At 66.1% G+C, this 55,224-nt stretch carries 48 protein-coding genes, 1 tRNA gene and 1 rRNA gene (1 of these 50 cut by a window edge); 35 read left to right on the top strand and 15 right to left on the bottom strand.

Going from position 1 to position 55,224, the window contains the following annotated elements; translation table 11 throughout:
• The first annotated feature begins 220 nt into the window (after positions 1 to 220).
• The 3 genes from rrf to DIE17_RS09110 all read left to right on the top strand — a co-directional run bounded on the left by rrf (position 221) and on the right by DIE17_RS09110 (position 4,611).
• Positions 221 to 333: ribosomal RNA gene (gene rrf, locus DIE17_RS09120) — 5S ribosomal RNA — on the top strand.
• Between the two features lie 392 nt (positions 334 to 725).
• Positions 726 to 2,801 carry a molybdopterin-dependent oxidoreductase gene (locus DIE17_RS09115; RefSeq protein ID WP_124520035.1) on the top strand — a complete coding sequence of 692 codons (2,076 nt, stop codon included), beginning with the start codon at positions 726 to 728 and terminating at the stop codon, positions 2,799 to 2,801.
• Positions 2,802 to 2,937: 136 nt separating this feature from the next.
• A complete protein-coding gene (locus DIE17_RS09110) occupies positions 2,938 to 4,611 on the top strand; it encodes a long-chain fatty acid--CoA ligase (RefSeq protein WP_124520033.1) in 1,674 nt (557 codons plus the stop codon).
• A 374-nt stretch (positions 4,612 to 4,985) separates the two neighbouring features.
• On the opposite strand, the gene DIE17_RS09105 is transcribed toward DIE17_RS09110, so the two are convergent.
• A complete protein-coding gene (locus tag DIE17_RS09105) occupies positions 4,986 to 6,143 on the bottom strand; it encodes a porin (protein WP_044844243.1) in 1,158 nt (385 codons plus the stop codon).
• Between the two features lie 277 nt (positions 6,144 to 6,420).
• Between DIE17_RS09105 and coq7 the strand changes: the two genes are divergently transcribed.
• The 18 genes from coq7 to lpxC all read left to right on the top strand — a co-directional run bounded on the left by coq7 (position 6,421) and on the right by lpxC (position 26,582).
• On the top strand, positions 6,421 to 7,047 hold the full coding sequence (coq7, locus tag DIE17_RS09100) for a 2-polyprenyl-3-methyl-6-methoxy-1,4-benzoquinone monooxygenase (RefSeq protein ID WP_059608158.1): 627 nt from the start codon (positions 6,421 to 6,423) through the stop codon (positions 7,045 to 7,047).
• A 388-nt stretch (positions 7,048 to 7,435) separates the two neighbouring features.
• On the top strand, positions 7,436 to 7,864 hold the full coding sequence (gene mraZ, locus DIE17_RS09095) for a division/cell wall cluster transcriptional repressor MraZ (protein ID WP_006400450.1): 429 nt from the start codon (positions 7,436 to 7,438) through the stop codon (positions 7,862 to 7,864).
• Positions 7,865 to 7,887: 23 nt separating this feature from the next.
• A complete protein-coding gene (gene rsmH, locus DIE17_RS09090) occupies positions 7,888 to 8,829 on the top strand; it encodes a 16S rRNA (cytosine(1402)-N(4))-methyltransferase RsmH (protein WP_124520031.1) in 942 nt (313 codons plus the stop codon).
• Positions 8,826 to 9,167, top strand: coding sequence for a cell division protein FtsL (gene ftsL / locus DIE17_RS09085; RefSeq protein WP_044844241.1), 342 nt, complete (start codon positions 8,826 to 8,828; stop codon positions 9,165 to 9,167). The genes rsmH and ftsL overlap by 4 nt, the downstream gene beginning before the upstream one ends.
• Entirely contained in the window at positions 9,164 to 11,011 is a 1,848-nt protein-coding gene (locus DIE17_RS09080) for a penicillin-binding protein 2 (RefSeq protein WP_124520029.1), read from the top strand. The genes ftsL and DIE17_RS09080 overlap by 4 nt, the downstream gene beginning before the upstream one ends.
• Positions 11,008 to 12,546, top strand: a complete 1,539-nt coding sequence (locus DIE17_RS09075) for a UDP-N-acetylmuramoyl-L-alanyl-D-glutamate--2,6-diaminopimelate ligase (RefSeq protein WP_124520027.1) — start codon at positions 11,008 to 11,010, stop codon at positions 12,544 to 12,546. Before DIE17_RS09080 ends, DIE17_RS09075 begins: the two co-directional genes overlap by 4 nt.
• Positions 12,543 to 13,949, top strand: coding sequence for a UDP-N-acetylmuramoyl-tripeptide--D-alanyl-D-alanine ligase (gene murF / locus DIE17_RS09070; protein WP_124520025.1), 1,407 nt, complete (start codon positions 12,543 to 12,545; stop codon positions 13,947 to 13,949). Before DIE17_RS09075 ends, murF begins: the two co-directional genes overlap by 4 nt.
• A gap of 16 nt (positions 13,950 to 13,965) precedes the next feature.
• Entirely contained in the window at positions 13,966 to 15,135 is a 1,170-nt protein-coding gene (gene mraY, locus DIE17_RS09065) for a phospho-N-acetylmuramoyl-pentapeptide-transferase (RefSeq protein WP_006752439.1), read from the top strand.
• A gap of 28 nt (positions 15,136 to 15,163) precedes the next feature.
• Positions 15,164 to 16,675, top strand: coding sequence for a UDP-N-acetylmuramoyl-L-alanine--D-glutamate ligase (gene murD, locus DIE17_RS09060; RefSeq protein WP_044844237.1), 1,512 nt, complete (start codon positions 15,164 to 15,166; stop codon positions 16,673 to 16,675).
• Complete coding sequence (gene ftsW / locus DIE17_RS09055) at positions 16,672 to 17,955, top strand: putative lipid II flippase FtsW (RefSeq protein ID WP_044844236.1); 1,284 nt, start codon at positions 16,672 to 16,674, stop codon at positions 17,953 to 17,955. The genes murD and ftsW overlap by 4 nt, the downstream gene beginning before the upstream one ends.
• Positions 17,952 to 19,055, top strand: coding sequence for an undecaprenyldiphospho-muramoylpentapeptide beta-N-acetylglucosaminyltransferase (gene murG / locus DIE17_RS09050; protein WP_124520023.1), 1,104 nt, complete (start codon positions 17,952 to 17,954; stop codon positions 19,053 to 19,055). The genes ftsW and murG overlap by 4 nt, the downstream gene beginning before the upstream one ends.
• Positions 19,052 to 20,449: a UDP-N-acetylmuramate--L-alanine ligase gene (gene murC, locus DIE17_RS09045; RefSeq protein ID WP_044844234.1), complete on the top strand. Its 1,398-nt coding sequence runs from the start codon at positions 19,052 to 19,054 to the stop codon at positions 20,447 to 20,449. Before murG ends, murC begins: the two co-directional genes overlap by 4 nt.
• 1 nt (position 20,450) lies before the next feature.
• Positions 20,451 to 21,392: a D-alanine--D-alanine ligase gene (locus DIE17_RS09040; protein ID WP_059535171.1), complete on the top strand. Its 942-nt coding sequence runs from the start codon at positions 20,451 to 20,453 to the stop codon at positions 21,390 to 21,392.
• A 19-nt stretch (positions 21,393 to 21,411) separates the two neighbouring features.
• On the top strand, positions 21,412 to 22,164 hold the full coding sequence (locus DIE17_RS09035; RefSeq protein WP_124520021.1) for a cell division protein FtsQ/DivIB: 753 nt from the start codon (positions 21,412 to 21,414) through the stop codon (positions 22,162 to 22,164).
• A 26-nt stretch (positions 22,165 to 22,190) separates the two neighbouring features.
• Entirely contained in the window at positions 22,191 to 23,423 is a 1,233-nt protein-coding gene (gene ftsA / locus DIE17_RS09030; RefSeq protein WP_044844232.1) for a cell division protein FtsA, read from the top strand.
• Between the two features lie 111 nt (positions 23,424 to 23,534).
• Entirely contained in the window at positions 23,535 to 24,728 is a 1,194-nt protein-coding gene (gene ftsZ / locus DIE17_RS09020; protein ID WP_124520019.1) for a cell division protein FtsZ, read from the top strand.
• 189 nt (positions 24,729 to 24,917) lie between these two features.
• Positions 24,918 to 25,424 (top strand): peroxiredoxin, encoded by a 507-nt coding sequence (locus DIE17_RS09015; protein WP_124520017.1) that lies wholly within the window; start codon positions 24,918 to 24,920, stop codon positions 25,422 to 25,424.
• Between the two features lie 240 nt (positions 25,425 to 25,664).
• Entirely contained in the window at positions 25,665 to 26,582 is a 918-nt protein-coding gene (lpxC, locus tag DIE17_RS09010) for a UDP-3-O-acyl-N-acetylglucosamine deacetylase (RefSeq protein WP_044844229.1), read from the top strand.
• 87 nt (positions 26,583 to 26,669) lie between these two features.
• Here the strand turns inward: lpxC and DIE17_RS09005 are convergent, their stop codons facing one another.
• Entirely contained in the window at positions 26,670 to 27,149 is a 480-nt protein-coding gene (locus DIE17_RS09005) for a DUF721 domain-containing protein (protein WP_124500207.1), read from the bottom strand.
• 267 nt (positions 27,150 to 27,416) lie between these two features.
• Here DIE17_RS09005 and secA point away from each other — a divergent pair, with 267 nt between their 5' ends.
• The 4 genes from secA to DIE17_RS08985 all read left to right on the top strand — a co-directional run bounded on the left by secA (position 27,417) and on the right by DIE17_RS08985 (position 32,929).
• Positions 27,417 to 30,215, top strand: coding sequence for a preprotein translocase subunit SecA (secA, locus tag DIE17_RS09000; RefSeq protein ID WP_124488223.1), 2,799 nt, complete (start codon positions 27,417 to 27,419; stop codon positions 30,213 to 30,215).
• Between the two features lie 143 nt (positions 30,216 to 30,358).
• Positions 30,359 to 31,600: a bifunctional glutamate N-acetyltransferase/amino-acid acetyltransferase ArgJ gene (argJ, locus tag DIE17_RS08995; protein WP_124488224.1), complete on the top strand. Its 1,242-nt coding sequence runs from the start codon at positions 30,359 to 30,361 to the stop codon at positions 31,598 to 31,600.
• Between the two features lie 19 nt (positions 31,601 to 31,619).
• On the top strand, positions 31,620 to 32,489 hold the full coding sequence (locus DIE17_RS08990) for an ATP-binding protein (RefSeq protein WP_044844225.1): 870 nt from the start codon (positions 31,620 to 31,622) through the stop codon (positions 32,487 to 32,489).
• Positions 32,486 to 32,929: an NUDIX domain-containing protein gene (locus DIE17_RS08985; protein ID WP_044844224.1), complete on the top strand. Its 444-nt coding sequence runs from the start codon at positions 32,486 to 32,488 to the stop codon at positions 32,927 to 32,929. The genes DIE17_RS08990 and DIE17_RS08985 overlap by 4 nt, the downstream gene beginning before the upstream one ends.
• A 61-nt stretch (positions 32,930 to 32,990) precedes the next feature.
• Here the strand turns inward: DIE17_RS08985 and DIE17_RS08980 are convergent, their stop codons facing one another.
• The 9 genes from DIE17_RS08980 to DIE17_RS08940 form a co-directional block, all read right to left on the bottom strand.
• Positions 32,991 to 33,191 carry a DNA gyrase inhibitor YacG gene (locus tag DIE17_RS08980; RefSeq protein WP_039317342.1) on the bottom strand — a complete coding sequence of 67 codons (201 nt, stop codon included), beginning with the start codon at positions 33,189 to 33,191 and terminating at the stop codon, positions 32,991 to 32,993.
• 28 nt (positions 33,192 to 33,219) lie between these two features.
• Positions 33,220 to 33,975 (bottom strand): cell division protein ZapD, encoded by a 756-nt coding sequence (zapD, locus tag DIE17_RS08975; RefSeq protein ID WP_044844223.1) that lies wholly within the window; start codon positions 33,973 to 33,975, stop codon positions 33,220 to 33,222.
• 109 nt (positions 33,976 to 34,084) lie between these two features.
• Entirely contained in the window at positions 34,085 to 34,693 is a 609-nt protein-coding gene (coaE, locus tag DIE17_RS08970; RefSeq protein ID WP_124488225.1) for a dephospho-CoA kinase, read from the bottom strand.
• Positions 34,694 to 34,777: 84 nt separating this feature from the next.
• Positions 34,778 to 35,689: an A24 family peptidase gene (locus tag DIE17_RS08965; protein ID WP_124488226.1), complete on the bottom strand. Its 912-nt coding sequence runs from the start codon at positions 35,687 to 35,689 to the stop codon at positions 34,778 to 34,780.
• Between the two features lie 46 nt (positions 35,690 to 35,735).
• Complete coding sequence (locus DIE17_RS08960) at positions 35,736 to 36,941, bottom strand: type II secretion system F family protein (protein ID WP_124520015.1); 1,206 nt, start codon at positions 36,939 to 36,941, stop codon at positions 35,736 to 35,738.
• A 5-nt stretch (positions 36,942 to 36,946) separates the two neighbouring features.
• Positions 36,947 to 38,224 (bottom strand): GspE/PulE family protein, encoded by a 1,278-nt coding sequence (locus tag DIE17_RS08955; RefSeq protein WP_124520013.1) that lies wholly within the window; start codon positions 38,222 to 38,224, stop codon positions 36,947 to 36,949.
• An 82-nt stretch (positions 38,225 to 38,306) separates the two neighbouring features.
• Positions 38,307 to 39,593 (bottom strand): HlyC/CorC family transporter, encoded by a 1,287-nt coding sequence (locus DIE17_RS08950; protein WP_082088470.1) that lies wholly within the window; start codon positions 39,591 to 39,593, stop codon positions 38,307 to 38,309.
• Positions 39,594 to 39,742: 149 nt separating this feature from the next.
• Positions 39,743 to 39,819, bottom strand: a tRNA-Pro gene (locus DIE17_RS08945).
• Between the two features lie 148 nt (positions 39,820 to 39,967).
• On the bottom strand, positions 39,968 to 40,963 hold the full coding sequence (locus tag DIE17_RS08940; RefSeq protein WP_044844218.1) for a polyprenyl synthetase family protein: 996 nt from the start codon (positions 40,961 to 40,963) through the stop codon (positions 39,968 to 39,970).
• A 210-nt stretch (positions 40,964 to 41,173) separates the two neighbouring features.
• Between DIE17_RS08940 and rplU the strand changes: the two genes are divergently transcribed.
• The 4 genes from rplU (at position 41,174) to proB (ending at position 44,283) form a co-directional block, all read left to right on the top strand.
• Entirely contained in the window at positions 41,174 to 41,485 is a 312-nt protein-coding gene (rplU, locus tag DIE17_RS08935; protein ID WP_006025184.1) for a 50S ribosomal protein L21, read from the top strand.
• A 24-nt stretch (positions 41,486 to 41,509) separates the two neighbouring features.
• On the top strand, positions 41,510 to 41,773 hold the full coding sequence (gene rpmA, locus DIE17_RS08930) for a 50S ribosomal protein L27 (RefSeq protein ID WP_006476999.1): 264 nt from the start codon (positions 41,510 to 41,512) through the stop codon (positions 41,771 to 41,773).
• Positions 41,774 to 41,961: 188 nt separating this feature from the next.
• Positions 41,962 to 43,074, top strand: a complete 1,113-nt coding sequence (gene cgtA, locus DIE17_RS08925) for an Obg family GTPase CgtA (RefSeq protein ID WP_044844217.1) — start codon at positions 41,962 to 41,964, stop codon at positions 43,072 to 43,074.
• A gap of 90 nt (positions 43,075 to 43,164) precedes the next feature.
• Positions 43,165 to 44,283, top strand: a complete 1,119-nt coding sequence (proB, locus tag DIE17_RS08920; RefSeq protein ID WP_044844216.1) for a glutamate 5-kinase — start codon at positions 43,165 to 43,167, stop codon at positions 44,281 to 44,283.
• Positions 44,284 to 44,385: 102 nt separating this feature from the next.
• Here the strand turns inward: proB and DIE17_RS08915 are convergent, their stop codons facing one another.
• Together DIE17_RS08915 and DIE17_RS08910 are read right to left on the bottom strand one after the other, a co-directional pair.
• Positions 44,386 to 44,994, bottom strand: a complete 609-nt coding sequence (locus DIE17_RS08915; RefSeq protein ID WP_044844215.1) for a CNP1-like family protein — start codon at positions 44,992 to 44,994, stop codon at positions 44,386 to 44,388.
• Positions 44,995 to 45,007: 13 nt separating this feature from the next.
• A complete protein-coding gene (locus tag DIE17_RS08910) occupies positions 45,008 to 45,655 on the bottom strand; it encodes an RNA pyrophosphohydrolase (protein ID WP_044844214.1) in 648 nt (215 codons plus the stop codon).
• A 218-nt stretch (positions 45,656 to 45,873) separates the two neighbouring features.
• Between DIE17_RS08910 and DIE17_RS08900 the strand changes: the two genes are divergently transcribed.
• Together DIE17_RS08900 and DIE17_RS08895 are read left to right on the top strand one after the other, a co-directional pair.
• Positions 45,874 to 47,610, top strand: a complete 1,737-nt coding sequence (locus DIE17_RS08900; RefSeq protein ID WP_044844213.1) for a proline--tRNA ligase — start codon at positions 45,874 to 45,876, stop codon at positions 47,608 to 47,610.
• Between the two features lie 21 nt (positions 47,611 to 47,631).
• A complete protein-coding gene (locus DIE17_RS08895; RefSeq protein WP_044844212.1) occupies positions 47,632 to 48,240 on the top strand; it encodes a MarC family protein in 609 nt (202 codons plus the stop codon).
• 85 nt (positions 48,241 to 48,325) lie between these two features.
• Here the strand turns inward: DIE17_RS08895 and DIE17_RS08890 are convergent, their stop codons facing one another.
• The gene (locus tag DIE17_RS08890) at positions 48,326 to 48,877 is read right to left on the bottom strand and encodes a hypoxanthine-guanine phosphoribosyltransferase (RefSeq protein ID WP_044844211.1); all 552 of its coding nucleotides are present in this window, start codon (positions 48,875 to 48,877) and stop codon (positions 48,326 to 48,328) included.
• Positions 48,878 to 48,971: 94 nt separating this feature from the next.
• A complete protein-coding gene (ffh, locus tag DIE17_RS08885) occupies positions 48,972 to 50,339 on the bottom strand; it encodes a signal recognition particle protein (RefSeq protein ID WP_039317379.1) in 1,368 nt (455 codons plus the stop codon).
• A gap of 90 nt (positions 50,340 to 50,429) precedes the next feature.
• Between ffh and DIE17_RS08880 the strand changes: the two genes are divergently transcribed.
• From DIE17_RS08880 to DIE17_RS08865, 4 genes are all read left to right on the top strand, one after another.
• Positions 50,430 to 51,323, top strand: coding sequence for an inner membrane protein YpjD (locus tag DIE17_RS08880; RefSeq protein ID WP_124488230.1), 894 nt, complete (start codon positions 50,430 to 50,432; stop codon positions 51,321 to 51,323).
• A gap of 13 nt (positions 51,324 to 51,336) precedes the next feature.
• Complete coding sequence (locus DIE17_RS08875; protein ID WP_124488231.1) at positions 51,337 to 51,651, top strand: PP0621 family protein; 315 nt, start codon at positions 51,337 to 51,339, stop codon at positions 51,649 to 51,651.
• Positions 51,648 to 52,238: a 1,6-anhydro-N-acetylmuramyl-L-alanine amidase AmpD gene (ampD, locus tag DIE17_RS08870; protein ID WP_124488232.1), complete on the top strand. Its 591-nt coding sequence runs from the start codon at positions 51,648 to 51,650 to the stop codon at positions 52,236 to 52,238. Before DIE17_RS08875 ends, ampD begins: the two co-directional genes overlap by 4 nt.
• Before the next feature lie 463 nt (positions 52,239 to 52,701).
• A protein-coding gene (locus tag DIE17_RS08865; protein WP_124520011.1) for a ribonucleoside-diphosphate reductase subunit alpha crosses the window boundary here: on the top strand, positions 52,702 to 55,224 show its 5' portion. 474 nt of this gene lie beyond the right edge of the window; 2,523 of the gene's 2,997 nt are visible here — the first part of the coding sequence; the start codon lies at positions 52,702 to 52,704; its stop codon lies beyond the right edge, outside the window.

The raw sequence follows: 55,224 nt of genomic DNA, 5'->3' as shown, positions 1-55,224 counted from the left end.
TCAGGTGTGTAAGCGCAGTAATGCGTTCAGCTAACTGATACTAATTGCCCGTAAGGCTTGATCCTATAACAAGTCTGCCTTGTAGATCGGCGCCGTGCGACAGCACCGGCCGCAAGATCCAGAGCGACAAGTTGGATTCTCGTGTGTGATACACACAACTCAAAATTACTGCTTCTTCCCAGATTGGTCGCGTTGCGAAGCAACGTGACAACCCTCTTTGCCTGATGACCATAGCGAGTCGGTCCCACCCCTTCCCATCCCGAACAGGACCGTGAAACGACTCTACGCCGATGATAGTGCGGATTCCCGTGTGAAAGTAGGTAATCGTCAGGCTCCCTAAGCCAGAAACCCCCGCCCGAAAAGGCGGGGGTTTTTGCATTTGCGGCAAAGAAATACGCGATCTCAGGCCGTCGAATCTCTCCCGTTTTTTGCTCAAGCCGCAACGCATATCCACTTTCCATCCTCCAGGACCATTCGCCCGCCTGTTCGCTTCTATCTTCGGTCAATAATCGACTCGCGCGAACTCGGCGAAGCCGCTGGCCTGGCACCATTCATACCCGCTCCACATCGTCGCACCGACTTTTCAAAGTTCGTCCCGTATCGATATTCGCCATCCGCCGCCTCCGCTTTTTAGCCAAATAGGCCGGAAACTCGTGCGAAATGACGCCTTATTCGGCGTGGCCACGTAGAATTTGCGAATCTCCACCCCAGTAGCATCCAGAACGATGAACGCCGCCACTCAGATAGCTCGGGCCGTATGCCCGCACGATTGTCCGGACACGTGCGCAATGCGTGTGACCGTCGAAAACGGTCGGGCGATCAAGGTCGCGGGCGATCCCGACCATCCGCCGACGCAAGGCGTGCTGTGTACGAAAGTCAGCCGATACGCCGACCGCGTTCATCATCCCGACCGACTCACTGTTCCCCTCAAGCGCGTGGGCGCGAAGGGGGAGGGGCGCTTCGTGCCGATCAGCTGGAGCGAAGCATTCGACGAGATCGGTCGTCGTCTCGGCGAAATCGCCGCGCGCGCGCCGGAGGCGATCCTGCCGTACAGCTACGCGGGAACGATGGGGCTCGTGCAGGGCGAAGGCATCGCCCAGCGGTTCTTCCATAAACTCGGTGCGTCCCGGCTCGAGCGGGCCATCTGCGCGGCGGCCGGCGCAGCAGGGCTGCGCTATACGTATGGCGGAAGCGTCGGCATGCATCTCGAGCATTTCGAGGAAAGCGAGTTGATCCTGATCTGGGGCGCCAACCCGATCGCCTCCAGCCTGCATTTCTGGACCCGTGCGCAGGAAGCCAAGCGTCGCGGCGCCCGTCTCGTCGCAATCGATCCCTACCGCTCGCTGACGGCAGAGAAATGCCATCAGCACATCGCATTGAAACCGGGCACCGACGGAGCGTTCGCACTCGGCATGATGCATGTACTGATCACCGAGGATCTGCTCGATCACGACTACATCGCACGCCATACGCTCGGCTTCGATGCGCTCAAGGCGCGAGCCCTGTCCTATCCGCCGGAGCGTGTCGCGCAAATCTGCGGCATCGAGGCGTCGGAACTGATCGAACTCGCACGTCGTTACGGCGCGACCCGCAAGGCATCGATCCGCCTCAATTACGGCATGCAGCGCGTGCGCGGGGGCGGCAACGCCGTGCGCGCGATTGCGAGCCTGCCTGCGCTGACGGGCGCGTGGCGCGACCGGGCCGGCGGGCTGCTGCTGTCGTCGTCGGAATCTGCACCGGTCAATCAGGCGGCGCTGCTGCGCCCCGATCTGATGCCCGGCTGGCCGCAGAAACTGCCGCGCATCATCAACATGAATGCCATCGGCGATGCACTGCTGCATCCGGGCGACGCGACTTTCGGGCCGAAGGTCGAAGCAGTGATCGTCTACAACTCGAATCCGGTTGCGGTTGCCCCCGACTCGTCGAAAGTCGCCGCCGGGTTCGCGCGCGAAGACCTGTTCACGGTCGTTCTCGAGCACTTCAAGACAGATACCGTCGACTTCGCCGACATTGTGTTGCCGGCCACGACGCAGCTCGAGCATCTCGACGTCCACAAGTCGTACGGCCACACCTATGTGATGGCGAATCTGCCGGCGATTCCGCCGGTCGGCGACGCACGACCGAACACCGAAATCTTTCGCGGCATTGCGCGCAGCATGGGGCTGGACGAGCCCGCGCTTTATCACAGCGACGAAGAGGTCGCGCAGGCGGCGCTTCGCTGGGACGATCCGGCACTCGACAGCGACTGGGAGACGTTGAAGCGTGCCGGCTGGCTGAAGCTCAAGGTTGCGGACGCGCCTTTCGCGAATGGCGGCTTTCGCACACCGTCCGGCAAATGCGAATTCTACAGCGCGCGACTCGAGCAGATGGGCATGGACCCGGTGCCCGATTACCTGCCGCCGTTCGAATCGGCGGAGGCGGCGCCTGAACTCGCCGCCCGCTACCCGCTCGCGATGATTTCGCCGCCGGCCCGGCACTTCCTGAACAGCACGTTCGTGAACGTGGACAGCCTGCGCAGCACGGAAGGCCAGCCGCATCTCGATATTCACCCGGCCGACGCCGATGCGCGCGGCATCGCGGAGGGCGACGTCGTACGCATATTCAACGACCGCGGATCGATGCAGGCGGTCGCAAGAGTGACTGATCGCGCGCGGGCGGGGCTCGTCGTCGGACTGTCGATCTGGTGGAAGAAATTGTCGGCGGACGGTCGGAACACGAACGAAGTGACGAGTCAGGCGCTGACCGACCTCGGCAACTCGGCGACCTTTTACGATTGTTTGGTGGAAGTTGAGCGGACTTGACGGAACTTCCAGATATGATCGGACGAATGCGTTCGAAAGTTCGAAGTGGACATCTAACCCTGTTGTCTCAGGACGGGCGAGCCGCTACGATGCGTTTTAGCACGACCATTCGAAAATCAGTGAGGAGACGCGCGGTATGGATAAAATTTGGCTGAAATCGTACCCACCCGGCGTTCCAGCCGAAATCGACGCGTCTCCATATCCTTCCGTCCCGGATCTCCTCGACGAGAGCTTCAGGCAGTATCGCGACCGCAAGGCGTTCGTCTGCATGGGCAAGAGCATCACGTACGGCGAACTCGATGCACTGTCACGCCGGTTCGGCGCGTGGCTGCAGTCGCGTGGCCTGAAGCGCGGCGCACGCGTCGCGCTCATGATGCCGAACGTGCTGCAGTACCCGGTGGCGATCGTTGCCGTGCTCCGCGCGGGCTACACCGTCGTCAACGTCAACCCGCTCTATACGCCGCGCGAGCTCGAACATCAGCTGAAGGACAGCGGGGCCGAGGCGATCGTCATTCTCGAGAATTTCGCGTCGACGTTGCAGGCCGTTATCGCCAATACCGACGTCAAGCATGTCGTGGTCGCGTCGATGGGCGACCTGCTGGGCATCAAGGGCTGGCTCGTCAATTACGTCGTACGCAACGTGAAGAAGATGGTGCCGGCCTGGCAGCTCCCGTCGTTCACGCGCTTCAAGGCCGCGCTGTCCGAAGGGGCGCGGCAGACCTTCAAGCCGCCGAAGATCGGCCCAGACGACGTCGCGTTCCTCCAGTACACGGGCGGTACGACGGGTGTCGCGAAGGGCGCGACGCTGCTGCACCGGAACATCGTGTCGAACGTGCTGCAGGCCGGCGCCTGGCACCATCCCGCGCACGCGAAGTACCCGGAGGTGAAGCAATTCGTGACGGTAGTCGCGCTGCCGCTCTATCACGTGTTCGCGCTGACGGTCTGCGGCTTCCTGACGATGCGCACGGGCGGCATGGGCATCCTGATTCCGAATCCGCGCGACATCGGCGGCATGATCAAGGAACTGAAGGGATACCAGATTTCGACGATTCCCGCCGTCAACACGCTGTACAACGCAATGCTGAACCATCCCGAATTCAACCAGCTCGACCTGTCGAAGCTCGTGATCGCCAACGGCGGTGGCATGGCGATCCAGGAAGGCGTCGCGAAGCGCTGGTACGAGAAGACCCAAACGGCGATCATCGAAGGGTACGGCCTGTCCGAAACGTCGCCGGTCGCGACCTGCAACCCCGTGACGGCGACCGAGTACAGCGGGACGATCGGCCTGCCGCTGCCGTCGACCGAAATTGCCATCCGCGACGACGCCGGCAACGACGTCGCGCTCGGCGAGCCGGGCGAGATCTGCATCCGCGGGCCGCAGGTCATGGCCGGCTACTGGAACCGCCCGGAAGAAACCGCGAAGGTCATGTTCGCGGACGGTTTCTTCAAGACCGGTGACGTCGGCGTGATGGACGCGCGCGGTTACGTGAAAATCGTCGACCGGAAGAAGGACATGATCCTGGTATCCGGTTTCAACGTGTATCCGAACGAGGTCGAGGACGTGGTGGCGTCGCACCCGGGCGTGTTCGAGGTGGCGGCGGTCGGCGTGCCAGACGAGCATTCGGGCGAAGCCGTGAAGCTGTTCGTCGTGAAGAAGGATCCGGCGCTGACCGACAAGGACATCCTCGCGTACTGCAAGGAGCGGCTCACCGGTTACAAGCGGCCGAAACTCGTCGAGTTCCGCACGGAGCTGCCGAAGACGAACGTCGGCAAGATCCTGCGGCGCGAGCTGCGCGACGGACGCGCGTAACACTCAAGTCGAACGAAGGAGCCCGGTCTGTGCCGGGCTCTTTTGTTTGTGGTGCGGCATCAGGGCTGCCGCGCCATATCGGAACGGCGCGCGTTCGTCCGGGCGCGCCGCGGCGGGCGGAGCGCCCCGGTCGGGCCGCCCGCCGCCGATTCGATTCGAACGGGGCGGCACTTCGCTGCACGCCGGAGTCGGCAAATGGTGGCGTTCGTGTCGAGTCAGCGTCGCGAACGATTCGTCGCCAAGAGCGCGTGACCCGGCGATCATTCCGCGCACACCGCACACCGCACACCGCACACCGCACACCGCTTCGCAGCCCCAAAAGAAAAGGCGCCCGAAGGCGCCTTCAAGATGCTGCGGCTTGTCAGGCAAGCTGATTAGAACTTGTGACGGATACCGACACGCGCCGCGACCTGGTTGCTGGTCGTCGACGGATCGAGACCGTTGATCGAAGCATGTGCCTGAACGACGTTGCCTGCCGAGTCGAGCGTGTTGCCCGATGCATGCTGGTACACGCCGATCACGTAGACGTCCGTGCGCTTCGACAGGAAGTAGTCGACGCCCAGCGAGCCCTGGTGGTACTTGGCTGCCGAGTTGCCGTCGATCTTGCTGCCTTGCGTGTAGTCGTACGCCGCACCGACGATCAATGCCGGGGTCAACTGATACTTGAAGTTGATTTCGCCGTTGTTGAAGGTCGCGGTCTGGTTCACGAACGGACCGACCGAGAAGCCCTTGAACTTCGTGTTCGAGTACGTCGCGCCGATCGTCGCTGCGCCGAACGTGTATGCGCCGCCCGCACCGATGACCTGGTACGTGTTCGCGCTGTTCGCATACGCGCCGTAGACCGGCGACGACACGGCCGTCGCCGCAGCCGACGCGCCCGTATTGAACATGCCGCCGAAGTTCGCCGGCGTACGTGCGTTCAAGTAGCCGACACCCAACACCAGCGGGCCGTTGTTGTAACCGGCGCCGAGCGACCAGACCTGGTTCTTCGAGAACTGGCCGGCTTGACCGCCGAAGCTGTACAGGCCGCCGAACGAGAAGCCGCCGTAGGTCGGGCTCGTGTACTTGACCGCGTTGTTCACACGGTAAGCGTTGTTGAAGTTGTCGAGGTCGCCCGGGTGAGCGGCGATGTAGCCGCCCCACTGGTCGCCTGCCTCGAGCGGGCCGACGAAGTCGACGACGGAGTCGTACTGGCGACCCAGCGTGACCGTACCGTACTGGCTCGACAGGCCGACGTAAGCCTGGCGGCCGAACATCAGGCCGCCCTGGCCGAGCTTGCCGGAGTTGACGTCAAAACCGTTCTCGAGCACGAAGATTGCCTTCAGGCCGCTGCCCAGATCTTCGGTGCCGCGCAGGCCGAAGCGGCTGCCTTGCATCACGCCGCTTGCCAGGCCGTACAGGTGGCCGCCCTTGGCGTTGTTGTTGAAGATGAAGCCTTCATCGATGATGCCGTAAAGCGTCACGCTGCTTTGCGCATGTGCAGCGCCAGCAAACGCGCCCAGCGCGACGAGCGCGAGAAGCGACTTTTTCATTAACGGATCTCCAAGAATCACTGAATTTTTTTGGCGGGGCGGATAGTTATGGTGTGTTGACGGGCCCCATCAACTTCGCAAGAAGTCGCACGTAATGTAGCAAAGCCGATTTTTCCGACAAAGCGAAATGCCGTGGCTCAAGGTTCCCATGTTTCCTTTATGCAACAATGGTTAAAATCACGGGTTAACCGCAATTTCCGCTGAATAATCAAGTCGGTTACGTAGCGGAGCACGTGCCGTTGCCGCCCGCGGCAGCGCACGCAGCCAGGAGAACAGGATGGTGTTGGACGAACTGATCAGCGAATTCGATCGCGGCCTGCGATCGCTGACCGGCATTAGCCGGATGAGCCGCCCAGTGCCCGCGCCGGCGGAGCCGCCGGCCGGCGAACTGACCCCCGCGGAGCGCACGCATGCCGCAGGGCTGATGCGCGTGAACCACGTCGGCGAGGTCTGTGCGCAGGCGCTTTATCAGGCGCAGAAGCTGACCGCGCGCTCGTCGTCGTCGAAGGCGATGTTCGAGGAAGCCGCGCGCGAGGAGGAAGATCATCTCGCGTGGACCGCGCACCGGCTGAAGGAACTCGATTCGCGTCCGAGCCTGCTCAACCCGCTGTGGTACGCCGGCGCGCTCGCGATCGGTGTCGTCGCCGGCACGCTGGGCGACAAGGTCAGCCTCGGCTTCATGGCGGAGACGGAGCGTCAGGTCGAGAGCCACCTCGACGGGCACCTGTCCGAGCTGCCGGCGACCGACACGGCGTCGCGCGCGATCGTCGAGCAGATGCGGCTCGACGAGGTGAAGCACGGCAAGGCCGCGACCGATGCCGGCGGGATCGAACTGCCGCTGCCCGCACGGATGCTGATGCGCGCCGCGTCGAAAGTCATGACGAGCACTGCATACTATCTGTGACATTCGGAGGTGGGCGGCGCATGACGCCGCCCACCTCCGTCACCCATCGATACCGCCCGTTTTTTCCGCGTTTTCCCGCCCCCGAAAGCCCCGTCCGCACGCCAGTCTGGCCCGCCTTTCTCACGTATCACCTTCACAAGTTGCACTAGCTCATTCATTTATAACGGTTTTTGGTATGAGGGGCCGCATGAGCATGTGCGCGTAAGTCCTTGTTCTAACTAACAAAATTCGTCAAAAAACCGGGCCGCTCCCTTGACCGTGCCAAACCCTTCCTCTAAAGTGGGAGACAGTGTGAGAAAGTGTATTTTTGTGTGATTTGGCGGGCTATTCGGGCTAAATTCTTGAGCGTTGAGCGGGTGCTTCGGTGCCCTGAACGGGAGAGCGGAAAGTGTTCCAAGGGGCGTCGGCGCTGACGCTCGATGCGAAAGGGCGGATGTCGGTGCCGGCTCGCTATCGCGAAGCGCTGCAAGGACAGGCAGAAGGACGGGTGACTGTGACCAAGCACCCGGACGGCTGCCTGTTGCTGTTTCCGCGCCCCGAATGGGAGGTATTCCGCGCCAAGATCGCCGCGCTGCCGATGGATGCACATTGGTGGCGGCGGATCTTTCTCGGCAATGCAATGGATGTCGATCTCGACAGCGCGGGCCGGATTCTCGTATCGCCCGAGCTGCGGATGGCGGCCGGACTGGAAAAGGAAGTCATGTTGTTGGGAATGGGTAGTCACTTCGAGCTGTGGGATTCGCAGACCTACATCGCGAAGGAGCAGGCAGCGATGGCGCAGGGCATGCCCGACGCGCTGAAGAATTTCACGTTCTGATTGCGGTGACGGAGACGCCCGCGATGGGAAACGAATTGCAGCATCGGACCGTGCTTCTGGACGAAGCGGTCGATTCGCTCGTGACGCGGCCGGACGGCATTTATGTCGACGGTACGTTCGGGCGCGGCGGTCACAGCCGCGCGGTGCTCGCGCGGCTGGCGGCGGCCGGCCGGCTGATCGCGTTCGACAAGGATCCGAGGGCGATCGAGACGGCGCAGCGCATCGAGGATGCGCGCTTCTCGATCGTGCATGACAGCTTTGCATCGATGCGCGACGCGCTTGCGGCGCGCGGCGTCGAGAAGGTGTCGGGTGTGTTGCTGGACCTGGGCGTGTCCTCGCCGCAGGTGGACGATCCGGCGCGCGGCTTCAGCTTTCGCGCGGATGGCCCGCTGGACATGCGAATGGATCCGACGCGCGGCGAGTCGGCGGCCGAGTGGCTCGCGCGGGCTTCGGTGCAGGAATTGACGGAGGTGATACGGGATTATGGGGAAGAACGGTTTGCTTTTCAGATTGCAAAGGCGCTTGTTGCTCGCCGGGCAGAGTCCGACCGTCTTGGGCCTCTCGACACCACGGGCGAGCTTGCCCAAATCGTGGGTAACGTCGTCAAAACCCGTGAGAAGGGCAAGGATCCGGCAACCCGCACCTTTCAGGCTATACGGATTCACGTCAATCAAGAGCTTGCGGACCTGCAAGTCGTACTAGACACGGCATTGTCGTTGCTGGAGCAAGGGGGGCGGCTGGTGGTCATCAGCTTTCATTCACTCGAGGACCGGATCGTCAAGCGATTCATGCAGGCGCACGCGAGCGCGCCTGCGGTCGATCGTCGCCTGCCGATCCGCGCCGTCGACCTCCCGAGCCCGCCGCTCAAGATCATCAGCCGCCAGTTTCCGAGCGAAGCGGAAGTTGCCGCGAATCCGCGCGCCCGGTCGGCCGTGATGCGCATCGCGGAGCGCGTCACGCCATGAGCCGCTTCAATATCTTCCTGCTGATCATCGTGATGGGCTGCGCGCTGTCGGTCGTCAATTCGACGAACCAGCAGCGCCAGATCTTCATCCAGCTGCAGCGTGCGCAGTCGCAGGAGCGTCAGCTCCAGCAGGACTACGCGCAGCTTCAATATCAGCAGAGCGCGCTGTCGAAGACGTCGCGTATCGAGCAACTCGCGAACGATTCGCTGAAGATGCAGGCGATCACGACGGGTCGCACCCAATACCTGACGCTGCCGCCGGGCGCCGTGAAGGCGATCGACGCACCGATTCCGGCTTCGGCCGAGACGGCCGCCAAGGGCGGGGGAGGCGCGCGATGAAGCCGGCACAAAAGCGCCAGGACGTGAAATTCTCGTCGAGCCCCGTGCTCGGCGTGCACCTGCCGATGTGGCGCTCGAAATTCGTCGTGTTCCTGCTGTTCATGGCGTTCGTCGCACTGGCCGCGCGGGCGTTCTGGATCCAGGGGCCCGGCAACGCGTTCTATCAGAAGCAGGGCGAAAGCCGCTACCAGCGCACGATCGAGCTGCCGGCCACGCGCGGCAAGATCCTCGACCGTAACGGGCTCGTGCTCGCGACGAGCCTGCCCGTGCGCGCGATCTGGGCGATTCCGGATGCCGTGCCGGACGATCTCGGCGCGGACAAGGTCAATCAGCTCGGCAAGCTCCTCGGCATGACGCCGAAGGAACTGCGCGTGAAGCTGTCGGAAGACAAGGGATTCGTCTACGTGAAGCGCCAGGTGCCGATCGACATCGCGGACAAGGTCGCCGCGCTCGACATCCCCGGCGTCTATCAGCGCAACGAATACAAGCGTTTCTATCCGGAAGGCGAGATCACTGCTCACCTGATCGGCTTCACGAACGTCGAGGACGAAGGGCAGGAAGGCGTCGAGCTCGGCGACCAGAAGATGCTGTCCGGCACGTCCGGCGTGCGCCGCGTGATCAAGGACCGGATGGGGCACATCGTCGAGGACGTCGCCGAGCAGATCCCGCCGCACAACGGGACGGACGTCGACCTGTCGATCGACAGCAAGATCCAGTACATCGCGTATGCGAACCTGAAGGCCGCCGTCGAGAAGTTCAAGGCGAAGGCCGGCGCGGCGATGGTGGTCGACGTGCGTACCGGCGAGGTGCTCGCGCTCGTCAACTACCCGACCTACAACCCGAACGACCGTTCGCGCATGACGGGCGAGCAGTTGCGCAACCGGATCATGACCGACGTGTTCGAGCCGGGCTCGATCATGAAGCCGTTTACGGTGTCGCTCGCGCTCGACCTGCACCGCGTGACGCCGAACACGCTCGTCGAAACGGGCAACGGGCATTTCGTGCTCGATGGCGCGCCGATCACCGACGACGCGGGTTTCGGCACGCTGACGGTCGGCGGCGTGATCCAGAAGTCGAGCAACATCGGCGCGACGAAGATCGCGATGACGATGCGGCCCGAGGAAATGTGGAATATGTATACGAGCATCGGCCTCGGTCAGGCGCCGAAGGTCGGGTTCCCGGGCGCGGTGGCCGGCCGCCTGCGTCCGTGGAAGAACTGGCGGCGCATCGAGCAGGCGACGATGTCGTACGGCTACGGCCTGTCGGTGTCGCTGTTCCAGCTCGCACGCGCCTACACGGCGATCGCGCACGACGGCGAGCTGATGCCCGTGACCATTTTCAAGACCGACCCCAATCAGCCGATCGTGGGCACGCAGGTGTTCAACCCGACCACCGCGCGCGAAGTGCGCGCGATGCTCGAGACGGTGGTCGCGCCGGGCGGCACGTCGCCGGATGCGGCCGTGCCGGGTTATCGGGTCGGCGGCAAGAGCGGTACCGCGTACAAGCATGAGGGTCACGGCTACACGCGCAAGTACCGCGCGTCGTTCGTCGGGATGGCGCCGATGCCGAATCCGCGCGTCGTGATCGCGGTGTCGGTCGACGAGCCGACCGCCGGCAGCCACTTCGGCGGCCAGGTGTCGGGCCCCGTATTCTCGGCGATCGCGGGCGACACGATGCGTGCGCTGAACGTGCCGCCGAACATGCCGATCAAGCAACTGGTCGTGTCCGACGACACGCCGGGCACGCCCGCCAAGACGGGCCCGCAAAAGCTCGCCGCCGGCGGCAGTGCGAAGCATATGATCGTATCCAGCACGACACGTAATTCACCAGGAGTTGTTCGATGAGCGCCGCTCGCAGTTCCCATCCGGCGCATCAGCAGATCGCGGCCGCGCTTGCGTGGCTGCGCCAGCATGTGGCCCCCGCGGCGCAACTGCATGCCGACACGCGCAGCCTGCAGGCAGGCGACGTGTTTCTCGGCTATGCGGTCGACGGGGCAGACAATCGCGCCTTCATTGCCGAGGCCGTCTCCCGCGGTGCGGCCGCCGTGCTGTATCAGCCGGAAGGCCTTGCAGCCGCGCCGGTCGCACCCGTCGCACTCGCGGTGCCGGCGCTCGACCAGCTGGCCGGTGAGATCGCCAGCGGCTGGTACGGCGACCCGAGCGACAGTCTGCTCGCCATCGGCGTGACCGGCACCAACGGCAAGACGTCGTGCACGCACTGGATCGCGGCCGCGCTGACGGCGCTGCACCAGCCGTGCGCGCTGATCGGCACGCTCGGCAGCGGCATGCCGGGGCAGCTGGTGCCGACCGGCTTCACGACGCCGGACGCGCCGCAGCTGCAGCGCAGCCTCGCGCAACTGCACGACGCGGGCGCAAAGGCCGTCGCGATGGAAGTGTCATCGCACGCGCTGCACCAGGGCCGCGTGAACGGCACGGCATTCGACATCGCCGTGTTCACGAACCTCACGCAGGATCACCTCGACTATCACGGCACGTTCGATGCGTACGAAGCCTCGAAGTCGAAGCTGTTCGCATGGCGTGGCCTGCGCGCGGCGGTCGTCAATCGCGACGACGCAGCCGGCCGCCGCCTGCTCGAGAAGCTGGCCGGCCGCGTGCGCACGATCGCCTACGGGATCGGCGACGTGCACGCAGCCGACGCCGATCGCGAGCTGGTCGCGCTCGACGTGCGCGCGACCGCCACGGGCACGGCATTCCGCCTGCGCTCGTCGTGGGGCGACGCGGACATCGAGGTCGGCACGCTCGGCACCTTCAACGTCAGCAACCTGCTCGCGGTGCTCGGCTCGCTGCTCGCGGCCGACTTGCCGTTCGACGCGGCGGTCGCGGAAATTGCGCGGCTCGAGTCCGTCAACGGCCGCATGCAGCGCCTTGGCGGCCGGCTGGCGAACGATGAACCGCTGGTCGTGATCGACTATGCACATACGCCCGACGCGCTCGAGAAGACGCTCGACGCGTTGCGCCCGATCGCGGCGGCGCGCGGCGGACGGCTCGTCTGCATGTTCGGCTGCGGCGGCGATCGCGATGCGACCAAGCGTCCGCTGATGGGCGCGATCGCCGAGCGGCTCGCCGACGAAGTCGTCGTCACGAGCGACAACCCGCGCAGCGAGGATCCGCAGCGCATCATCGACCAGGTCATCGCGGGCATGACCGCGCCCGATCGCGCACGCCGCATCGAGGATCGCGCGAGCGCGATCCTGCAGGCCGTGCGCGGCGCCGCCCGCGAGGATGTCGTCGTGCTGGCCGGCAAGGGGCACGAGGCAACGCAGGAAATCATGGGCAAGAAGCGCACGTTCTCCGATCAGGATCACGCGCGGCTCGCACTCGCGGCACGCGCGACGCATGGCAAGGGAGGCGGCGAATGACGATGCTCAGTCTGGGCGAAGCCGCCCGCCTGATTCCCGGCGCCACCGTCCACGGCGATCCGGACACCACGTTCGAGCGCGTGTCGACGGACAGCCGCACGGTCGGCCCTGGCGACCTGTTCGTCGCGCTGAAGGGCGAGCGCTTCGACGCGCACGACTTCCTCGGCGACGTGGCCGCGTGCGGCGCGTCGGCGGCGCTCGTCGCACACGTGCCGGCGGGTCTCGCGATGCCGGCGATCGAAGGCGGCGAAACGCGTGCCGCGCTCGGCGCGCTCGCGCACGGCTGGCGCAAACGATTCGCGCTGCCGCTCGTCGCGGTGACGGGCAGCAACGGCAAGACGACCGTCAAGGAAATGATCGCGTCGATCTTCGCCGCGGCGGTCGGTACCGACGCGCGGCTCGCGACGGCCGGCAACCTGAACAACGACGTCGGGCTGCCGCTGACGTTGCTGCGCCTGTCGACCGCGCATCGCCTCGCAGTGATCGAGATCGGCATGAACCACCCGGGCGAGACCGAAGTTCTGGCGCGCCTCACCGCGCCCACGGTCGCGCTCGTCAACAACGCGCAGCGCGAACACCAGGAATTCATGGCGACGGTCGAAGCCGTCGCGCTCGAACACGCGGCCGTGATCCACGCGCTGCCGCCGGACGGCGTCGCGGTGTTCCCGGCCGACGATGCGTACGCGGGCATCTGGCGCGTCGCGGCGACCGGCAACCGGATCCTCGATTTCGCACTGCACGACGCCGAACGGCAGAACGATGCGCAGGTCGTCGGTCGCCTTCACGGCGGCGAACTCGCGATCGACACGCCGGCGGGCGCCGTCACGGTGCGGTTGCGTGCGCTCGGCGAGCACAACGCGCGCAACGCGCTGGCCGCGACGGCCGCGGCGCTGGGCGCGGGTGTCGAACTGTCGGCGATCAAGCAGGGCCTCGAGTCGTTCGAACCGGTCAAGGGCCGGCTCCAGGTGAAGCAGGCGATCGCCGGCAGCCTCGCGGGCGCGACGGTCGTCGACGATACGTACAACGCGAACCCCGATTCGATGCGTGCGGCGATCGACGTGCTTGCTGCCCATCCGGCGCCGCGCGTGCTGGTGATCGGCGACATGGGTGAAGTCGGCGACGAAGGCCCGGCGTTTCACCGGGAGATCGGTGCGTATGCGCGCGAGCGCGGCATCGATGCGCTGTTCGCGCTCGGCGATGCGTCGCGCGATGCGTGCACGGCGTACGGCGAGACGGCCCGCCACTTCGGCGACGTCGGCGCGCTGGTGACGGCGCTGCTCGCGGCGGGCTATGGCGCGCGGGCGACGGTGCTCGTGAAGGGCTCGCGGTACATGAAGATGGAGCGCGTGGTCGACGCGCTGACGAACCAACCCGCGGCGGGCACGGTGCCCGCTGCACACTGAGTAGAAGGAAGGAAGCATGCTGCTGGCGCTGGCGCAATGGCTGCAGGGAGACGCAAGCTTTTTGCGCTTGTTCACGTACCTGACGTTCCGCGCGGTGATGGCTACCATCACCGCGCTCGGTATCGGGCTCGTGTGCGGACCGTGGGTGATCCGCAAGCTGACGCAAATGAAGGTCGGGCAGGCCGTGCGCAAGGACGGCCCGCAAAGCCATCTCGTCAAGTCCGGCACGCCGACGATGGGCGGCGTGCTGATCCTGATCGGCATCGCGGTCGCGACGCTGCTGTGGGGCGACCTGACGAACCGTTTCATCTGGATCGTGATGCTCGTCACGTTCGGCTTCGGCGTGATTGGCTGGGTCGACGACTACCGCAAGGTCGTCTACAAGGACCCGCGCGGGATGTCGTCGCGCGAAAAGTATTTCTGGCAGTCGGTGATCGGGCTGTTCGCGGCGGTCTACCTCGCATTCAGCGTGTCCGAGGCGAACAACGTGCGCGTGTTCGACCTGTTCATGGCGTGGGTGAGGAGCGGCCTGTCGATGGGGCTGCCGGCGCGGGCCGACCTGATGCTGCCGTTCCTGAAGTCGATCAGCTATCCGCTGGGCGTCTGGGGCTTCATCGTGCTGACGTATTTCGTGATCGTCGGCGCGAGCAACGCGGTGAACCTGACCGACGGCCTCGACGGGCTCGTGATCATGCCGGTCGTGCTGGTCGGCGGGTCGCTCGGCGTGTTCGCGTACGTGATGGGCAGCTCGGTCTATTCGAAATACCTGCTGTTCCCGCACATCCCGGGCGCCGGTGAACTGCTGATCTTCTGTTCTGCGATGGGCGGGGCAGGGCTCGCGTTCCTCTGGTACAACACGCACCCCGCGCAGGTGTTCATGGGAGACGTCGGCGCGCTGGCGCTCGGCGGCGCGCTCGGCACGGTCGCGGTGATCGTGCGCCAGGAAATCGTGCTGTTCATCATGGGCGGCATCTTCGTCGCGGAAACGCTGTCGGTGATGCTGCAGGTGTCGTGGTTCAAGTACACGAAGAAGCGCTACGGCGAAGGGCGGCGCCTGCTGAAGATGGCGCCGCTGCATCACCATTTCGAATTGTCCGGCTGGAAGGAAACGCAGGTGGTGGTGCGTTTCTGGATCATCACGCTGATGCTGTGCCTGTTCGGTCTGTCCACCCTCAAGCTGCGGTAAAGGAAAGGTAACAAGGATGTCTGGCGAGATGTTTGGAGATCGGCAGCGGCCGATGGTGCTCGTACTGGGGCTCGGTGAATCGGGTCTCGCGATCGCGCGGTGGTGCGCGAGGCACGGGTGCCGGCTGCGTATTGCCGATACCCGCGAGGCGCCGCCGAACCTTGCCGCGCTGCAGGCCGAAGGCATCGATGCGGAGTTCGTCGGCGGGCCGTTCACGCCCGCGCTGCTCGACGGCGGCGTCGAGATCGTCGGGCTGAGCCCCGGCCTGTCGCCGCTCGAACCTGCGCTGGCGGCGCTGATCGCGGCCGCGAACGAGCGCGCGATCGCGGTCTGGGGCGAACTGGAATTCTTCGCGCAGGCGCTGCGCGCGCTCGGCACGAGCGGCTACCAGCCGAAGGTGCTCGCGATCACCGGCACCAACGGCAAGACCACGACGACGAGCCTGACGGGCCTGCTGTGCCGGCGTTCGGGCAAGAAGGTCGCCGTCGCCGGCAACATCAGCCCGGCGATGCTCGACCGGCTCGCGGGCGCGATCGACGAGACGGCGCTGCCCGACGTCTGGGTGCTCGAACTGTCGAGCTTCCAGCTCGAGACGGCGCGCACGTTCGCGCCCGACGCGGCCGCGATTCTCAACATCACGCAGGATCACCTCGACTGGCACGGCAGCTTCGACGCGTATGCGGCCGCGAAGGGCCGGATCTTCGGCGCGACGACCACGCGCGTGCTCAACCGCGACGATGCGGCCGTGATGAAGTTCGCGCCGGCCGCCGGCGCGGCCGATGCGGCGCGCACGGTCACGTTCGGGCTGAACGAGCCGGTGCAGGACGGCGACTACGGGCTGTCGCGCGATAACGGTATCGCGTGGCTGGTCGAAGCGGTCGACCGCGACGCGCCGGACGAAACGACGACGACCCGCCGGCGCAAGCGCGACGGCGCGCATACGCCCGACATCGCGCAGAAGCGCCTGATGCCGGTCGACGCGCTGCGCATCCGCGGGCTGCACAACGCGGCGAACGCGCTGGCCGCGTTCGCGCTCGCGCGTGCGATCGACTTGGCCGCAGCGCCGCTGCTGCACGCGCTGCGCGAATACCGCGGCGAGGCGCATCGCGTCGAAGTGATCGCGACGATCGACGACGTGGACTACGTCGACGACAGCAAGGGAACGAACGTCGGCGCGACGGTGGCCGCGCTCGACGGGCTCGCGCAGAAGATCGTGCTGATCGCCGGCGGCGACGGCAAGGGGCAGGATTTCGCGCCGCTGGTCGCGCCGGTCGCGCGCTGGTGTCGTGCGGTGATGCTGATCGGCCGCGACGCGCCGGCGATTCGCGACACGCTCGCCGAAACCGGCGTGCCGCTCGCGGACCACGCGACGCTCGAAGGCGCGGTGCGTGCCGCCGCCGAGCTCGCCGAGCCGGGCGATGCGGTGCTGCTGTCGCCCGCGTGCGCGAGCCTCGACATGTTCAGGAACTACGCCCATCGCGCGGAGGTGTTCCGCGCGGCGGTGGATGAAGTCGCCATCGACAAAGGAGCGACGCCATGAGCTGGTCCGATCGCCTCGTCTCCCGTTTCAACGACCGGCGCGACACCGGCGGCAATGCCGCCGGCGGTCGCGTCGCGTCCGCCACGCGCGCTGCGACCGGCGGCCTCGCGAGCGTCGTCAACGGCGTGCGGCCGAGCCGCTCGCGGATGCTCGACTTCGACTACTCGCTGCTGTGGGTCGCGATCGCGCTGCTCGGGCTCGGCGTCGTGATGGTGTATTCGGCGTCGATCGCGATGCCCGATTCGCCGAAATACGCGTCGTATCACGATTACGCGTTCCTGATGCGCCACTGCGTGTCGCTCGTCGTTGCGTTCATCGCGGCGGTGATCGCGTTCCGCGTGCCGGTGTCGACCTGGGACAAATACGCGCCGCATCTCTTCCTGATCGCGCTGGTCGGCCTCGTGATCGTGCTGATCCCGCACGTCGGCAAGGGCGTGAACGGCGCGCGCCGCTGGATTCCGCTCGGCATCACGAACATGCAGCCGTCGGAAATCATGAAGCTCGCGGTGACGATCTACGCGGCGAACTACACGGTGCGCAAGCAGGAGTACATGCAGAGCTTCGCGAAAGGCTTTCTGCCGATGGCGTTCGCGGTCGGTCTCGTCGGCGCGCTGCTGCTGCTCGAGCCGGACATGGGCGCGTTCATGGTGGTCGCCGCGATCGCGATGGGCGTGCTGTTCCTCGGCGGCGTGAACGGCAAGCTGTTCGGCGGCCTGGTCGCGACGGCGGTCGGCACCTTCACGATGCTCGTATGGCTGTCGCCGTGGCGCCGCGAGCGGATCTTCGCGTATCTCGATCCGTGGGACGAACGCTATGCGCAGGGCAAGGCGTACCAGCTCACGCATTCGCTGATCGCGTTCGGCCGCGGCGAGTGGTTCGGCGTCGGCCTCGGCGGTAGCGTCGAGAAGCTGAACTACCTGCCCGAAGCGCATACCGACTTCATCCTCGCGGTGATCGGCGAGGAACTCGGCTTCGTCGGCGTGATGGTCGTGATCCTGCTGTTCTACTGGATCGTGCGCCGCGCGTTCGAGATCGGCCGCCAGGCGCTCGCGCTCGATCGCACGTTCGCGGGCCTGACGGCGAAGGGCATCGGTATCTGGTTCGGCGCGCAGACGTTCATCAACATGGGCGTGAACCTCGGCCTGCTGCCGACCAAGGGCCTGACGCTGCCGCTCGTGAGCTATGGCGGTTCGGGCATCCTGCTGAACTGTGTCGCGCTCGCGGTGCTGCTGCGGGTCGATTATGAAAATCGCGTCCTGATGCGGGGAGGGAAGGTATGACCGCGTCGCGACGCACGCTGATGGTGATGGCAGGCGGCACCGGGGGCCACGTGTTCCCGGGGCTCGCGGTCGCGCACCGGATGGAAGCGGCGGGCTGGCGCGTCGTGTGGCTCGGCAATCCGGCCGGGATGGAAGCGACGCTCGTGCCGAAGCACGGCATTCCGATGGAATACGTGCGCTTCGGCGGACTGCGCGGCAAGGGCCTGAAGACCAAGCTGACGCTGCCGTTCAACCTGCTGCGCGCATGCTGGCAGAGCCTCGGCGCGCTGCGCCGCGTGCGGCCGGACGTCGTGCTCGGGATGGGGGGCTACATCACGTTCCCGGCGGGCGTGATGGCCGCGCTGTCGGGTCGTCCGCTCGTGCTGCACGAACAGAATTCGATCGCGGGCCTGACCAACAAGGTGCTCGCGAAACTGGCCAAACGCGTGCTCGTCGCGTTTCCCGGCGCGCTGCCGCACGCGGAATGGACGGGCAACCCGATTCGTGCGGAACTTGCGCACACGGAACCGCCCAAAGCACGCTATGCGTCGCGCAGCGGCCCGCTGAACGTGCTGGTCGTCGGTGGCAGCCTCGGTGCGGCCGCGCTGAACGAAGTCGTGCCGCGCGCGCTGGCGCTGCTGAGGCCGGACGAGCGCCCGCGCGTCGTGCACCAGGCCGGCGCGAAGCACATCGACGCGCTGAAGGCGAATTACGAAGCGGCCGGTTTCGCGGCCGGCGAAGACGTGCGGCTCGTGCCGTTCATCGACGACATGGCGAGCGCGTACGCGGCGGCGGATCTCGTGATCTGCCGTTCCGGCGCGATGACGGTGTCGGAGATCGCGGCGGTGGGCGTGGCGGCGCTGTTCGTGCCGTTCCCGTACGCGGTCGACGACCACCAGACGACCAACGCCGCGTTCCTCGCCGATGCGGGCGCGGCCGTGCTGGTGCAACAACGCGACCTGTCGGCGGAACTGCTCGCCGACTGGCTGCGCGGCCAGTCGCGGGCGTCGCTCGCGGACATGGCGGAGCGTTCGCGCTCGCTGGCGAAGCCCGAGGCCACCGACGAAGTCGCGCGTGTCTGCGCGAAGGCGGCCGGCGCGAACCTGGAAAAACTGCAATGAAACACATCGTCAAACACATTCATTTCGTCGGGATCGGCGGCGCGGGCATGAGCGGCATCGCCGAAGTGCTCGTCAACCTCGGCTACGAGGTCAGCGGCTCCGACCTGTCGCGCAACGCGGTGACCGACCGTCTCGAGGCGCTCGGCGCGCGGATCGCGATCGGCCACGACGCGGCGAACATCGAGGGCGCGAACGCGGTCGTCGTATCGACGGCCGTGCGCTCGGACAACCCCGAGGTGCTGGCCGCGCGTAGCCAGCGCGTGCCGATCGTGCAGCGCGCGGTGATGCTCGCGGAACTGATGCGCCTGAAGCAGGGCATCGCGATCGCCGGCACGCACGGCAAGACCACGACGACGAGCCTCGTCGCGAGCGTGCTCGCGGCAGGCGGCCTCGACCCGACCTTCGTGATCGGCGGCCGGCTGATCAGCGCCGGCGCGAACGCGCGGCTCGGCACGGGCGACTTCATCGTCGCCGAGGCCGACGAGTCGGACGCGTCGTTCCTGAACCTGTATCCGGTGATCGAAGTCATCACGAACATCGACGCCGATCACATGGACACTTACGGCCACGATTTCGCGCGGCTCAAGCAGGCGTTCATCGAGTTCACGCAGCGCCTGCCGTTCTACGGCAGCGCGGTGGTGTGCGTCGACGATCCGAACGTGCGGCAGATCATCCCGTTCATCTCGAAGCCGGTCGTGCGCTACGGGCTGTCGCCGGACGCGCAGGTGCGCGCGGAAGACATCGACGCGCGCGACGGCCGCATGCACTTCACGGTGATCCGCGAAGGCCGTGCGCCGCTCGCGGTGGTGCTGAACCTGCCGGGCCTGCACAACGTGCAGAACGCGCTCGCGGCGATCGCGATCGCGACCGATCTCGGCGTGGCGGACGACGCGATCCAGCTGGCGCTCGCGGAATTCAACGGCGTCGGCCGGCGCTTCCAGCGCTACGGCGAGGTGCCGAGCGCGGACGGCGGCCAGTACACGCTGATCGACGATTACGGCCACCACCCGGTCGAGATGGCCGCGACGATCGCGGCCGCGCGCGGCGCGTTCCCGGGCCGCCGCCTCGTGCTGGCGTTCCAGCCGCACCGCTACACGCGCACGCGCGACTGCTTCGACGATTTCGTCAACGTACTGTCGACGGTCGACGCGCTGGTGCTGACGGAAGTTTATGCCGCGGGCGAAGCGGCGATCGCGACGGCCAACGGCGATGCGCTGTCGCGTGCGCTGCGCGCGGTGGGGAAGGTTGACCCGGTGTTCGTCGCGACGGTCGACGACGTGCCGGATGCATTGGCGAAGGTCGCGCAGAACGGCGACGTGGTGATCACGATGGGCGCGGGTTCGATCGGCGGCGTGCCGGCGAAGCTCGTGCAACATACTCAACAGAAGGCATGACATGAGCGGGATCGATCCGAAACGTTTCGGCAAGGTGGCGGTGTTGTTCGGCGGCGAATCCGCCGAGCGCGAGGTGTCGCTCACCTCGGGCCGCCTCGTGCTGCAGGGCCTGCGCGACGCGGGCGTCGACGCGCATCCGTTCGACCCGGCCGAGCGGCCGCTGTCGGCGCTGAAGGACGAAGGCTTCGTGCGCGCGTTCAACGCGCTGCACGGCGGCTACGGCGAGAACGGCCAGATCCAGGGCGCACTCGATTTCTACGGGATCCGCTACACGGGCAGCGGCGTGCTCGGCTCGGCGCTCGGCCTCGACAAGTTCCGCACGAAGCTCGTGTGGCAGCAGACGGGCGTGCCGACGCCGCCGTTCGAGACGGTGATGCGCGGCGACGACTACGCGGCGCGCGCGGCGGACATCGTCGCGAAGCTCGGCCTGCCGCTGTTCGTGAAGCCGGCGAGCGAAGGCTCGAGCGTCGCGGTGCTGAAGGTGAAGACGGCCGACGCGTTGCCCGCCGCACTGTCGGAAGCGGCGACGCACGACAAGATCGTGATCGTCGAGAAGAGCATCGAAGGCGGCGGCGAATACACCGCGTGCATCGCCGGCGATCTCGACCTGCCGCTGATCAAGATCGTGCCGGCCGGCGAGTTCTACGACTACCACGCGAAGTATGTCGCCGACGACACGCAATACCTGATTCCGTGCGGGCTGCCCGCCGAACAGGAAGCGGAACTGAAGCGCATCGCGCGCCGCGCGTTCGACGTGCTCGGCTGCACCGACTGGGGCCGGGCGGACTTCATGCTCGACGCCGCCGGCAACGCGTATTTCCTGGAAGTGAACACGGCCCCCGGGATGACCGACCACTCGCTGCCGCCGAAGGCCGCGCGCTCGATCGGCATCAGCTATTCGGAGCTGGTCGTGAAGGTGCTGTCGCTTACGCTCAACGACTGACGCAGGAACGGAACGACGTATGTGGAACAACGTTCGCCAACTCAACCTTGCCGCCAGCGCGCTGTACGCGCTGTTGCTGCTCGTGTTGGCGGCGGCCGGCTGCTACTGGCTGATCCAGCGTCCGACGTTCGCGCTGCGCGAAATCCGGATCGATGGCGACACCGAGCACATCAACTCGCCGACGGTGCGTGCAGGCGTGGTCGGCCGGCTGAAGGGCAATTTCTTCACGGTCGATCTCGACGCGGCGCGGGCGGCGTTCGAGCAGATGCCGTGGGTGCGCCACGCGAGCGTGCGCCGGGTGTGGCCGAATGCGCTGGCTGTCACGCTCGAGGAGTACAAACCGCTCGGGACCTGGGGCAGTGCGCAGCTCGTGAGCGTCGACGGCGAGCTGTTCACCGCGAACCAGGGCGAACTGGATCAGGAATTGCCCGCGTTCGACGGCCCGGAGGGCAGTGCGAAGGAAGTCGTCACGCGGTATCACGACTTCGCGAACTGGTTTGCGCCGCTGAAGGCGGCGCCGGAAGAAGTGACGCTGTCGGCGCGCTACGCGTGGACGGTGAAGCTGTCGAACGGCATGCAGGTCGAGCTGGGCAAGGAACGCAACAGCGAGTCGCTGCATGACCGGAGCCAGCGCCTCGTCGCCGCGTGGCCGGCCGTCACGGAGCGTTGGGGCAACGACATCGAGTACGCGGACCTGCGTTATCCGAACGGATTCGCGATTCGTGCGGCAGGCATGCGGTTCCTGACCGATACCGACAAGCGCAAGAAGTAACGAGAGATCACACGCAAGAGCACTTTATGAGCAAAGACTACAAGGATCTGCTGGTTTCCCTCGACATCGGCACGTCGAAGGTGGTGGCCATCGTCGCCGAGCTGAAGGGCGAAGGCCATTACGAGGTGATCGGCCTCGGCCAGAGCGAGTCGAAAGGTCTGAAGAAGGGCGTGGTGGTCAACATCGAGGCCACCGTGCAGTCGATCCAGCGCGCGCTCGAGGAAGCCGAGCTGATGGCCGACTGCAAGATCACCAACGTGTTCACGGGGATCGCCGGCAGCCACATCCGCAGCTTCAACTCGAGCGGGATGGTCGCGATCAAGGACAAGGAAGTCACGCAGACCGACGTCGCGCGCGTGATCGAGACCGCGAAGGCGATCAACATCCCGACCGACCAGCAGGTGCTGCACATCCTCACGCAGGAATTCATCATCGACGGCCAGGAAGACGTGCGCGAGCCGATCGGCATGAGCGGGATCCGCCTCGAGGTGAAGGTGCACATCGTGACCGGTGCGGTCAGCGCCGCGCAGAACATCGTCAAGTGCGTGCGCCGCTGCGGGCTGGAAGTGAACGACCTGATCCTGCAGCCGCTCGCGTCGTCGCTGGCCGTGCTGACTGAAGACGAGAAGGATCTCGGCGTGGTGCTGGTCGACGTCGGCGGCGGCACGACCGACATCGCGATCTTCGCCGAAGGCGCGATCCGCCACACCGCGGTGATTCCGATCGCCGGCGACCAGATCACGAGCGACATCGCGATGGCGCTGCGCACGCCGACGCCGGACGCGGAAGACATCAAGGTCGGCTACGGGATCGCGAAGCAGGCGCTCGCCGATCCGGACGAGATGGTCGAAGTGCCGGGCCTCGGCGAACGCGGTCCGCGCACGCTGTCGCGCCAGGCACTTGCCGCCGTGATCGAACCGCGCGTCGAGGAACTGTTCTCGCTCGTGCAGCAGGTCGTGCGCGAGTCGGGTTACGAAGAACTGCTGAGCTCCGGCGTGGTCATTACCGGCGGGGCTTCGATGATGCCGGGCATGGTCGAGCTCGGCGAAGACATTTTCCTGAAGCCGGTGCGCATCGGCGCGCCGGAATACGCAGGCGGCCTCGCCGACGTGGTGCGCAACCCGCGCTACTCGACGGCGATGGGCCTGCTGGTCGAAGGCAGTGCACAGCGCATGCGCGGTCGCAAGGTCGCCGTGCAGTCCGGCAACGCGGGGCAGATCTTCTCGCGGATGAAGGAATGGTTCCTGAGCAACTTTTGACATACCGAATCGAAATTCGCGCCGGTGCCGGCGGCTGGCGCGCGACAGGGGGTTGCCCGATCTCCTGCCGAATAACGGCCGAGTAGTTCTATTTTCTTGACGGAGGCAACAATGGAATTCGAAATGCTGGAAACCGAAACCAACGGCACCATCATCAAGGTGGTCGGCGTTGGCGGCGCTGGCGGCAATGCCGTTCAGCACATGATCAACCGTGGCGTGCAGGGCGTCGACTTCATCGTGATGAACACCGACGCACAGGCGCTGTCGCGTGCGCGCGCACCGTCCGTGATCCAGCTCGGCAACACGGGCCTCGGCGCCGGCGCGAAGCCGGAAATGGGCAAGGCGGCGGCGGAAGAGGCGCGCGAGCGCATCGCCGACGCGCTGCGTGGCGCGCACATGGTGTTCATCACGGCCGGCATGGGTGGCGGCACGGGCACGGGCGCGGCGCCGGTGGTCGCGCAGATCGCGAAGGAGATGGGCATCCTGACGGTTGGTGTCGTCAGCAAGCCGTTCGAATTCGAAGGCGGCAAGCGCATGCGCGTCGCGGAAGCAGGCTCGCAGCAACTGGAGGATCACGTCGACTCGCTGATCGTCGTCCTGAACGACAAGCTGTTCGACGTGATGGGCGATGACGCCGAGATGGACAAGTGCTTCCAGTGCGCGGACGACGTGTTGAACAACGCGGTTGCGGGCATTGCCGAAATCATCAATGTCGATGGCCTCGTGAACGTCGACTTCGAAGACGTGAAGACGGTGATGGGCGAGCAGGGCAAGGCGATGATGGGCACGGCGACGGTCGCCGGCGTCGATCGCGCACGCCTCGCGGCCGAACAGGCCGTGGCGAGCCCGCTGCTCGAAGGCGTCGATCTGTCGGGCGCGCGCGGCGTGCTGGTCAACATCACGTCGAGCCGTTCGCTGCGCCTGTCGGAAACGCGCGAAGTGATGAACACGATCAAGAGTTACGCGGCGGAAGATGCCACGGTGATCTTCGGTGCGGTGTACGACGACGCGATGGGCGATGCGCTGCGCGTGACGGTCGTGGCGACGGGTCTGGGCCGTGCGGCGAAGAAGCAGCAATCGGCTCCGATGACGCTGCTGCGCACCGGCACCGACAACCAGCCGGTGAGCGTCTCGCACGGCTATGCGCAGCCGCAGCACGTCAGCACGGCCGACTACGGCGCGCTCGATACGCCGGCGGTGTGGCGCAACTCGCGCGAAACCGCGGCATCGCACGTGCAGGCGCTGCAGGAGAAGGGTGTCGACACGTACGACATCCCGGCTTTCCTGCGCAAGCAGGCTGACTGACGACGCACACAGGCGAAGCCGCGGCAAGTTTGCCGCGGTAACGCCGGCGTGACGGATGCCACGGACCACGACAGGCCGCGTCGGATGCGACGCCGGGCCGGGAAACGTGCCCTCTTCGCTCGAGCGAGGCGGGATGGGCCGTGCTGTCCGCAACACGCTGAAAAACCGTATCGCTATGAGGGACCAGCCATGATTCAAGTGGGCGACGCGCTGCCCGACGCGCAACTGTTCGAGTTCATCGACGACGCGCGCGAAGGCTGCACGCTGGGGTCGAATGCCTTCAGCGTGCGCGACCAGGTTGCGGGAAAGCGGGTGGTGATCTTCGGATTGCCGGGAGCTTTCACGCCGACCTGCTCGGCGCGGCATGTGCCGGGCTATGTCGAGCACGCCGAGCAACTGCGCTCGGCGGGCATCGACGAGCTCTGGTGCGTGTCCGTCAACGACGCATTCGTGATGGGCGCATGGGGACGTGATCTGCACACCGCGGGCAAGGTGCGCATGATGGCGGACGGCAGCGCTGCTTTCACTCATGCGCTGGGGCTGACGCAGGATTTGTCCGCGCGTGGCATGGGAATCCGTTCCCTGCGCTACGCGATGGTGGTCGACGACGGTGTGGTCAAGACGCTGGCCGTCGAAGCGCCGGGCAAGTTCGAAGTGAGCGATGCGGCGAGTGTGCTCGCGACGTTGAAGTCCTGATCCTGCGGTGCGCCGTTGCCTGCCGGCAACGCTGCTCACCGGCCTCAGGGCAGTTGTAACACGGGCCGATGACCGGAAACGCCTCCGTTCCGGGCATCGGCCCGTCCCGTATCGGCGCGGGTAACCAGTCGAAACAGATTGATACGCAGTTTCAAACAGCGTCGAATAGGGAATTACGCTATAATCTCACCTATCGAATATAACTCCTGATTGATATTCTCAATCAAGACGAAGAACACCATGTTGAAGCAGCGCACCATCAAATCGATCGTGAAGACCGTGGGCATCGGTCTCCACTCGGGCCGCAAGGTCGAACTGACGCTCCGCCCGGCCGCGCCGGGTACGGGGATCGTATTCTCGCGCGTCGACCTGCCCACGCCTGTCGACATTCCGGCATCCGCGATGTCGATCGGCGACACGCGGCTCGCGTCGGTGCTGCAGAAGGATGGAGCGCGCGTGTCGACCGTCGAGCACCTGATGTCGGCGTGCGCCGGCCTCGGCATCGACAACCTCTATGTCGACGTGACGGCCGAGGAAATCCCGATCATGGACGGCAGCGCCGCGTCCTTCGTGTTCCTGATCCAGTCCGCGGGCATCGAGGAGCAGAACGCGCCGAAGCGCTTCATCAAGGTGAAGAAGCCGGTCGAAATCCGCGACGGCGACAAGTTCGCGCGTCTCGATCCGTATTTCGGCTTCAAGCTGAAGTTCACGATCGACTTTCGTCACCCGGCCGTCGACAAGACTGGCCAGGAACTCGAGGTCGATTTCGCGAATACGTCGTACGTGCGCGAGATCGCGCGTGCGCGCACGTTCGGTTTTGCCCATGAAGTCGAAATGATGCGCGAGCTGGGTCTCGCGCGCGGCGGCAGCATGGACAACGCGATCGTGCTCGACGAGTACCGGATCCTGAACAACGACGGGCTGCGTTACGACGACGAGTTCGTGAAGCACAAGATGCTCGATGCGATCGGCGACCTGTACGTGGTCGGCCATCCGCTGCTGGCGTCGTACACCGCGTACAAGTCGGGGCACGGGCTGAACAACGCGCTGCTGCGCGAACTGCTCGCGCACGAAGACGCGTACGAGATCGTCACGTTCGACGACCCGCAGGCTGCGCCGAAGGGCTTCGCGTTCGACGCGCAGACGGCCTTCGCCTGATCGGCGTCCGGCGCCCCGCGATAAAAAAAGCGACCCTCGGGTCGCTTTTTTATTGGGCGGCCGGCCCGCACGGGCGGCGGCGCGCGTTCAGCGCGACGACTTCGCGCCGTGCCGTGCGGCCATCCGCGCGAGCGCGGCCTGCAGCGGCGACGGCTCGAGGTGATCGGCGAGCTCGCGCAACGCGGCGGCGCCGACGGTCGTCATGCGCGCCTGCTTCACGTGCGGCGGTTCCGGCGCGTCCTTCGGCCGCACGCGTACGCGCAGCGCCGAGACCGGCCAGCCGCGCTTCTGGAGATCGGCGAGCAGGCGCGGCTCGACCTGCCGCAGGCGGGCCGCGAGCGCATTGTGCGCGGCAAAGAGGGTCAGGGTGCCGTCCTTGATGGAGCCCGGTTCGACATGATTCGCAAGATAGTCGGGCAGGAGCGCCGCGAGGTCGCGCTGCAGCGACGCGACCTGTTCGACGCCGGCGCGCAGCGCCGCGAACGCGTCGGTGCGGTTGAGCACTTCGGACACGGGTTGCGGGCGATATGCGGGGAGCGGGCCGAAACGCTTGGAAAATCGGTTCATCGAGGCATTCTTCGGGCGCGCACGGGCGCGGGCGTTGACGCCGATTGTACCCGCGCCGGCTCCCGCACGGGCGGCTTTCGGGCCGTGCGCCCGGTTGCCTGCACGGGTTCGGCGTGCGGCGTGGGTCGGGCCGGGACACCGGCGCATGCTTCCTCGCGTGCTAAAATTCCTCGTTTGATTCCACTAATTCGCTAAGCCGCCGAGGCTCGGGCGTCGGGGCGCGCAACACGCGCCGGGCGCCGGTGCTGCGACGCAGGATCCGATCCGATGACAACCGGTTTTCTCCAGAAAATTTTTGGCAGCCGCAACCAGCGGCTCGTCAAGCAATACCAAAAGACCGTCGCGACGATCAATGCGCTCGAAACGCAGATCGAGAAGCTGACGGACGACCAGTTGCGCGGTAAGACGGATGAGTTCCGCCAGCGGATCGCGGGCGGCGAGTCGCTCGACAAGCTGCTGCCCGAGGCGTTCGCAGTCTGCCGGGAGGCGAGCCGCCGCGTGCTGAAGATGCGCCATTTTGACGTGCAGCTGATCGGCGGCATGGTGCTCCACTACGGCAAGATCGCGGAAATGCGCACCGGCGAGGGCAAGACGCTCGTCGCGACGCTGCCCGTGTACCTGAATGCGCTGGCCGGCCGTGGCGTGCACGTGGTGACGGTCAACGACTACCTCGCGCAGCGCGACGCCGAATGGATGGCGCGCCTCTACAACTTCCTCGGTCTGTCGGTCGGCATCAACCTGTCCGGCATGGAGCACGACCAGAAGCAGCAGGCCTACGCGTCGGACATCACCTACGGCACGAACAACGAGTTCGGCTTCGACTACCTGCGCGACAACATGGTCTACGAGACCGACGCGCGCGTGCAGCGGGCCCTGAACTTCGCGGTCGTCGACGAAGTGGACTCGATCCTGATCGACGAGGCGCGTACGCCGCTGATCATCTCGGGCCAGGCGGAAGACCACACCGAGCTGTACGTGCGGATGAACGCGCTGCCGCCGCTGCTCGAGCGCCAGATCGGCGAGGAGAAGGCCGATGGCACGGGCGTCGAGAAGCCGGGCGACTACACGCTCGACGAGAAGTCGCGCCAGGTGTTCCTGACGGAGTCGGGCCACGAGAAGGCCGAGCGGCTGCTCGCCGAGTGGGGCCTGATCGGCGAGGGCGAGAGCCTGTACGCACCGCAGAACATCACGCTGATGCACCACGTGTACGCGGCGCTGCGCGCCCACACGCTGTTCCACAAGGATCAGCACTACGTCGTGCAGAACGGCGAAGTGGTGATCGTCGACGAATTCACGGGCCGCCTGATGGCGGGCCGCCGCTGGTCCGACGGCCTGCACCAGGCGGTCGAGGCGAAGGAGCACGTGAAGATCCAGAGCGAGAACCAGACGCTCGCCTCGATCACGTTCCAGAACTACTTCCGGATGTACGCAAAGCTCGCGGGCATGACGGGCACGGCGGACACCGAAGCGTACGAATTCAACGAGATCTACGGCCTCGAGACGGTCGTGATCCCGACCAACCGTCCGCCGAAGCGGATCGACAAGCAGGACCAGATCTACAAGACGGCCAAGGAGCGCTACGACGCGGTGATCCGCGACATTCGCGAGTGCTACGAGCGCGGTCAGCCGGTGCTGGTCGGCACGACCTCGATCGAGAACTCGGAACTGCTGTCGCACCTGCTGAAGCAGGCCGGGCTGCCGCACGAGGTGCTGAACGCGAAGCAGCACGAGCGTGAAGCGGCGATCGTCGCGGAAGCCGGCCGTCCGAAGCGCATCACGATCGCGACCAACATGGCCGGTCGCGGTACCGACATCGTGCTCGGCGGCAACGCCGAGAAGCAGGCCGCATTCATCGAAGCCGACGAAGCGATCCCGGCCGACGAAAAGGCGCGCCGCATCAAGCAGTTGCACGACGAGTGGGAAACGCTGCACGAGCAGGTGAAGGCCGCGGGCGGCCTCCACATCATCGGCACCGAGCGCCATGAATCGCGCCGGATCGACAACCAGCTGCGCGGCCGTGCGGGCCGCCAGGGCGATCCGGGCTCGTCGCGCTTCTATCTGTCGCTCGACGATCCGCTGCTGCGCATCTTCGCGGGCGACCGCGTGCGCTCGATCATGGATCGCCTGAAGATGCCGGAAGGCGAGGCGATCGAGGCCGGCATCGTCACGCGTTCGATCGAATCGGCGCAGCGCAAGGTCGAAGCGCGCAACTTCGACATCCGCAAGCAGCTGCTCGAATACGACGACGTGTCGAACGACCAGCGCAAGGTGATCTACCAGCAGCGCAACGAATTGCTCGAAGCGCACGACATCACCGAGACGATCTCGGCGATGCGTCACGGCGTGATCACCGAAGTCGTCCGCCAGTTCGTGCCGGAAGGCAGCATCGAGGAACAGTGGGACGTGCCCGAGCTCGAGGAAGCGCTGCGCAACGACTGGCAGCTCGACCTCGCGATCCAGGAAATGGTGAACGAGTCGTCGTCGATCACGGCCGAGGAGATTCTCGAAGCCGTGACGACCGCCGCCGACGAGCAGTACGAGGCGAAGGTCGCGCTGGTCGGCCGCGAATCGTTCAGCGCGTTCGAGCGTTCGGTGATGCTGCAGACGGTCGACCGGCTGTGGCGCGAGCACCTCGCGGCGCTCGACCACCTGCGCCAGGGCATCCACCTGCGCGGCTATGCGCAGAAGAACCCGAAGCAGGAATACAAGCGCGAAGCGTTCGAGCTGTTCGCCGCGATGCTCGACGCGATCAAACAGGAAGTCACGCGCATCGTGATGAACGTGCAGATCCAGTCGCCTGAGCAGCTCGAGGAAGCCGCCGAGCAGATCGAGGAGCGCGGCGGCCATCTCGAAAACGTCGAGTTTCAGCACGCCGACTACGCGGAATCCGGCGCGCCGGTCGCGAACGTCGCGGCCGCCACCGCGGCCACGGCGACGGCCGACATGGTCGGCAGTGCGATGACCCACAGCGGCCCCGGCGGCGAGATGCCGAAGGTCGGCCGCAACGACCCGTGCCCGTGCGGCAGCGGCAAGAAGTACAAGCAATGTCACGGGAAGCTGTCATGATCGGCGGCGGCGCGCATCCGCGTGCCGCTTCGTTCGCAGCTTCGAGTCAGTGACGTGAGTTGCGGCGGCCCGCGCGTGCGGCCGCCGGTTCTTCCAATCGATGCCGGCGCGTGCCGGCATTTTCCATCCGGCAGGTGTGCCCCATGGCTGTCAATTTTCCGTCGATCGATCCCGCCCAACTCCATCCCGTCGCCGGCGTCACGCTCGGCTGGGCGGAAGCGAACATCCGCAAGCCGAATCGCAAGGACGTGCTGGTCATCTCCGTCGACGAAGGGGCGACGGTCGCTGGCGTATTCACCGAGAACCGCTTCTGCGCCGCGCCCGTGATCGTGTGCCGCGAGCATCTCGCGAAGGTGCGCGCGGGCGGCGCGGGCATCCGCGCGCTCGTCGTGAACACGGGCAACGCGAATGCGGGCACCGGCGAGCCGGGCCTCGCGAACACCCGCGAAACCTGCGCGGAACTCGCGCGTCTCGCGGGCCTCGACGCCGCACAGGTGCTGCCGTTCTCGACCGGCGTGATTCTCGAGCCGCTGCCGATCGACCGCCTGAAGGCCGGGCTGCCGGCCGCGCTCGCGAACCGCAAGGCCGCGAACTGGTACGACGCCGCGCAGGCGATCATGACGACCGACACGCTGCCGAAGGCCACGTCGCGCCAGGTGACGATCGACGGCCATACGGTCACGCTGACGGGCATCAGCAAGGGCGCGGGCATGATCAAGCCGAACATGGCGACGATGCTCGGCTTCCTCGCGTTCGATGCGAACGTCGCGCAGCCGGTACTCGACACGCTCGTGAAGGAAGTGGCCGACCGCTCGTTCAACTGCATCACGATCGACGGCGACACGTCGACGAACGACTCGTTCATCCTGATCGCGTCGGGCAAGAGCACGCTGCCCGCGATCACGTCGACCGATTCGCCGGCTTATGCGGCGCTGCGCGATGCAGTGACGCAGGTTGCCCAGCAGCTGTCGCAGCTGATCGTGCGCGACGGCGAAGGCGCGACGAAATTCATGACGGTGCAGGTCGAGGGCGGCAAGAGCGTCGCCGAGTGCCGCCAGATCGCGTATGCGATCGGGCATTCGCCGCTGGTGAAGACGGCCTTCTATGCATCCGACCCCAACCTGGGCCGGATTCTCGCGGCGATCGGCTACGCGGGCGTCACGGATCTCGACGTCGGCAAGATCGATCTCTATCTCGACGACGTGCTCGTCGCGAAGGCCGGTGGCCGCAACCCGGCTTATCAGGAAGAGGACGGCCAGCGCGTGATGAAGCAGAGCGAAATCACGATTCGCGTGCTGCTCGGTCGCGGCGACGCGCAGGCAACGGTCTGGACGTGCGACCTGTCGCACGATTACGTGAGCATCAACGCGGACTACCGCTCCTGATCGGGAGCGCTCGAACGACATGGACAAGCTCGAACAGTTTCTGACGCGCGCGGAAGCGCTGCTCGGCCGCCTCGAGGGGATGCTCCCCCCGGCGCCGGCGGCCGTCGACTGGAACGCCGCCACCGCGTTCCGCTGGCGCAAGCGCCAGGGGCGCGGCTATCTGCAACCGGTGCCGGCAGCGTCGACGATCACGCTCGACGACCTGCACAACATCGATCGGCAGAAAGGGCTGATCGAGCAGAACACGCGACAGTTCGTGCAGTGCAAGCCGGCGAACAATGTGCTGCTGACCGGTGCCCGCGGCACCGGCAAGTCGTCGCTGATCAAGGCGTGCCTGAACGCCTATGCGAAGGACGGGCTGCGCCTGATCGAAGTCGACAAGGACGATCTGCACGATCTCGGCGACATCGTCGAGGTGATCTCGCAGCGTCCGGAGCGGTTCATCGTGTTCTGCGACGACCTGTCGTTCGAGGACGGCGAATCGGGCTACAAGGCGCTGAAGGTCGCGCTCGACGGCTCGATCGCCGCGCAGTCCGACAACGTGCTGATCTACGCGACGTCGAATCGCCGCCATCTGCTGCCCGAGTACATGAGCGACAACGAGTCGTACAAGCATCTGCCGGACGGCGAGATCCACCCCGGCGAAGTCGTCGAGGAAAAGATCTCGCTGTCGGAGCGCTTCGGCCTGTGGGTCAGCTTCTACCCGTTCAAGCAGGACGACTACCTCGACATCGTCGCGCACTGGCTGCGCCATTTCGGTTGCGCGGACGCCGAGATCGAGACGGCACGCGGCGATGCGCTCGTCTGGGCGCTCGAGCGCGGTTCGCGTTCGGGGCGTGTCGCATGGCAGTTTGCGCGCGACTGGTCGGGCCGCAAGGAGCAGGCATGAGCACGGATTCCGTAACGAGCGCCGTGCGCGCGCCCGACGGCCGGAAGGTGACGGAAGTCGCGGTCGGCGTGATGGTGCAGCCAGACGGTCGCTACCTGCTCGCGCAGCGGCTGCAGGGCAAGCCGTATGAAGGCTATTGGGAGTTTCCGGGCGGCAAGCTGGAGGCCGGGGAGAGCGTCGAGGACGCGCTGGCGCGCGAGCTGCACGAGGAACTCGGCATCGAAGTCACGGCCAGCCACCGCTGGCATACGCTCGAGCACGATTATCCGCACGCGTACGTGCGGCTTTATTTCTGCAAGGTGACGGGCTGGACGGGTGAGCCGCACAGCAAGGAAGGGCAGGCGTTCGTATGGCAGCAACTGCCGGTCGAGGTCGCGCCGCTGTTGCCGGCGGCGCTGCCGGTGCTGGAACTGCTCGAGAAGGAAGCGGCGTCGCAATGACGCCGTGACGGCTCGCCTGGAAGGCGGGCCGTATCCGCCCATGGGCGGTGCCGTGCGCCGCTCAGCTGTCGCGGCGGCCGTCGGTGCCGTCTTCCTCCGACGACGGACCCTCGTCGGAGGACCCGCCGATCCGGTACTTTTCCGCGGCCCATGCACCGAGGTCGAGCTGCTTGCAGCGGGCCGAACAGAAGGGACGGAACTTGTTTTCAGGCGTCCAGCGCACTTCTGCGCCGCACGAAGGACATTTCACAACGGTAGTCATACGAAAGCGTCGAACCGGCACACGGCCGTTACAGATTGCACAGTGTCAGATGGAACGGCACGTCGATGTCCACCGCGCGCGGCCGCACGTCGCCGTCCTGCATGGTGAACCGTACCCACAACATGTATTTGTTGGCGCTCGCTTCGGGAATCACGCGCAGCTCCGGCGGCACGCGCACCTGCATCAGCTGATAGGTGCGCCCCGACAGCATCTGCTGGTAGCTGCCCTGCATCGCCATCACCTTCGACGCCTGGCCCGATTCGCGAGCGAGCCGCAGCACGATCGCCGCGGCATCGCGCAGCGGCAGCAGCGGCAGGATCCATTTCGCGATGTCCTGGCGCCGCTGTTCCGCGGGCCATTGCTGCCACGCGTAGTACGACGGAAGGTCGAACTTGCACGTGCCGCCGGGAATCACCGCGCGGCTGCGGATGCTGGCGAGCCACTCGTTGTCGACCAGATGCTGCCCGGTCTTGCCCTGCATCTGCGCAAGATTGGCGAGCGTCTGCTCGATTTCACCGAGCACGGACTCGAGCGCATTCTGTTCGATGCCCGGATTGCCGCGAAAGGGGGCGAGCGTCTGGCGTTGACGTTCGAGCTCTTTCATCAGATCCGATTTCAGGTCCGCGCGGCCCGTGACCTCGGCGATTTCGAACAGCGTCGTCAGCGCGACGTGATGCTCACGCGGGTCCTCCTGAGCCAAAAAGAACGCGAAGCGCTCGAACAGGTCTTCGAGGCGCAACAGCGTGCGAATTCGCTCGTTGAACGGATACTCGTAAAGAATCAAGCGCGCTCGCCTCTAGGGTAGGGATTGAAACAATGCAGGACATTCTAATGCTCACTGTCTACCCTAGCAACGCACCAATTTCGTACACCATCACGATCGCACGCCGCGATCAGTGCGCGGCAGCCGCCAATGCGAGATAGCGTTGGTGCAGTGCATCGACCTGCGCGGCGAGCGCATCGGGTGTCGTCGCGTCGTTGACGATCACGTCGTCGGCCGCTGCGAGACGCGCCTCGCGCGTTGCCTGTCTCGCGATGATCGCTTCGACCTGTTCGCGCGTGAAATCATTGCGTCGCATCACACGTGCGATCTGCGTTTCGACCGGACAGTCGACCACGAGCACACGATCGCTGCGCGCCTTCCAGTTACCTGACTCCACGAGCAGCGGCACGACGAAGATCACGTAAGGGCCTTGCGCTGCGCGGGCTTCGCGATCGGTTTCGGCGCGGATCAGCGGATGCGTGATCGCCTCGAGGCGCCGGCGTGCGTCGTCGTCGCTGAAAATGAGTGCGCGCATCTTCGCGCGATCGAGCGAGCCGTCGGCCGCGACGAAGTCCGGTCCGAATGCGTGTTCGATCGCGGGCATCGCGAGACCGGCCGGTGCGGTGATGCGGTGCGCGATCAGGTCGGTGTCGACGAGCGATGCACCGCGTGCGGCGAACAGGTCGGCGACGGTCGTCTTGCCGCTGCCGATGCCGCCGGTCAGTCCTATTGCAAACATGTGAGCCTCCGCCGGGCCGCCGCGCGGAAGCGAAGCGCCTCCCCGCGACGCAGCGAACATGGCGGACGCCGGCAGCGTGTCATGTCAGCCGCCGAGCGCCGAATAGAAAGGGGTACCGAAAAACAGCGTGGCGACGCCGCCTGCCGCGAGGAACGGGCCGAACGGAATCGGCTCCTCGAAGCGCATGCGCCCGCGCCAGGTCGCGACGAGCCCGACGAGCGCACCCGTCACCGCGGCGAACAGCACGACCTGCGGCAGCGCGGCCCAGCCCATCCACGCGCCGAGCGCGGCGAGCAACTTCAGGTCGCCGAAGCCGATGCCCTCGATGCCGCGCAGCCACTTGAACAGCCAGTAGACCGACCACAGGAACAGGTAGCCGGCCATCGCGCCGACCACGGCCGAACGCAGCGACGTGAACGTGCCGCCGAGATTCAGTGCGAGCCCGGCCCACAGCAGAGGCAGCGTCATCGAATCGGGCAGGTAGCCGGTCTGGATATCGATCGCGCTCATCGCCAGCAGCGCGGCGCACAGTCCGAACGCGGCGAGTGCGGCAACGGTGGGGCCGAACGCGGCGAGCGAACCGGCGGCGAGCAGCGCACCGGCGAGCTCGACGAGCGGATAGCGCACGCCGATCGCATGGCCGCACTGACGGCAGCGCCCGCGCAACAGCAGGTAGCTGACGAGCGGGATGTTTTCCCACGCGCGCAGCACGTGACCGCAATGCGGACAGGCGCTGCGCGGGCGCCACAGATCGTAGTGCGGCGGATAGCCGTCGTCCGGCGGCGAGCTTGCGCTGCCGGTTGCTTCCGCGATTTCGGCCTGCCACGCGCGCTGCATCATCACCGGGACCCGGTGCACGACGACGTTCACGAAGCTGCCGACGCACAGGCCGAGCACGACGGCGAACGCATACTGCACCGCGAGCGGCAGCATCGCCAGCGCGTGCAACGTGCTGTCGGGCGAGTCGAAAACGGTGGTCAGGGGCGCGGGCGTCATGGGGCTCGGGTTCGGGCTTGAAAAGGCGACAGAATCGGTTGCGATGCTACACCACGTTGCCCAGCTGAAGGATGGGCAGATACATCGCGATCACGAGGCCGCCGACGAGCGCACCCAGGACGATCACGATCAGCGGCTCGCCGAGCGCGGCGAGCGCATCGAGGCGTGCGTCGAGCTGACGTTCGCATAGCGCGGCGATATCGGCGAGCATCGTGTCGAGCGCGCCGGTTTCCTCGGCGACGGCGATCGGCTGCACGACGTCGTCCGGGAAGCAGCCCGCCGCGTGCATCGCATCGGCGAGACGCGCGCCGCGCAGCACGCGCGTCGCGATCTGCGCGGTGGCCTGCTCGAACACCGGATGGCCGGCGGTGCGTTCGAGCGTGGAGAATGCATCGGCGAGCGGGACGCCCGCACCGAGCAGCGTTGCGAGCGAGCGGCACCAGCGCGCGGTCGCGAACCGCGTGAGCGCGCCGCCGACGAGCGGCGCATCCAGCACGTGCCGCGCGGCCGTGTAGCGCAGCGATGGCGAGCGCCGCAGCGCGTGACGTGCGGCGAGCCCCGCCACCGCTGCCCCGGCGACGAACGTGCCGCCCCAGGCCGAGGTCGCGGACGAGAGGGCGAGCAGGGCTCGGGTCGGCGCCGGCAAGGCCGCGCCGAAGCCGTCGAAGATCTGCCGGAACGTCGGCACGACCCACACCATCAGCGCGGCCGAGATCGCGAGCGCGAACACGATGACGGCGACCGGGTAGGCGAGCGCGGCACGCAGCTTGCGCCATTGCGCGTCGGCACGTTCGCGGTGCTCCGCGACGCGGGTCAGTATGGTGCCGAGCGCGCCCGATGCTTCGCCTACCTCGATCAACTGGCGATACAGCGTGCCGAACTGGGACGGGTAGCGTGCGAGCGCGGCGGCGAAGCGCTGCCCGCCGACGATCTCGCGTGCGAGGCCGGCGGCGATGCGCGGCAGCCCGTCGCGCGTGCGGGTGCGCGCGAGCATCTCGAGCGACGGTGCGAGCGGCAGTCCGGCCTGCAGCAGGCTCGCGAGCTGACGCGTGAAGCGCGTGACTTCCCGCGCGCCGGCCGACGGCGGGCGGGCCGTGCCGCGGACATCGAGCGACAGCACCGTGACGCCGTCGCGCGCGAGCGCCGCACGTGCGGCGGCGGCATCGAAGGCGATGACGTTCCCGCGGCATGGCGTGCCGTCGCGACGACGGCCACGCCACGCGAAACGCGTCTCGTGCGGCGGTGCAGGCATCGCGATCACGCGTCGGGCGTCGCGGCCAGTGCTTCCGCGACGCTCGTCGTACCGTCGCGAACGTGCGCGAGTGCCGCGTCGCGCAGACTACGTACGCCCTCGGCTGCCGCGCATTGCGCGAGCGCACCGACGCTTGCGCGCGCGACGATGCGTTCTGCCATCTCCGGTGAAACCGGCATCGTCTGATGCAGGCCGATGCGGCCTCGATAACCGATGCCGTGACAGGCGGCACAGCCGCGCGCGACGAACGGGCGCCACCCGGATTCCAGTGCTGCCGGATTGCAGCCTGCTTCGCGCAGCGCGCGCACCGACGCGTCCGAACGCACGCGGCAGGTGAGGCACAGGCGCCGCACGAGGCGTTGCGCGGTGACGAGGCGCAACGCGGCGGCGAGGTTGTATGGCGCGACGCCGATGTCGAGCAGTCGCGCGACGGCTGCCGGCGCGTCGTTCGTATGCAGCGTGGACAGCACGAGGTGCCCGGTCTGTGCGGCCTTGATCGCGACGTCGGCCGTCTCCGCATCGCGAATCTCGCCGACCATGATGACGTCCGGGTCCTGACGCAGCAGCGCGCGCAGCGCAGTGGCGAACGTCAGCCCGGCTTTTTCGGCGACGCCGACCTGGTTGATGCCGTCGAGCTGGATCTCGGCCGGATCCTCGACCGTGCACACATTGTGCGCATCGCGGTCGAGCATCTGCAGCGCGCAGTAGAGCGACAGCGTCTTGCCGCTGCCGGTCGGCCCGGTCACGAGCACGAGACCGTGCGGCGCGCGTATCGCGGCTTCCATCGCCGCGGCCTGCCGCGCGTCGAAGCCGAGACGCGCGAGCGTGAGGTCGGGCGGCAGCGTTTCGAGGCGGCGCAACACGAGCTTCTCGCCGAACAGCGTGGGCAGCGAGCTGACCCGGTAGTCGCCGCGCGTGCCGCCGTCGACCGCGATGCGCAGCCGGCCGTCCTGCGGAAGCCGGCGCTCGGCGATGTCCATGCGGGCGAGCACCTTGATCCGCGTCACGAGCGCGTCGCGCAGATGAGCGGGCGGCCGCGCGTGTTCATGCAGGACGCCATCGATGCGCAGGCGGATGCGCCAGCCTGCTTCGAACGGTTCGACGTGGATGTCGGACGCGTCGCGCACGCGGGCGGCGTGCAGTGTGTCGGTCAGCAGCCGTACGGCGGGCGAGTCGTCGAGTTGCGCCGCATCGAGCGACCGCGGTGTTTCGGCGGGCGATGCGGCGGTGGAGACAGGCGGCCGCTGCGTGTGCAGCGGCGCCCCGGGAAGTGGGAAGTGCATGTGAGCCGGCGCTCGGCCGCCTGTTGATCGTGACCGGCAAATGGTCGCGTATCGTGCGCGGCGCCGACAGTCGGCCGTTCGGCTAGCGCGCGCCGCGTGCGCGCGTGCTGCGCGGCTTGAAGAGCTTGACGGTGCGCACGGCCTGGTCGTCGCTGCGCATGACCTCGAGCATCACGTCGCGGATCTTCAGGCACACGTCGCCTTCGGGGATTTCCTCGAGGATTTCGAGGATCAGGCCATTGAGCGTCTTCGGTCCGTCGGTCGGCAGTTGCAGGTGCAGCCAGCGGTTCAGTTCGCGCAGCGGCATGCTGGCGGCGACGATGCATTCTCCGTTCTCGTTCCAGCCGCCCGCGCGTTCGCCGCGCGGCATCGACGTCGTGAATTCGCCGATCAGTTCCTCGATGATGTCCTCGGGCGTGACGAGCCCCTCGAGTTCGCCGTACTCGTTGACGACGAGCGCGGTCCGCTGGCGGCTTTCCTGGAAATACTGGAGCTGCTGGACGACCGGCGTGCCCGACGGCACGTAGTACGGCTCGGCGAGCAGCGTGCGCAACGTTTCGCGGTCGAAATCCTGGTTGTGCAGCCCGGTGAGCGTCTTGCGGACGTGCAGCACGCCGAGCACCTTGTCGATGTCGCCTTCGTAGACGACGAGGCGGTTGTGATAGCAGGTCTCGAGCTGATGCAGGATGTCGTCGAGCGGCGCGTAGAAGTTGAGCGACTCGATCTGGCGGCGCGGCACCATCACGTCGTCGACCGTGATGTTCTCGAGGTCGAACAGGTTGAGCAGGATGCTGCGGTGCTTGGTCGGCATGAAGCTGCTCGACTCGAGCACGATCGCGCGCAGCTCGTCGGCGGACATCCGCTGGTCGCGGCCCTTCTTCGTATTGATGCGCAGCATCCAGAGCACGCCGTTCGCCAGTTCATTGACGAACCAGACGACCGGCTTGAACACGCGCATCAGCGGCGCGATCACGAGACTGGCGGGCAGCGCGATGCGTTCGGGAAAGGTCGCGCCGACGATCTTCGGCGCGATTTCCGCGAACACGATGATCAGGAACGCGACGATGCCGGTCGCGATCGACAGCGCCAGGTTGTTACGGCCGAACGTGTGCAGCGCGAGCGACGTCGTCAGGACCGGGATGATCGTGTTGAACAGGTTGTTGCCGATCAGGATCACGCTGAGCAGCAGGTCGGTGCGCGTGAGGAGACCCTGCGTGGTTTTCGCACCGAGCACGCCCTGGCCGGCGAGATGCTTCAGCCGATGGCGGTTGAGCGCCATCATCGCGGTCTCGGAAATGGAAAAGAAGCTGGAGCAGAGGAGAAGCAGGAAGACGGCGCCGATTTGCGCCCATAAGGGAATTTGGTCCACGCGTCAGAAGGGCAGTGAAGGACAGGGATGGAGGGAATATAGCAGAGGCCGGCGGCCGGGATGTGTCGTGCGCGACACGCGCGCTCGCGAGACCAGGCAGAAGAAGGCAAAAAAAAACCGTGCACACGGTGCACGGTTTTTTCAAAATCTGGTCGGGGTGAGAGGATTCGAACCTCCGGCCTCTACGTCCCGAACGTAGCGCTCTACCAGGCTAAGCTACACCCCGATTTTTTGCTCTTCCGACTTCGCCGCTTTCGTTCAGATCGCTGCGTCGTCACAAGCAAGAACGTAACTATAACGATGTTTTTTCGAAAAGGGAATACCTTGATGAAGAAATTTTTCGAAAAGCGGTTCGTGTCGTGGTCGCCGCGCGCTTACGACTGTCGCGACGTCGAGTACGAGCACAGCGCGAGCAGGCTTTCCTTGTAGATCGAATCCGGGAACGCGGCGATCGCGGCCGCGGCGGCCTGTGCTTCCTGGCGCGCGCATTCGAGCGTATGGTCGAGCGCGCCCGAACGCGTGATCGCGTCGAAGATCGTGTCGAAGCGATCGGTGCCGCCTTGTTCGATCGCCTCGCGGGCGAGCGCCGATTGCTCGGGCGTGCCGCGTTCGATCAGATAGATGAGCGGCAGTGTCGGCTTGCCTTCGCGCAGGTCGTCGCCGGCATTCTTGCCCATCGCTTCGGCCGTGCCCGCGTAGTCGAGCCAGTCGTCCATGATCTGGAATGCGGTGCCGATCCGGCGGCCGTATTCGGCGGCGGCGGCTTCGGTCGGCGCATCGGCGCCGGCGAGCACCGCGCCCAGGCGGGCCGATGCCTCGAACAGCTTCGCCGTCTTGTAGCGGATCACCTGCATGTAGCGCGTCTCGTCGACGTCCGCGTCGTGCATGTTCAGGAGCTGCAGCACTTCGCCTTCGGAAATGATCGTCGTCGCTTCCGACAGGATTTCCATCACGCGCATCTTGCCGACGCCGACCATCATCTCGAACGAACGCGAATAGAGGTAGTCGCCGACCAGCACGCTCGCCGCGTTGCCGAACAGCGCGTTGGCCGTCTGGCGGCCTCGCCGCAGTTCGGATTCGTCGACGACGTCGTCATGCAGCAGCGTGGCCGTGTGGATGAACTCGACGACGGCGGCCAGCACGTGCCGCTGGTGCGACGTCTCGCCGAGCGCGCCGGCGACGAGCAGCAGCAGGGCCGGACGCAGCCGCTTGCCGCCCGCGCCGATGATGTACTCGGCGATCTGGTTGATCAGCAGCACGTCGGACGCGAGGCTTTGCCGGATAACGCGATTCACCTGCTCCATGTCGCTGGCGATCGGGGCGAGCAGGTGGGCGGCGCTGAGGGTGGGGGAGGCGGTGGACGACGACATGATGATCGAAATGGGTGATGCCGCGGATTATAAGTCGAATCCGCGATATGCCGGTCTGTCGGACGTGTCTGCCCGGTGATTTTGGCCGTCCGGCCAGGGCTTGCGGGCGGCAATCGTGGATCGGCTTTGACTTGGGTGCTAAGCCCATGTATAATCACGTGTTTTCCGCGCGTGGTGTGCGGAAAAATTGGATCCAGAGTGAGGTTCTCAATGTACGCGGTCATAAAAACCGGCGGCAAGCAGTACAAGGTTGCCGTTGGCGAAAAACTCAAAGTAGAACAGATACCGGCTGACATTGACGCTGAAATCACGCTCGACCAGGTTCTCGCAGTGGGCGAAGGCGAATCGATTAAGTTCGGTACGCCGCTGGTCAGTGGGGCTTCCGTCAAGGCCACCGTTGTGTCGCACGGTCGTCATGCCAAGGTCACCATCTTCAAGATGCGTCGCCGGAAGCACTACCAAAAGCACGGCGGCCACCGCCAGAACTACACTGAGCTGCGCATCGACGCGATCAACGCGTAAGCGCCTCGGTAAAGGAGCAATCAGATGGCACACAAAAAGGCAGGCGGCTCTTCCCGGAACGGCCGCGACTCCGAGTCGAAACGTCTCGGCGTGAAAGTGTACGGCGGCCAGGCGATCAACGCTGGCGGCATCATCGTGCGTCAGCGCGGTACGCGCATGCACGCTGGCGAGAACGTCGGCATGGGCAAGGATCACACCCTGTTCGCGCTGGTCGACGGTCACGTCAAGTTCGCGACCAAGGGCGCGGACAAGAAGCATCTGGTCATCGTTGTCCCGGCGGCTGCCTAAGTTCAGGCACCCACGGGCTTCGTAGCCGAAAGGCCCCGCAGTCTTCGCGGGGCCTTTTTTTATTTGGCCGCCGGGCGCATGTGCGCGCCGGCGGCTGTCGCGACACTGGCGGGCAATCGGCCGAACGGCAGATTGTTCAAGCGCGCCGGCGCGCGGCACAATAGCGGAAATACTGGTCGGAGTGACGAATGAAGTTCATTGACGAAGCACGAATCGAAGTCATCGCCGGCGACGGAGGCGATGGCAGCGCGTCGATGCGCCGCGAGAAATTCGTTCCGTTCGGCGGGCCGGACGGCGGCGACGGCGGCCGGGGCGGCAACGTCTACGCGATCGCCGACCGCAACATCAACACGCTGATCGACTACCGTTACGCGAAGAAGCACCTGGCGCGCAACGGCGAAAACGGTCGCGGCTCGGATTGCTACGGCAAGGGCGGGGACGACGTCACGCTGCGCATGCCGGTCGGCACGGTCGTGACCGACATGGATACGGGCGAGCTGATCGCCGACCTGACCGAGCACGATCAGCAGGTGATGCTCGCGAAGGGCGGCGCAGGCGGTCTCGGCAACCTGCATTTCAAGTCGAGCACGAACCGCGCGCCACGCCAGAAAACCGACGGCAAGCCCGGCGAACGGCGCATGCTGCGGCTCGAGCTGAAGGTGCTCGCCGACGTCGGTCTGCTTGGCATGCCGAACGCCGGCAAGTCGACCTTCATCTCGTCGGTGTCGAACGCGAAGCCGAAGATCGCCGACTATCCGTTCACGACGCTCGCGCCGAACCTTGGCGTCGTGCGGGTCGGCCCGAGCAAGAGCTTCGTGATCGCCGATATTCCGGGGCTGATCGAGGGCGCCGCCGAAGGCGCGGGCCTCGGCCACCAGTTCCTGCGACACCTGCAGCGCACCGGCGTGCTGCTGCATCTCGTCGATCTGGCTCCGTTCGACGAAAGCGTCGACCCGGTCGCTGAAGCGACCGCGATCGTCGGCGAGCTGCGCAAATACGACGAGGCGCTGTACGAGAAGCCGCGCTGGCTCGTCCTCAACAAGCTCGACATGGTGCCGGAAGACGAGCGCGAGGCGCGCGTCGCCGATTTCCTCGACCGTTTCGGCTGGGACGGCCCGGTGTTCGAGATTTCGGCGCTCACGGGCCAGGGCTGCGAAGCGCTGTGCTACGCGATCTACGATTACCTCGCCGAGCATTCGGACGCACATCGTGCGGCGGAAGAGGAAGATCTGGCCGCGGACGTGCGGTTCCGCGATGCGCCGCAAGCCGATGGCGGCGCGACGCCCGGCGACGACGCCTGAGCGGGCCCGACACGCACCGGGCATCGCGTCCGGTGCCTGAATTCAATTGCGCCCGGCCGGGCAGGCATCAGATACAGGAGACGGCGCACGATGCGTTCGATCATCGCGGATTCCAAGCGATTGGTGGTGAAGGTGGGCTCCAGCCTCGTGACCAACGACGGCAAGGGGCTCGATCATGCTGCAATCGGCCGCTGGGCGGCCCAGATCGCCGCGCTGCGCGCACAGGGCAAGGAAGTGGTGCTCGTCAGTTCGGGCGCGATTGCCGAAGGGATGCAGCGGCTCGGCTGGAGCAAGCGTCCGCGCGAGATCGACGAGCTGCAGGCCGCCGCCGCGGTCGGCCAGATGGGGCTCGCGCAAGTTTATGAAAGCCGCTTTACCGAGCACGATATCCGCACCGCGCAGATCCTGCTGACGCACGCCGACCTGGCCGATCGCGAGCGCTACCTGAATGCGCGCTCGACGCTGCTGACGCTGCTGCGGCTCGGCGTCGTGCCGATCATCAACGAGAACGACACGGTCGTCACCGACGAAATCAAGTTCGGCGACAACGACACGCTCGGCGCGCTCGTCGCGAACCTGATCGAAGGCGATGCGCTGATCATCCTGACCGACCAGACGGGCTTGTTCACCGCCGATCCGCGCAAGGATCCGAATGCGACGCTGGTCGCGGAAGCCAGCGCGGGCGCGCCGGAGCTCGAGGCGATGGCCGGCGGCGCAGGCTCGAGCCTCGGCCGCGGCGGGATGCTGACGAAGATCCTCGCGGCGAAGCGCGCGGCGCACAGCGGCGCGAACACCGTGATCGCGAGCGGCCGCGAAGCCGACGTGCTGGTGCGGCTGGCGGCGGGCGAGGCGATCGGCACGCAGTTGATCGCGCGCACCGCGCGGATGGCCGCGCGCAAGCAATGGATGGCCGATCACCTGCAGGTGCGCGGGCACGTCGTGATCGATGCGGGCGCGGTCGAGAAGCTGACGGCCGGCGGCAAGAGCCTGCTGCCGATCGGCGTGACTGGCGTGCAGGGCGCGTTCGCACGCGGGGAGGTGATCGCGTGTGTCGGCCCCGACGGGCGTGAAGTGGCGCGCGGCCTCACGAACTACAGCAGCGCGGAAACGAAGCTGATTCACCGCAAGCCGAGCGGCGAGATCGAGACGGTGCTCGGCTACATGCTGGAGCCGGAGCTGATTCACCGCGACAACCTCGTGCTCGTGTAACCGTTCGGCCAGGCGTCGCGAGACAGCAAAAAGCCCGCATCGCGCGGGCTTTTTGTTGTGACGAAGCGAAACGAGGCCGGGCAGCCGGCCTCGGTTGCGCGGTCAGCGCAGCTGGCTCATCGCGGTGCGGTGGAACTTGATGTTCTCGAGGATCTGCTGGGTCGTGCCCTGCGGCATCTTGTTCGCGCAGAAATAGTCCTGGTACAGCGCCGAGTGGTACGCGTTCAGCTCGCCGTTCTCGATGCGACGCCAGTCGTTCTCGACCGTGCGGTCCCAGCCGTCGTGATCCGAATTCAGGCCTGCATACTGACGCCATTCGTAGGTGTCGCAGCGGATGCCTTCGTAGTTCACGTTGCGCGCGCCGGCCGGGCTCGTGATGACGACTGCGTAGCGCACGACGCCGTCGCTGCCGACCGCGAGCGACTTCGCATCGACGGAGAACTTGAGCGGCGTGTTCTGCGACACGTTGAACGGCAGCAGATCGCCCGCTTGCGGCAGCGGCGGCAGCGTGTCGACCGGGTTTTCCTTCCAGTTGCCCTGGCGGTCCAGCAGGTACACGAACTCGCTGTCATCCTTGTTGGTCGGCGTCTTCGAATTCGCGCAACCGGCCAGCGTGGCCGCCGCGACGATCGATGCGAGCGCGAGAGCAATCGCTTTCAATATGCATTCCTCGTAAAAAAAGGGCGCGACACCAAGGTCGCGCCCGGTCATGCAGTCCGACTCGTCATTTGCCGACGATCACGCGGGGCGGCATCTCGTCGAGCGTGCTCGCCTCCACTTCGATCTCGGAACAGACCACCGATGTGTCGACAATCGTCAGCGTCTGCTGGGCCTGCGCGCCGATGACGCGCGGATAGCGCGACAGACGCGGCCCACGCGGCTTTTCGGCTCGCTGCGCCGGGCGGCGCAGGAAGCGCGACAGTTCCGTCAGCGCCAACTGATAGACATCCCGCTTGAACTCGATCACCGCATCGAGCGGCACCCAGTACTCGTTCCAGCGCCACGCATCGAACTCCGGGTGGTCGGTCGCGCGCAAGCAAATGTCGCAATCGCGTCCGACCATCCGCAGAAGGAACCAGATCTGCTTCTGGCCGCGGTAATGTCCGCGTACTTCGCGCTTGATGAACTTGTCAGGCACCTCGTAACGCAACCAGTCGCGAGTGCGGCCGATTATCTTGACGTGTTCCGGGTGCAGGCCCGTCTCCTCGTGCAGCTCCCGGTACATCGCCTGCATGGGGGTCTCGCCGTACTTGATCCCACCTTGAGGAAACTGCCAGGAATGCTCGCGGAGCCGCTTGCCCCAAAACACCTCGTTGCGCGCGTTCAAGAGGATGATGCCGACGTTCGGGCGAAAGCCTTCACGATCCAGCATACAACCACCTTCGAATCCTTTAAAATTGCTTTGATTATAAACAGATAACGGGCGCTGCGCACCGTGACGGAGCGAAACCGCGCGGGGTACACCGGCTGAATTGTCCCTGATTTGTCTGCTAAGTCATCTGCGCCATCGTCGTTCGTCGCGCGCAGCTTTTTCACCTTGAAACTTTTTCGGGCGCCCCGCCTGGGGGCGCCGTATTTGGAACCGTCCGCATGAAAGCTTCCCGTTTCTTTATCGGCACCCTCAAAGAAGCACCGGCCGACGCAGAGATCGTCAGCCACAAGCTGATGGTGCGCGCCGGCATGATCCGTCGCGTCGCCGGCGGCATCTACAACTACCTGCCGGTCGGCCTGCGTTCGATTCGCAAGGTCGAGGCGATCGTGCGCGAGGAAATGAACCGGGCAGGCGCCATCGAGCTGCTGATGCCGGCCGTGCAACCGGCCGAGCTGTGGCAGGAATCGGGCCGCTGGGAGCAGTACGGCCCCGAACTGCTGCGCTTCAAGGACCGCAAGGACAACGACTTCGTGATCGGGCCGACGCACGAGGAAGTCATCACCGACATCGCGCGCAACCAGATCAAGAGCTACCGGCAGATGCCGGTGAACTTCTACCAGATCCAGACGAAGTTCCGCGACGAGATCCGTCCGCGCTTCGGCGTGATGCGCGGCCGCGAGTTCATCATGAAGGACGCGTATTCGTTCGACAAGGACGCGGCCGGCCTGAACGAGTCGTATCGCAAGATGTACGACGCATACGTGCGCATCTTCACGCGCCTCGGCCTCGAGTTCCGCGCGGTTGCGGCCGACAGCGGCTCGATCGGCGGCAACTTCTCGCACGAGTTCCACGTGATCGCCGATACCGGCGAGGACGCGATCGCCTACTGCCCGACGTCCGACTTCGCGGCGAACGTCGAAGCGGCCGAAGCGCTGCCGCTGATCGCCGAACGCGCGGCACCCGCCGAAGCGATGGAAAAGGTCGCGACGCCCGGCAAGGCGAAGTGCGAGGCCGTCGCCGAACTGCTGTCGATCCCGCTCGAGCGTACGATCAAGTCAATCGTGCTCGCCACCGACAACGAAGGCGCCGAGCCGACCATCTGGCTCGTGATGCTGCGCGGCGACCACGACCTGAACGAGATCAAGGTGTCGAAGCTGCCGGGGCTGAAGAACCACCGCTTCGCGACCGAGCAGGAAATCGTCGAGTGGTTCGGCACGCCGCCGGGCTACCTCGGCCCGGTCGGCACGAAGAAGCCGGTGAAGGTGATCGCCGATCGCACGGTCGCGAACATGAGCGACTTCGTCGTCGGCGCGAACGAGGTCGACTATCACATCGCCGGCGTGAACTGGGGCCGCGACCTGCCGGAGCCGGACGTCGCCGACGTGCGCAACGTGAAGAAGGGCGATCCGTCGCCGGACGGCAAGGGTGAGATCGACATCTGCCGCGGCATCGAAGTCGGCCACGTGTTCCAGCTCGGCACCAAGTACTCGGAAGCGATGGGCGCGACGTTCCTCGACGAGTCGGGCAAGCCGCAGCCGATGCTGATGGGCTGCTACGGCGTCGGCGTCACGCGCATTCTCGGCGCGGCGATCGAACAGAACTTCGACGAGCGCGGCATCATCTGGCCCGAGTCGATCGCGCCGTTCGAAGTCGTGCTGTGCCCGATGGGCTACGATCGCAGCGACATGGTCCGCGAGGCCGCCGACAAGCTGTACGCGGAACTGGCCGCGGCCGGCATCGACGTGATCCTCGACGATCGCGGCGAGCGCCCGGGCGTGATGTTTGCAGACTGGGAATTGATCGGCGTGCCGCATCGCCTGGTGATCGGCGAGCGCGGCCTGAAGGAAGGCAAGATCGAGTATCAGGGCCGCCGCGACGCCGAGGCGACGCTGCTGCCGGCCGACGCGGCCGCGGCGACGGTGACGGAGAAGATCCGCGCCGCGCTCGCGCGCTAAGCGCTTCGACCGGAGGATACGGTGGAATACACCTTCCTGTCGGCCACCGTGCTCCTCGTGCTGATCACGGATCCGCTCGGCAACATCCCGCTGTTCATCACGGCGATGCGGGATGTGCCGCGCGAGCGGCGCGTGAAGCTGATCCTGCGTGAAGTCGGGATCGCGTTCGTGATCCTGCTGTTCTTCATGGTGGTCGGCGACCGCTTCCTGCGGATGATGAACCTCACCGACCTGTCGCTGCGGCTCGGCGGCGGGATCGTGCTGTTCCTGATCGCGCTGCGGATGATCTTCCCGCATCCGGACGGCGCGCTCGGCAGCGATCCGCGCGCCGGCGGTGAACCGTTCATCGTGCCGCTCGCGATTCCCGCGCTCGCCGGGCCGTCCGCGCTCGCGACGGTGATGCTGCTGACGTCGCAGGCGCCGGGCAAGATGTTCGAGTGGGTCGGCGCGCTGACGGTCACGATGATCGTCTGCGCGATCACGCTGGTGCTGGCCGAACGGATCCAGCAGTGGCTCGGCGAGCGAACCGTCGCCGCGTTCGAGCGGCTGATGGGTCTCGTGCTCGTCGCGATCTCGGTCGAGATGCTGCTCGCCGGCATCAAGGCGTTCGTGCACCAGCTGCAGATGTAACGCGTTGGTGCGTACCGACGAAAAAATGCGGCGCTCCGGGTAACCGGAGCGCCGCTTTCCATTTATATAGCGGGCAGGGCGGCGATCAGACGTTCGCGGTCAGCGCACGGATCGTCGGCAGGTTGCGCCAGTAGCCCTTGGCGTCCATCCCGCAGCCGAACACGTAGCGGTCGGGCACCGAGAAGCCGCAGAAGTCGGGATGCAGCGGTTTCGCTTTCGTGAGCGTCTTCTCGCACAGCACCGCGGACATGAAGCGCTTCGCGCCCATGTCGAGGATGCGGTCGCGGATCGCGGCCATCGTCTCGCCTTCGTCGAGGATGTCGTCGAGCACGAGCACGATGCGGTCCTTCACCGATTCGCGCGGCGCGACGCGCCAGTGCATCTCCGGGCTGCCCTGCGTCGTGTTGCGGTAGCGGGTCAGGTGGATGTAGTCGAATTCCAGCGGGAAATCGAGATGCGGCAGCAGCATCCCGGTAAACACCGCGGCGCCGCCCATCACCGAGAGGACGAGCGGGAACGCGTCGCCGATCTCGGCGCGGATCGCTTCGGCCATCCGGGCGATCGACGCGTTGACGGCGTCCGCCGAGACGATCTCTTCGGAGTGTTCGAAAATGTGGAGGGCTTCTTCGCGGTTCATGAGTTCTGGCGGGCAGTCGGTATACAAATAAGAATGAAGCAGAACGGCTGGCGCGCGCTACGGCAAAAACCCGCGCGCCGGCCGACGGGCGGAATCAGCGCATGCCGGGCATCATGCCCTTCAAGCCGCGCATCATCTTCTGCATGTTGCCGCCCTTCAGCTTCTTCATCATCGTACGCATCTGGTCGTACTGGTTCAGCATCCGGTTGACTTCCTGCACCGGCACGCCCGCGCCGGCTGCAATGCGGCGCTTGCGCGTCGCCTTGATGATTTCGGGTTTGGCGCGCTCGGCGGGCGTCATCGAGCTGATGATGCCTTCCATCCGGCGGATCGACTTCTCGGCCTGGCCCATGTCGGCGCCGGCCGCCGCCTGCTGGAACTGCGCGGGCAGCTTGTCCATCAGCGACGACAGGCCGCCCATGTTCTTCATCTGCGAGATCTGCGCGCGGAAATCGTTCAGGTCGAAGTCGCCGCCTTTCTTGACCTTGTCGGCGAGCTTCTGCGCGGCCTGCACGTCGACGCCGCGCTGCGCTTCCTCGACGAGCGCGAGGATGTCGCCCATGCCGAGGATCCGGTTCGCCATCCGGTCCGGGTGGAACACCTCGAGGCCGTCGAGCTTCTCGGCGACGCCGACGAACTTGATCGGCTTGCCCGTGATGTGGCGCACCGACAGCGCGGCACCGCCGCGCGAATCGCCGTCGAGCTTGGTCAGCACGACGCCGGTGAGCGGCAGCGTGTCGTTGAACGCCTTCGCGGTGTTGACCGCGTCCTGGCCGAGCATCGCGTCGACGACGAACAGCGTTTCGGCCGGCTTGAGCGTGCCGTGCAGCGCGGCGATTTCCTGCATCATCGCCTCGTCGATACCGAGGCGGCCGGCCGTGTCGACGATCAGCACGTCATGGTAGTGGCGCTTCGCCCAGTCGACGGCCGCGAGTGCGATGTCGACGGGCTTCTGGTCCGGCGTCGACGGGAAGAAATCGGCGCCGACCTGTTCGCTCACCGTTTTCAGCTGCATGATGGCGGCCGGGCGATACACGTCGCACGACACCGTCAGCACCTTCTTCTTGTACTTCTCGCGCAAGAGTTTCGCGAGCTTGCCGGCGGTCGTGGTCTTGCCGGCGCCCTGCAGGCCGGCCATCAGGATCACGGCGGGCGGCGTGACCGCGAGGTTCAGCTCGGCGGCCTTGCCTTCGTAGTCGCCGCCGATCACGGCGGTCAGTTCCTTCTGGACCACGCCGACGAGCGCCTGGCCCGGCGACAGGCTGCTGATCACTTCCTCGCCGAGCGCCTTTTCCTTGACCTTGGCGATGAATTCGCGGACGACCGGCAGCGCGACGTCGGCTTCCAGCAGCGCGAGACGCACCTCGCGGAGCATCTCCTGGGTGTTCGCCTCGGTAAGCCGGGCCTCGCCGCGCAGCGTCTTGACGACGCGCGCCATCCGTTGAGTGAGATTGTCGAGCATGGGGAGCGATGGACAGTGGGGCCCGAAGGCGCAACGGAACCGTACAAAAGGGAGCCGTCGCGGGAAGGGGGCCTAGTGTAAACTTCGAACATGGATATTGTACTGTATGCCCTCACCGCATTCCTGTACGGCGGCCTCGCCGTCGCAGGCTGGCGCACGCACCGCCAGGGTGCGACGCCGCTCGTCGCGAGCGTGCCGGCCGTGCCGGTGCCGGCGTCCGCCGCGTCGGGAATGAGCGGCGCCGGCCGCGCGCTGCTGTTCGCGGCGCTCGTCGCGCACGGCGTGCTGCTGCACACGACGATCTTCCCGCACGACGCGATGGTCTTCGGCTTCGCGTTCGCGCTGTCCGCGATGTTCTGGCTCGGCGCCGGCATCTACTGGATCGAGAGCTTCTTCTTCCCGCTCGACAGCCTGCGCCTGCTCGTGCTGCCGCTCGCGTGCGGCGCGTCGCTGCTGCCGCTCGTGTTCGGTGGCGTGCGGGTGCTGCCTTATGCCGCAGCGCCGCTGTTCAAGATGCACTTCCTGATCGCGAACATCGCGTACGGCCTTTTCGCGATCGCCGCGCTGCATGCGGTCCTGATGCTGATGGTCGAGCGGCGCCTGCAGTCGCTGAGGAGCGGCGGGCGCGACGGCTCGACCGGCTGGATCGCGAGCTGGCTCGAAACGCTGCCGCCGCTGCTCACGCTCGAGAAGCTGCTGTTCCGTCTGATCGGCGCCGGCTTCGTGCTGCTGACGCTGACGCTCGCGTCGGGGATCCTGTTCAGCGAGCAGGTCGATGCACGCGCGCTGCGGCTCGATCACAAGACCGTGTTCGCGGTGCTGTCGTGGCTGATGTTCGGCGGCCTGCTGGTCGCGCACAAGACGTCGGGCTGGCGCGGGCGCGGCGCCGCGCGCTGGGTGCTCGTGTCGTTTGCCGCGCTGCTGCTCGCGTATGTCGGCAGCCGGTTCGTTTTCGAGGTGCTGCTGCACCGCTCCGTGGTTTGAACGCAGGTTTCCGATGCGACAGATTCTTCTCCTGATTCTTCTCTTCTTCGCTGGTTCGTGGCTCACGCGCAAGCTGCGCCAGGCCCAGGAGCACGCGCAGGCGCGCGCCGGCCGCGGTGGCGGCAACGACGGCGCACCGGGTCCTGGCGCCGGGGCGGCACGCCCGAACGGCGACGCGCGCTCGCTGCCCGAACCGATGGTGCGTTGCGCCGAGTGCGGCGTGCATACGCCGCAGGGCGACGCCGTCGCCGCGGGCGGCGAATACTTCTGCAGCACCGAGCACGCGCAGCGCCACGGCGCACACGCGAGCGGCCACGACGCCCGATGAGCGACGCAGCGCTGCTGTCGGTCGACGCGAACGGCTGGGTGCGCGAAGCGCGCCACGCGCCGTCGCCGAATTTCGAGGCGCGGCCCGCGGGCGCGGTGCCGACGCTCGTCGTCGTCCACAACATCAGCCTGCCGCCCGGCGAGTTCGGCGGCGATGCGATCGAGGCGCTGTTCCTGAATCGCCTCGATTGCGATACGCACCCCTATTACCAGCGTCACCTGCGCGACGTGCGCGTGTCCGCGCACTTCCTGATCCGCCGCGACGGCGAACTCGTGCAGTTCGTGTCGTGCGACGAGCGTGCATGGCATGCGGGCGCGTCCGAGTTCTTCGGCCGGCCGCGCTGCAACGACTTCTCGATCGGCATCGAACTCGAAGGTGCGGACGACGTGCCGTTCGACGCGGCGCAGTACGCGACGCTCGGGGTGCTCGCACGCACGCTCGCCGCGCGCTACCCGATCGATGCGGTGGCCGGGCATTCCGACGTCGCGCCGGGCCGCAAGACCGACCCGGGTCCGCACTTCGATTGGCAACGCTTCGCGAGCGATGCCGGGTTTTCCGCCGAATACTTTCCTTTCCGTCAGCACTGATCGCAGGGTTTTTGAGCGGGCGAAATTTTTTTTTCCGACCAATGCCTTGTCGCGTCTGCCCGTCCGGGCGGCCGGGTTGATGTCAATACCTCCGGCGAAAATTCTCCGTTTTGATGTCGCCGGAATGTCCACTATACTTGGTGCCAGTTGAGCGGTTCTGTACTAGATATAGTGTGTGTCGCAGGGGAAACCCGAGCGGCACCGGCCGGCGGGCAACGCCGGCGGCCAGGGTTCTCAGTGCGGCGCGCCAGGCCGGGCGGTCCGGGCGTCGCAATCAAGCGCAGCGAACTTCGACGGGGCAGCGTACACATGACGAAGCACACGACCGGATCGGTTGTCGCGCATCGACCGAACCGGCTTCCCCGACGCATCGCTCGCCTCTTACCGCTCGCGCATCCGATAGCGCAGCGTTCGTTTTAATCCGCGGTTCTCTCCGCACCATCCAACACCAGGAGCTTTGCACATGCAAACCACCGACAACGCGACGTCCCAGTACGAGAGCGCCTCGAGCCGTCCGCTCGGCGGGACCGAACAGGGCGCGCAGGCGCTCGCGCCGCAGGCCACGTTCGCCGACTACAAGGTGATCCGCCGCAACGGCAGCGTGGTGTCGTTCGAGCCTTCGAAGATCGCGATTGCGGTGACCAAGGCTTTCCTGGCCGTCAATGGCGGGCAGGGCGCGGCATCGGCACGCGTACGCGAACTCGTCGAGCAGCTCACGCACAACGTCGTGCGCGCGCTCGTGCGCAGCCGTCCGAACGGCGGTACGTTCCATATCGAAGACATCCAGGACCAGGTCGAACTCGCGCTGATGCGCGGCGGCGAGCACAACGTCGCGCGTGCGTACGTGCTGTATCGCGAGAAGCGTCACCTCGAGCGCCAGCATGCGGGCGAGGAAGCAGCGGCAGCGGGCGGCGAGTCGAGCACCGGCATCAACGTCGTCGACAACGGCGTCACGCGCCCGCTCGACCTGAACGCACTGCGCGCGCTGATCGTGTCGGCATGCGACGGTCTCGGCGCTGCGGTTAACCCTGACCCGATCGTCGCGGAAACGGTGAAGAACCTGTACGACGGCGTGCCGATGAGCCAGGTCTACGACTCGGCGATCCTCGCTGCGCGCACGATGATCGAAAAGGATCCGGCATACAGCCAGGTCACGGCCCGCATCCTGCTGCACACGATCCGTCGCGAGATCCTCGGCGAGGAAGTGGTCCAGGCCGAGATGTCGGCCCGCTACGCGGAATACTTCCCGCAGTTCCTGAAGCGCGGCGTCGACGCCGGCCTGCTCGACGACAAGCTGCTGCAGTTCGACCTGAAGCGTCTCGGCGAAGCGCTCGACGCGAACCGCGACCTGCAGTTCGGCTACCTCGGCCTGCAGACGCTGTACGACCGCTACTTCCTGCACGTCGACGGCAGCCGCATCGAAATGCCGCAGGCATTCTTCATGCGCGTCGCGATGGGCCTGTCGCTGAACGAGATCGACCGCGAAACGCGCGCGATCGAGTTCTACAACGTGCTGTCGAGCTTCGACTTCATGAGCTCGACGCCGACGCTGTTCAACTCGGGCACGCACCGCTCGCAGTTGTCGTCGTGCTACCTGACGACGGTCGCGGACGATCTCGACGGCATCTATGAAGCGCTGAAGGAAAACGCGCTGCTGTCGAAGTTCGCCGGCGGTCTCGGCAACGACTGGACCCGCGTGCGCGCACTCGGCTCGCATATCAAGGGCACGAACGGCAAGTCGCAAGGCGTGGTCCCGTTCCTGAAGGTCGTCAACGACACGGCCGTCGCGGTCAACCAGGGCGGCAAGCGCAAGGGCGCGGTCTGCGCGTACCTCGAATCGTGGCACCTCGACATCGAGGAGTTCCTCGAGCTGCGCAAGAACACCGGCGACGATCGCCGCCGTACGCACGACATGAACACGGCGAACTGGATTCCCGACCTGTTCATGAAGCGCGTGATGGAAGGCGCCGACTGGACGCTGTTCTCGCCGTCGACCTGCCCGGACCTGCACGACAAGTTCGGCGCCGATTTCGAGAAGGCTTACACGGCTTACGAAGAGAAGGTCGCGCGCGGCGAGATCAAGCTGTTCAAGAAGATTCCGGCGCAGCAGCTCTGGCGCAAGATGCTCGGCATGCTGTTCGAAACGGGCCACCCGTGGATCACGTTCAAGGATCCGTGCAACGTGCGCTCGCCGCAGCAGCACGTCGGCGTCGTCCACTCGTCGAACCTGTGCACGGAAATCACGCTGAACACGAGCGACACCGAAATCGCGGTGTGCAACCTGGGCTCCGTGAACCTCGTCGCCCACCTGGTGAAGCAGGCCGACGGCAGCTACGCGCTCGACCACGACAAGCTGAAGCGCACGATCAGCGTCGCGATGCGCATGCTCGACAACGTGATCGACATCAACTACTACGCGGTGCCGAAGGCGCGTAACTCGAACCTGAAGCACCGTCCGGTCGGCATGGGCATCATGGGCTTCCAGGACTGCCTGCACCTGCTGCGCACGCCGTACGCGTCGGAAGCGGCGGTCGAGTTCGCCGATCGTTCGATGGAAGCGGTCTGCTACTACGCGTACTACGCGTCGACCGAGCTGGCCGAGGAACGCGGCCGCTACTCGAGCTACCGCGGCTCGCTGTGGGATCGCGGCATCCTCCCGCAGGACACGCTGAAGCTGCTGACGGAAGCGCGCGGCGGCTACGTCGAGGTCGACACGTCCGAGTCGCTCGACTGGACGACGCTGCGTTCGCGGATCGCCGCGCACGGCATGCGCAACTCGAACTGCGTCGCGATCGCGCCGACGGCGACGATCTCGAACATCATCGGCGTGTCGGCATGCATCGAGCCGACCTTCCAGAACCTGTACGTGAAGTCGAACCTGTCGGGCGAATTCACGGTGGTCAACGAGTACCTCGTCCGCGACCTGAAGGAACGCGGCCTGTGGGACGAAGTGATGGTCGCCGACCTGAAGTACTTCGACGGCATG

This window comes from Burkholderia sp. Bp9099, from assembly GCF_003857805.1.
Classification (GTDB): domain Bacteria; phylum Pseudomonadota; class Gammaproteobacteria; order Burkholderiales; family Burkholderiaceae; genus Burkholderia.
This window is presented reverse-complemented; position numbering and strand designations above follow the sequence as displayed.

Excerpts from the sequence above, each read along its gene's own strand:
- DIE17_RS09115 (WP_124520035.1), top strand. The coding sequence starts at position 726 with ATGAACGCCGCCACTCAGATAGCTCGGGCCGTATGCCCGCACGATTGT.
- DIE17_RS09110 (WP_124520033.1), top strand. The coding sequence starts at position 2,938 with ATGGATAAAATTTGGCTGAAATCGTACCCACCCGGCGTTCCAGCCGAA.
- DIE17_RS09105 (WP_044844243.1), bottom strand. The coding sequence starts at position 6,143 with ATGAAAAAGTCGCTTCTCGCGCTCGTCGCGCTGGGCGCGTTTGCTGGC.
- coq7 (WP_059608158.1), top strand. The coding sequence starts at position 6,421 with ATGGTGTTGGACGAACTGATCAGCGAATTCGATCGCGGCCTGCGATCG.
- rsmH (WP_124520031.1), top strand. The coding sequence starts at position 7,888 with ATGGGAAACGAATTGCAGCATCGGACCGTGCTTCTGGACGAAGCGGTC.
- ftsL (WP_044844241.1), top strand. The coding sequence starts at position 8,826 with ATGAGCCGCTTCAATATCTTCCTGCTGATCATCGTGATGGGCTGCGCG.
- DIE17_RS09080 (WP_124520029.1), top strand. The coding sequence starts at position 9,164 with ATGAAGCCGGCACAAAAGCGCCAGGACGTGAAATTCTCGTCGAGCCCC.
- DIE17_RS09075 (WP_124520027.1), top strand. The coding sequence starts at position 11,008 with ATGAGCGCCGCTCGCAGTTCCCATCCGGCGCATCAGCAGATCGCGGCC.
- murF (WP_124520025.1), top strand. The coding sequence starts at position 12,543 with ATGACGATGCTCAGTCTGGGCGAAGCCGCCCGCCTGATTCCCGGCGCC.
- mraY (WP_006752439.1), top strand. The coding sequence starts at position 13,966 with ATGCTGCTGGCGCTGGCGCAATGGCTGCAGGGAGACGCAAGCTTTTTG.
- murD (WP_044844237.1), top strand. The coding sequence starts at position 15,164 with ATGTTTGGAGATCGGCAGCGGCCGATGGTGCTCGTACTGGGGCTCGGT.
- ftsW (WP_044844236.1), top strand. The coding sequence starts at position 16,672 with ATGAGCTGGTCCGATCGCCTCGTCTCCCGTTTCAACGACCGGCGCGAC.
- murG (WP_124520023.1), top strand. The coding sequence starts at position 17,952 with ATGACCGCGTCGCGACGCACGCTGATGGTGATGGCAGGCGGCACCGGG.
- murC (WP_044844234.1), top strand. The coding sequence starts at position 19,052 with ATGAAACACATCGTCAAACACATTCATTTCGTCGGGATCGGCGGCGCG.
- DIE17_RS09040 (WP_059535171.1), top strand. The coding sequence starts at position 20,451 with ATGAGCGGGATCGATCCGAAACGTTTCGGCAAGGTGGCGGTGTTGTTC.
- DIE17_RS09035 (WP_124520021.1), top strand. The coding sequence starts at position 21,412 with ATGTGGAACAACGTTCGCCAACTCAACCTTGCCGCCAGCGCGCTGTAC.
- ftsA (WP_044844232.1), top strand. The coding sequence starts at position 22,191 with ATGAGCAAAGACTACAAGGATCTGCTGGTTTCCCTCGACATCGGCACG.
- ftsZ (WP_124520019.1), top strand. The coding sequence starts at position 23,535 with ATGGAATTCGAAATGCTGGAAACCGAAACCAACGGCACCATCATCAAG.
- DIE17_RS09015 (WP_124520017.1), top strand. The coding sequence starts at position 24,918 with ATGATTCAAGTGGGCGACGCGCTGCCCGACGCGCAACTGTTCGAGTTC.
- lpxC (WP_044844229.1), top strand. The coding sequence starts at position 25,665 with ATGTTGAAGCAGCGCACCATCAAATCGATCGTGAAGACCGTGGGCATC.
- DIE17_RS09005 (WP_124500207.1), bottom strand. The coding sequence starts at position 27,149 with ATGAACCGATTTTCCAAGCGTTTCGGCCCGCTCCCCGCATATCGCCCG.
- secA (WP_124488223.1), top strand. The coding sequence starts at position 27,417 with ATGACAACCGGTTTTCTCCAGAAAATTTTTGGCAGCCGCAACCAGCGG.
- argJ (WP_124488224.1), top strand. The coding sequence starts at position 30,359 with ATGGCTGTCAATTTTCCGTCGATCGATCCCGCCCAACTCCATCCCGTC.
- DIE17_RS08990 (WP_044844225.1), top strand. The coding sequence starts at position 31,620 with ATGGACAAGCTCGAACAGTTTCTGACGCGCGCGGAAGCGCTGCTCGGC.
- DIE17_RS08985 (WP_044844224.1), top strand. The coding sequence starts at position 32,486 with ATGAGCACGGATTCCGTAACGAGCGCCGTGCGCGCGCCCGACGGCCGG.
- DIE17_RS08980 (WP_039317342.1), bottom strand. The coding sequence starts at position 33,191 with ATGACTACCGTTGTGAAATGTCCTTCGTGCGGCGCAGAAGTGCGCTGG.
- coaE (WP_124488225.1), bottom strand. The coding sequence starts at position 34,693 with ATGTTTGCAATAGGACTGACCGGCGGCATCGGCAGCGGCAAGACGACC.
- DIE17_RS08965 (WP_124488226.1), bottom strand. The coding sequence starts at position 35,689 with ATGACGCCCGCGCCCCTGACCACCGTTTTCGACTCGCCCGACAGCACG.
- DIE17_RS08960 (WP_124520015.1), bottom strand. The coding sequence starts at position 36,941 with ATGCCTGCACCGCCGCACGAGACGCGTTTCGCGTGGCGTGGCCGTCGT.
- DIE17_RS08955 (WP_124520013.1), bottom strand. The coding sequence starts at position 38,224 with ATGCACTTCCCACTTCCCGGGGCGCCGCTGCACACGCAGCGGCCGCCT.
- DIE17_RS08940 (WP_044844218.1), bottom strand. The coding sequence starts at position 40,963 with ATGTCGTCGTCCACCGCCTCCCCCACCCTCAGCGCCGCCCACCTGCTC.
- rplU (WP_006025184.1), top strand. The coding sequence starts at position 41,174 with ATGTACGCGGTCATAAAAACCGGCGGCAAGCAGTACAAGGTTGCCGTT.
- rpmA (WP_006476999.1), top strand. The coding sequence starts at position 41,510 with ATGGCACACAAAAAGGCAGGCGGCTCTTCCCGGAACGGCCGCGACTCC.
- cgtA (WP_044844217.1), top strand. The coding sequence starts at position 41,962 with ATGAAGTTCATTGACGAAGCACGAATCGAAGTCATCGCCGGCGACGGA.
- proB (WP_044844216.1), top strand. The coding sequence starts at position 43,165 with ATGCGTTCGATCATCGCGGATTCCAAGCGATTGGTGGTGAAGGTGGGC.
- DIE17_RS08915 (WP_044844215.1), bottom strand. The coding sequence starts at position 44,994 with ATGACCGGGCGCGACCTTGGTGTCGCGCCCTTTTTTTACGAGGAATGC.
- DIE17_RS08910 (WP_044844214.1), bottom strand. The coding sequence starts at position 45,655 with ATGCTGGATCGTGAAGGCTTTCGCCCGAACGTCGGCATCATCCTCTTG.
- DIE17_RS08900 (WP_044844213.1), top strand. The coding sequence starts at position 45,874 with ATGAAAGCTTCCCGTTTCTTTATCGGCACCCTCAAAGAAGCACCGGCC.
- DIE17_RS08890 (WP_044844211.1), bottom strand. The coding sequence starts at position 48,877 with ATGAACCGCGAAGAAGCCCTCCACATTTTCGAACACTCCGAAGAGATC.
- ffh (WP_039317379.1), bottom strand. The coding sequence starts at position 50,339 with ATGCTCGACAATCTCACTCAACGGATGGCGCGCGTCGTCAAGACGCTG.
- DIE17_RS08880 (WP_124488230.1), top strand. The coding sequence starts at position 50,430 with ATGGATATTGTACTGTATGCCCTCACCGCATTCCTGTACGGCGGCCTC.
- DIE17_RS08875 (WP_124488231.1), top strand. The coding sequence starts at position 51,337 with ATGCGACAGATTCTTCTCCTGATTCTTCTCTTCTTCGCTGGTTCGTGG.
- ampD (WP_124488232.1), top strand. The coding sequence starts at position 51,648 with ATGAGCGACGCAGCGCTGCTGTCGGTCGACGCGAACGGCTGGGTGCGC.